The sequence below is a fragment of the Nocardia sp. NPDC056100 genome, assembly GCF_042266325.1.
GTDB lineage: Bacteria > Actinomycetota > Actinomycetes > Mycobacteriales > Mycobacteriaceae > Nocardia.
This window is the reverse complement of record NZ_JBHJVY010000001.1, coordinates 807,229-864,899: the sequence shown is the minus strand read 5'-3', so window position 1 is coordinate 864,899 and position 57,671 is coordinate 807,229. Positions and strand designations below refer to the sequence as shown.

General features: G+C 67.4%; 51 protein-coding genes (1 of these 51 running past the window's edge). 24 read left to right on the top strand and 27 right to left on the bottom strand.

The genetic code is table 11. The annotated features are described in order from the left end of the window. The 7 genes in view from ACFC0O_RS04075 to ACFC0O_RS04045 are tightly spaced (each overlapping or abutting the next) and all read right to left on the bottom strand, a layout consistent with a single transcriptional unit that may run on beyond the window. Positions 1-489, bottom strand: partial view of a flavin-containing monooxygenase gene (locus ACFC0O_RS04075; RefSeq protein WP_375953645.1) — the 5' end (the start) only. 1,026 nt of this gene lie to the left of the window's left edge; only the first 489 of its 1,515 coding nucleotides appear in the window; its start codon is at positions 487-489; the stop codon falls past the left edge of the window. Beyond that, positions 486-1,349 carry a class I SAM-dependent methyltransferase gene (locus ACFC0O_RS04070; RefSeq protein WP_375953643.1) on the bottom strand — a complete coding sequence of 288 codons (864 nt, stop codon included), beginning with the start codon at positions 1,347-1,349 and terminating at the stop codon, positions 486-488. Before ACFC0O_RS04070 ends, ACFC0O_RS04075 begins: the two co-directional genes overlap by 4 nt. Further along, complete coding sequence (locus ACFC0O_RS04065) at positions 1,346-1,846, bottom strand: hypothetical protein (protein ID WP_375953641.1); 501 nt, start codon at positions 1,844-1,846, stop codon at positions 1,346-1,348. Before ACFC0O_RS04065 ends, ACFC0O_RS04070 begins: the two co-directional genes overlap by 4 nt. Beyond that, positions 1,843-2,100 (bottom strand): hypothetical protein, encoded by a 258-nt coding sequence (locus tag ACFC0O_RS04060; protein WP_375953640.1) that lies wholly within the window; start codon positions 2,098-2,100, stop codon positions 1,843-1,845. Before ACFC0O_RS04060 ends, ACFC0O_RS04065 begins: the two co-directional genes overlap by 4 nt. Beyond that, the gene (locus ACFC0O_RS04055; protein WP_375953638.1) at positions 2,097-3,032 is read right to left on the bottom strand and encodes a metallophosphoesterase family protein; all 936 of its coding nucleotides are present in this window, start codon (positions 3,030-3,032) and stop codon (positions 2,097-2,099) included. The genes ACFC0O_RS04060 and ACFC0O_RS04055 overlap by 4 nt, the downstream gene beginning before the upstream one ends. After that, a complete protein-coding gene (locus tag ACFC0O_RS04050) occupies positions 3,029-4,666 on the bottom strand; it encodes a fatty acyl-AMP ligase (protein ID WP_375953637.1) in 1,638 nt (545 codons plus the stop codon). The genes ACFC0O_RS04055 and ACFC0O_RS04050 overlap by 4 nt, the downstream gene beginning before the upstream one ends. Then, positions 4,663-11,067 (bottom strand): type I polyketide synthase, encoded by a 6,405-nt coding sequence (locus ACFC0O_RS04045; protein WP_375953635.1) that lies wholly within the window; start codon positions 11,065-11,067, stop codon positions 4,663-4,665. Before ACFC0O_RS04045 ends, ACFC0O_RS04050 begins: the two co-directional genes overlap by 4 nt. 316 nt (positions 11,068-11,383) lie before the next feature. Here ACFC0O_RS04045 and ACFC0O_RS04040 point away from each other — a divergent pair, with 316 nt between their 5' ends. From ACFC0O_RS04040 to ACFC0O_RS04025, 4 genes are read left to right on the top strand one after another with little or no spacing between them, the layout of a single operon-like run. Then, a complete protein-coding gene (locus ACFC0O_RS04040; RefSeq protein ID WP_375953633.1) occupies positions 11,384-11,821 on the top strand; it encodes an SRPBCC family protein in 438 nt (145 codons plus the stop codon). Then, entirely contained in the window at positions 11,821-12,513 is a 693-nt protein-coding gene (locus ACFC0O_RS04035) for an ABC transporter ATP-binding protein (protein ID WP_375953631.1), read from the top strand. Before ACFC0O_RS04040 ends, ACFC0O_RS04035 begins: the two co-directional genes overlap by 1 nt. Next, positions 12,510-15,008, top strand: coding sequence for an ABC transporter permease (locus ACFC0O_RS04030; protein ID WP_375953629.1), 2,499 nt, complete (start codon positions 12,510-12,512; stop codon positions 15,006-15,008). Before ACFC0O_RS04035 ends, ACFC0O_RS04030 begins: the two co-directional genes overlap by 4 nt. Before the next feature lie 15 nt (positions 15,009-15,023). Next, positions 15,024-15,500: a hypothetical protein gene (locus ACFC0O_RS04025; protein WP_375953628.1), complete on the top strand. Its 477-nt coding sequence runs from the start codon at positions 15,024-15,026 to the stop codon at positions 15,498-15,500. A gap of 3 nt (positions 15,501-15,503) precedes the next feature. Here ACFC0O_RS04025 and ACFC0O_RS04020 read toward each other — a convergent pair whose 3' ends face one another. The 11 genes from ACFC0O_RS04020 to ACFC0O_RS03970 all read right to left on the bottom strand — a co-directional run bounded on the left by ACFC0O_RS04020 (position 15,504) and on the right by ACFC0O_RS03970 (position 25,551). Beyond that, positions 15,504-15,752 (bottom strand): hypothetical protein, encoded by a 249-nt coding sequence (locus tag ACFC0O_RS04020; protein ID WP_364632222.1) that lies wholly within the window; start codon positions 15,750-15,752, stop codon positions 15,504-15,506. Positions 15,753-15,795: 43 nt separating this feature from the next. Beyond that, on the bottom strand, positions 15,796-16,986 hold the full coding sequence (locus ACFC0O_RS04015; RefSeq protein ID WP_375953626.1) for a Rieske 2Fe-2S domain-containing protein: 1,191 nt from the start codon (positions 16,984-16,986) through the stop codon (positions 15,796-15,798). Positions 16,987-17,109: 123 nt separating this feature from the next. Continuing rightward, positions 17,110-17,664: an LppP/LprE family lipoprotein gene (locus tag ACFC0O_RS04010; protein WP_375953624.1), complete on the bottom strand. Its 555-nt coding sequence runs from the start codon at positions 17,662-17,664 to the stop codon at positions 17,110-17,112. A gap of 68 nt (positions 17,665-17,732) precedes the next feature. After that, on the bottom strand, positions 17,733-18,965 hold the full coding sequence (locus ACFC0O_RS04005) for an FAD-dependent monooxygenase (RefSeq protein ID WP_375953622.1): 1,233 nt from the start codon (positions 18,963-18,965) through the stop codon (positions 17,733-17,735). Between the two features lie 76 nt (positions 18,966-19,041). Then, complete coding sequence (locus ACFC0O_RS04000; RefSeq protein WP_375953620.1) at positions 19,042-19,242, bottom strand: hypothetical protein; 201 nt, start codon at positions 19,240-19,242, stop codon at positions 19,042-19,044. Between the two features lie 36 nt (positions 19,243-19,278). Next, a complete protein-coding gene (locus ACFC0O_RS03995) occupies positions 19,279-20,244 on the bottom strand; it encodes a DUF1152 domain-containing protein (RefSeq protein WP_375953618.1) in 966 nt (321 codons plus the stop codon). A 98-nt stretch (positions 20,245-20,342) separates the two neighbouring features. Further along, the gene (locus ACFC0O_RS03990) at positions 20,343-20,897 is read right to left on the bottom strand and encodes a DUF1990 family protein (protein WP_375953616.1); all 555 of its coding nucleotides are present in this window, start codon (positions 20,895-20,897) and stop codon (positions 20,343-20,345) included. Between the two features lie 47 nt (positions 20,898-20,944). Then, on the bottom strand, positions 20,945-21,127 hold the full coding sequence (locus tag ACFC0O_RS03985) for a hypothetical protein (RefSeq protein WP_364632233.1): 183 nt from the start codon (positions 21,125-21,127) through the stop codon (positions 20,945-20,947). A 63-nt stretch (positions 21,128-21,190) separates the two neighbouring features. Further along, positions 21,191-21,796 carry a hypothetical protein gene (locus tag ACFC0O_RS03980; protein ID WP_375953614.1) on the bottom strand — a complete coding sequence of 202 codons (606 nt, stop codon included), beginning with the start codon at positions 21,794-21,796 and terminating at the stop codon, positions 21,191-21,193. A 43-nt stretch (positions 21,797-21,839) separates the two neighbouring features. Beyond that, on the bottom strand, positions 21,840-23,279 hold the full coding sequence (locus ACFC0O_RS03975) for a hypothetical protein (protein ID WP_375953613.1): 1,440 nt from the start codon (positions 23,277-23,279) through the stop codon (positions 21,840-21,842). A gap of 13 nt (positions 23,280-23,292) precedes the next feature. Next, positions 23,293-25,551: a tetratricopeptide repeat protein gene (locus ACFC0O_RS03970; RefSeq protein WP_375953611.1), complete on the bottom strand. Its 2,259-nt coding sequence runs from the start codon at positions 25,549-25,551 to the stop codon at positions 23,293-23,295. Positions 25,552-25,796: 245 nt separating this feature from the next. Between ACFC0O_RS03970 and ACFC0O_RS03965 the strand changes: the two genes are divergently transcribed. Further along, entirely contained in the window at positions 25,797-26,648 is an 852-nt protein-coding gene (locus ACFC0O_RS03965; protein ID WP_364632241.1) for an acyl-CoA thioesterase II, read from the top strand. An 11-nt stretch (positions 26,649-26,659) separates the two neighbouring features. On the opposite strand, the gene ACFC0O_RS03960 is transcribed toward ACFC0O_RS03965, so the two are convergent. Beyond that, complete coding sequence (locus tag ACFC0O_RS03960; protein WP_375953609.1) at positions 26,660-28,420, bottom strand: APC family permease; 1,761 nt, start codon at positions 28,418-28,420, stop codon at positions 26,660-26,662. Positions 28,421-28,559: 139 nt separating this feature from the next. Beyond that, complete coding sequence (locus ACFC0O_RS03955) at positions 28,560-31,850, bottom strand: arabinosyltransferase domain-containing protein (protein WP_375953608.1); 3,291 nt, start codon at positions 31,848-31,850, stop codon at positions 28,560-28,562. Between the two features lie 87 nt (positions 31,851-31,937). Between ACFC0O_RS03955 and ACFC0O_RS03950 the strand changes: the two genes are divergently transcribed. The 8 genes from ACFC0O_RS03950 (at position 31,938) to ruvB (ending at position 37,944) form a co-directional block, all read left to right on the top strand. Continuing rightward, positions 31,938-32,753, top strand: a complete 816-nt coding sequence (locus ACFC0O_RS03950; protein WP_375953606.1) for an NAD(P)H-binding protein — start codon at positions 31,938-31,940, stop codon at positions 32,751-32,753. Positions 32,754-32,856: 103 nt separating this feature from the next. Further along, complete coding sequence (gene pdxT, locus ACFC0O_RS03945) at positions 32,857-33,480, top strand: pyridoxal 5'-phosphate synthase glutaminase subunit PdxT (RefSeq protein WP_375953604.1); 624 nt, start codon at positions 32,857-32,859, stop codon at positions 33,478-33,480. Positions 33,481-33,607: 127 nt separating this feature from the next. Next, positions 33,608-34,360 (top strand): YebC/PmpR family DNA-binding transcriptional regulator, encoded by a 753-nt coding sequence (locus ACFC0O_RS03940; RefSeq protein ID WP_375953603.1) that lies wholly within the window; start codon positions 33,608-33,610, stop codon positions 34,358-34,360. Between the two features lie 150 nt (positions 34,361-34,510). Next, positions 34,511-35,020: an O-acetyl-ADP-ribose deacetylase gene (locus tag ACFC0O_RS03935; protein WP_375953602.1), complete on the top strand. Its 510-nt coding sequence runs from the start codon at positions 34,511-34,513 to the stop codon at positions 35,018-35,020. A 41-nt stretch (positions 35,021-35,061) separates the two neighbouring features. Then, on the top strand, positions 35,062-35,508 hold the full coding sequence (locus tag ACFC0O_RS03930) for an acyl-CoA thioesterase (protein WP_375953600.1): 447 nt from the start codon (positions 35,062-35,064) through the stop codon (positions 35,506-35,508). Between the two features lie 106 nt (positions 35,509-35,614). After that, positions 35,615-36,184 carry a crossover junction endodeoxyribonuclease RuvC gene (ruvC, locus tag ACFC0O_RS03925; RefSeq protein ID WP_375953598.1) on the top strand — a complete coding sequence of 190 codons (570 nt, stop codon included), beginning with the start codon at positions 35,615-35,617 and terminating at the stop codon, positions 36,182-36,184. Continuing rightward, the gene (ruvA, locus tag ACFC0O_RS03920) at positions 36,181-36,786 is read left to right on the top strand and encodes a Holliday junction branch migration protein RuvA (protein ID WP_364632257.1); all 606 of its coding nucleotides are present in this window, start codon (positions 36,181-36,183) and stop codon (positions 36,784-36,786) included. The genes ruvC and ruvA overlap by 4 nt, the downstream gene beginning before the upstream one ends. Positions 36,787-36,792: 6 nt before the next feature. After that, on the top strand, positions 36,793-37,944 hold the full coding sequence (ruvB, locus tag ACFC0O_RS03915) for a Holliday junction branch migration DNA helicase RuvB (protein WP_375953595.1): 1,152 nt from the start codon (positions 36,793-36,795) through the stop codon (positions 37,942-37,944). Positions 37,945-38,110: 166 nt separating this feature from the next. Here ruvB and ACFC0O_RS03910 read toward each other — a convergent pair whose 3' ends face one another. Further along, complete coding sequence (locus ACFC0O_RS03910) at positions 38,111-39,073, bottom strand: NADP-dependent oxidoreductase (protein ID WP_375953593.1); 963 nt, start codon at positions 39,071-39,073, stop codon at positions 38,111-38,113. A 70-nt stretch (positions 39,074-39,143) separates the two neighbouring features. Between ACFC0O_RS03910 and ACFC0O_RS03905 the strand changes: the two genes are divergently transcribed. After that, positions 39,144-40,118, top strand: coding sequence for a GlxA family transcriptional regulator (locus tag ACFC0O_RS03905; RefSeq protein ID WP_375953591.1), 975 nt, complete (start codon positions 39,144-39,146; stop codon positions 40,116-40,118). A 115-nt stretch (positions 40,119-40,233) separates the two neighbouring features. On the opposite strand, the gene ACFC0O_RS03900 is transcribed toward ACFC0O_RS03905, so the two are convergent. Continuing rightward, the gene (locus tag ACFC0O_RS03900; protein WP_375953589.1) at positions 40,234-40,935 is read right to left on the bottom strand and encodes a FadR/GntR family transcriptional regulator; all 702 of its coding nucleotides are present in this window, start codon (positions 40,933-40,935) and stop codon (positions 40,234-40,236) included. A 157-nt stretch (positions 40,936-41,092) separates the two neighbouring features. On the opposite strand from ACFC0O_RS03900, the gene ACFC0O_RS03895 reads away from it, so the two are divergent. Continuing rightward, on the top strand, positions 41,093-42,235 hold the full coding sequence (locus tag ACFC0O_RS03895) for an acetamidase/formamidase family protein (protein ID WP_375953587.1): 1,143 nt from the start codon (positions 41,093-41,095) through the stop codon (positions 42,233-42,235). Further along, entirely contained in the window at positions 42,235-43,659 is a 1,425-nt protein-coding gene (locus ACFC0O_RS03890; protein ID WP_375953585.1) for an amidase family protein, read from the top strand. The genes ACFC0O_RS03895 and ACFC0O_RS03890 overlap by 1 nt, the downstream gene beginning before the upstream one ends. 292 nt (positions 43,660-43,951) lie before the next feature. On the opposite strand, the gene ACFC0O_RS03885 is transcribed toward ACFC0O_RS03890, so the two are convergent. Then, positions 43,952-45,214 (bottom strand): amidohydrolase family protein, encoded by a 1,263-nt coding sequence (locus ACFC0O_RS03885; RefSeq protein ID WP_375953583.1) that lies wholly within the window; start codon positions 45,212-45,214, stop codon positions 43,952-43,954. Between the two features lie 132 nt (positions 45,215-45,346). Then, the gene (locus ACFC0O_RS03880) at positions 45,347-45,970 is read right to left on the bottom strand and encodes a GntR family transcriptional regulator (RefSeq protein ID WP_364632273.1); all 624 of its coding nucleotides are present in this window, start codon (positions 45,968-45,970) and stop codon (positions 45,347-45,349) included. Positions 45,971-46,204: 234 nt separating this feature from the next. Between ACFC0O_RS03880 and ACFC0O_RS03875 the strand changes: the two genes are divergently transcribed. The 5 genes from ACFC0O_RS03875 to ACFC0O_RS03855 all read left to right on the top strand — a co-directional run bounded on the left by ACFC0O_RS03875 (position 46,205) and on the right by ACFC0O_RS03855 (position 51,293). Further along, complete coding sequence (locus ACFC0O_RS03875) at positions 46,205-46,954, top strand: sulfite exporter TauE/SafE family protein (RefSeq protein ID WP_375953581.1); 750 nt, start codon at positions 46,205-46,207, stop codon at positions 46,952-46,954. A gap of 37 nt (positions 46,955-46,991) precedes the next feature. Continuing rightward, a complete protein-coding gene (locus ACFC0O_RS03870; protein WP_375953579.1) occupies positions 46,992-48,191 on the top strand; it encodes an amidohydrolase family protein in 1,200 nt (399 codons plus the stop codon). A 70-nt stretch (positions 48,192-48,261) separates the two neighbouring features. Next, positions 48,262-49,116, top strand: a complete 855-nt coding sequence (locus ACFC0O_RS03865; protein ID WP_375953577.1) for an ABC transporter ATP-binding protein — start codon at positions 48,262-48,264, stop codon at positions 49,114-49,116. Then, positions 49,113-50,096 carry an ABC transporter permease gene (locus ACFC0O_RS03860; protein WP_375953576.1) on the top strand — a complete coding sequence of 328 codons (984 nt, stop codon included), beginning with the start codon at positions 49,113-49,115 and terminating at the stop codon, positions 50,094-50,096. Before ACFC0O_RS03865 ends, ACFC0O_RS03860 begins: the two co-directional genes overlap by 4 nt. A gap of 57 nt (positions 50,097-50,153) precedes the next feature. Further along, complete coding sequence (locus ACFC0O_RS03855; protein WP_375953574.1) at positions 50,154-51,293, top strand: ABC transporter substrate-binding protein; 1,140 nt, start codon at positions 50,154-50,156, stop codon at positions 51,291-51,293. Positions 51,294-51,347: 54 nt separating this feature from the next. Here the strand turns inward: ACFC0O_RS03855 and ACFC0O_RS03850 are convergent, their stop codons facing one another. Beyond that, positions 51,348-52,838 carry a phospholipase D-like domain-containing protein gene (locus ACFC0O_RS03850; protein WP_375953572.1) on the bottom strand — a complete coding sequence of 497 codons (1,491 nt, stop codon included), beginning with the start codon at positions 52,836-52,838 and terminating at the stop codon, positions 51,348-51,350. A 93-nt stretch (positions 52,839-52,931) separates the two neighbouring features. Here ACFC0O_RS03850 and ACFC0O_RS03845 point away from each other — a divergent pair, with 93 nt between their 5' ends. Together ACFC0O_RS03845 and ACFC0O_RS03840 are read left to right on the top strand one after the other, a co-directional pair. After that, positions 52,932-53,315, top strand: coding sequence for a VOC family protein (locus ACFC0O_RS03845; RefSeq protein WP_375953571.1), 384 nt, complete (start codon positions 52,932-52,934; stop codon positions 53,313-53,315). 108 nt (positions 53,316-53,423) lie between these two features. Continuing rightward, positions 53,424-54,668 carry a hypothetical protein gene (locus ACFC0O_RS03840; protein WP_375953569.1) on the top strand — a complete coding sequence of 415 codons (1,245 nt, stop codon included), beginning with the start codon at positions 53,424-53,426 and terminating at the stop codon, positions 54,666-54,668. 1 nt (position 54,669) lies between these two features. Here the strand turns inward: ACFC0O_RS03840 and ACFC0O_RS03835 are convergent, their stop codons facing one another. Next, positions 54,670-55,221 carry a DivIVA domain-containing protein gene (locus ACFC0O_RS03835; RefSeq protein WP_375953567.1) on the bottom strand — a complete coding sequence of 184 codons (552 nt, stop codon included), beginning with the start codon at positions 55,219-55,221 and terminating at the stop codon, positions 54,670-54,672. Positions 55,222-55,309: 88 nt separating this feature from the next. Further along, entirely contained in the window at positions 55,310-55,981 is a 672-nt protein-coding gene (locus ACFC0O_RS03830; protein WP_375953566.1) for a TetR/AcrR family transcriptional regulator, read from the bottom strand. A gap of 58 nt (positions 55,982-56,039) precedes the next feature. Here ACFC0O_RS03830 and ACFC0O_RS03825 point away from each other — a divergent pair, with 58 nt between their 5' ends. Further along, positions 56,040-57,533, top strand: a complete 1,494-nt coding sequence (locus ACFC0O_RS03825; protein WP_375953565.1) for a flavin-containing monooxygenase — start codon at positions 56,040-56,042, stop codon at positions 57,531-57,533. Positions 57,534-57,671 lie beyond the last annotated feature (138 nt).

The following is a 57,671-nucleotide window of genomic DNA, read 5'->3' as shown; positions in this document are numbered from 1 at the left end:
CATGGTGGTGCCCGCGAAATCGTCCAGGCCGGGAATATCGGGGCGTTTGGGTATGGTGAGCCCACCGTAGGCGAAGATGACGTAGCGGGCCGTGATCGGTCCCAGCCCTTCGGTATCCACCGTCCAACGGTGGGTGCCCTCATCGAATTCGGCCTGTTTGACGGTGGTGTTCAGGCGCAGATGCGGTCGCAGGCCGTATTTGTCGGCGCAGTGATCGGCATAGGCCTTCAGTTCGGGTCCCTTGGCGAACCAGTGCCCCCATTCCTGATTGGGCTCGAACGAATAGCAGTAGTTCCATGACGGAACATCCACGCCCGCACCGGGATACACATTGTCCCGCCAGGTGCCGCCGATATCGGCGGCGCGCTCGAGAATGACGAAGTCGGTGATGCCCGCGGCCTTCAGTTCGATCGCCACCCCGAGGCCGCCGAAGCCCGCACCGATGATGATGACCTCGTGGTCCGGATGGTCGGTGTCCTGATCTGTCAATGTTCTTCCCTCACGGTGTTTCTCAATCGAACCGCACCGGACCACAGGCTTATCTGCCCGGGCCGGTCCGGGGTGCCGAGGCTTGGCAGCCGGGCGTGCAGGCGTACGAAGGGGGGTGAACGTTTCCAGCGGGCGGCGGCCTCGAACAGCGATTCGGTTTCCAGTGCGGTCCAGCCGGTGAAGAAGCGCACCCCGTCGGCGGGCGCGAAATGCCAGCGGGCACTGCCCAGTTGGCTACCCATGGTGAGATTGACCGCGCGCCGCATCATCGGCGAGTAGATATCGAGCAGCCACCAGTGCACTGCGGGCTGCCGCAGCACCGCGCCGAGCCGGTGCACCTGCGCCGGGGTCAGATACGGCAGCAGTCCTTCGGTGATGACCAGCGCGTGGTGTGCGCCGTCGGTCGCCTCGCGCAGAAATTCCGCGCAGGCGGTGCCGTCGGTGACGTCCACGGCGCGGCGCACCACGGTGCAGCCGGGCGTCTCCTCGGCCAACAGTCGACATTTCTCAGCCACCAGTCCGGGTAGATCGGCTTCGTACCAGCGCAGCCCCGTCGGCAAATCGAGCCGGTAGGGCCGGGTGTCCAGACCCGCGGCCAGATTGATCACGCGGTCGCAGCCCTGCGCCAGAGCGCGGCCGATCAGATCGTCAATGAGCCTGGTGCGCACCACCTGCGGCCACCCGTTGCGACCACCGTGCGGGGCCACCGGGCCGTCCGCGATGGCGTGTCCGCGCGCCCCGGCGAGCCGATCGGCGAGCCGATCGTGGAACAGGGCGTCCGGGCGCTCGGATTCGATGGCTCGATAGGCCGCCACCCAGCGCGCGGTGTCCGAGATATCACCGATCAATGGTTCGTTCATGATTTCTCCGCATCCAGGACGGCGGGATCGACGAAGTCGACGAACAGGTCCGCGGTGCTGAAGTCCTTGCGCGCGAGCAACTCCAGCATCAGGCCGTTCACCAGGGCGGGCGGCGCCAGATGCGCGAAGCGCGCGATGGTGCGCGGATCCATGTACGGCGCCGCGTCCGCGACCACCGCCGGGTCGAGCCGGGCCAGCACCTGCAGCGCGCGTTCCATATCCCGTGCGTCCACCACACTGCTCGCCGCGCGTCCGATCAGCCTGGGCGGCAGGATCTTCGCGGCCAGCGGCAGACTCAGTCGCAAGGGGATGAAGCGGCGATAGAGCCGCAATCTGCGATAGTCGTGGGCGTAGCGATCGGCGAGCGTGATGGTGACGCGCTGCCGCAGCGCGAAGACATGCTCGTACCCCAACTGCGCCAGGTGTTCCACCCGGTCGGGCGGTACGTGCAGAATGTGCGCCAATCGGTGCAGTTCCTCGGTCAGCGCGTCGCTCACGGGCGTTCCTCCCGTGAGAAGCGCTGCCGCACAGTGCGTTTCCACCCATACGCCATGACGCGTGCGATCGCCCGGGTACCTCGTGGGAGGGTGGCGAGGGTGGCCTCCACGGCGGCGTCCATGGCGATGCGCTCCCGTTCCGGCGCGGTGCGGATCAATTCGAGCAGGTCCGCGCATTGCGGTTCGGGGAGCAGGTAGAGCGCGGTGAACGGCCCGCCCAATTCCGCTTCGAGTTGAGCGCGTGGAGCGGTCATCGATCGGTTCTCCTCTCGGGAACGGTGCTGTGCTCGCGGGCGGCCCGCAATGCGCGCCCGGCCAGTCGCCGCCCCCAACCGTCCAGGGCGAAGCGTGCGCGGTGCGGGGCGGGCAGAATTCGGCGCAGCAGCGGATCGGGGAGGCCGCGGCGCTGCCATTCGCGCGGATAGCCGAGCGATACCTCCTCGAAGCGCACCCCGTCGTAGTAGTCGGTGCGCGGCAGGTGCAGATGGCCGTAGACCGCGCAGACGGTGTGGTAGCGGCGATGCCAGTCGGCGGTCAGCGTGGTACCGCACCACATGGCGAATTCCGGCGGCGCCATCAGCAGGGTGGGGTCGCGCACCAGCGGGAAATGGTTGATGAGCACCAGCGGTATCGCGGGGTCGAGGGCGTCCAGCCGCGCGACCGTATAGCGCACCCGTTCGCGGCACCATTCATCCTTGGCCGCATGGGGATCGGCGACCAGCAGTTGTTCGTCGACGGCGACCACACCGCGCCGTTCGGCGATGCGCAGACCCTCCTGTGCGGTGGCCGCGCCGGCCGGCAGGAAGGAGTAGTCGTAGAGCAGGAACATCGGCACCAGGACGGCCGGACCGCCCGCACCGTGCCAGTGCGGATACTCGTCCTCGGGGGTGAGCACATCGATCTCGCGGCACAGGTCCACCAGGTGCCGGTATCTGCCCTCACCCCGCAACTGCTCGGGATCGAGTGCGGTGGTCCACAATTCGTGATTCCCGGGAACCCAGATCACCTTCGCGAAACGTTCCCGCAGCAGCGTGAGAGCCCAGCGGATATCGGCCGTCTTCTCCGCGACGTCACCGGCCACGATCAGCCAGTCGCCGGGATCGCCCGGCCGAATGCCCTCCACCACTTCACGATTGCCGCGATGCCCCAGGTGCAAATCGCTCACGGCCAGTACCGCGGCGCTCACGGCGCACCGCCGAGCAGCGCCGCGGTGGCCGAGCGCCGCAGTTTGCCCGAGGGCGTCTTGGGCAGCGCGCCCGGACGCAGCACCGTGACATGCCGGGGTCCGACGCCGATCTCGGCGTAGACGGTGCGGGCGATCTCGGCCCGAATCCGTTCCACCGCTTCGGCGTCGGCGTGCAGCCGGGATTCCACCACCACCGCGAACTGTTCGCGATGATCGGCGCGGCGCAGGCCGACCGCCACGGCATTGCCCTGCCGCACCCCCGGCACCCGGCAGGCGGCGCGCTCGATATCGGTGGGGAAGATATTGCGCCCGCCGACGATGATCACATCCTTGGTGCGGCCGCAGACCACGATCTCCCCGGTCTCGGTGAGGTAGCCCAGATCGCCCGTGGCCAGCCAGTTCTCGGCGTCCATCGCCGGGACCACGCCCGCGCCGGTGCGGTACCCGCGGGTGACCGCGTCACCGCGCACCTGGAGTTCGCCGACCATACGGGGCGGCAGCCGATCACCGGCCGCGTCGACCACCCGCAGGCCGAGACCTGGCAGTGGACGGCCCAGGACCGCGAACTGCCGGGCCTCGGGGCCGGTGCTGACGCGCGCCCGCCCGTCCGCCTCCAGGTCGCGGGCGTCCACACTGTCCACGGTGATCGGCGCGCCGATCACGGACAGGGAGATGCCCAGCGTCGTCTCCGCCATCCCGTAGGCGGCGGTGAGAGCGGATTCGGCCAGGCCGAAGCGGGCCCCGGCGGTGCTCACCGCGGTCATGGTCGCCATATCGATGGGTTCGGCCCCATTGCATGCGATGCGCAGACTGGACAGGTCGTAGGCGCCGTCCGGTGCTTCGGCCAGACTGCGCGCCCACAGCGCATAGGCGAAATTCGGTGCGGCGGTGATACTTCCGCGATATCGCGTGATCAGCTCGGCCCACAGCAGCGGATCGGTGAGGAAGTCCGCCGGCGTAACGATCACCGCGTCCAGCCCGCCCTGCATGGGCCCCATGAGCAGTCCGATCATGCCGAAATCGTGTGAGAACGGCAGCCAGCTCACCATCACATCGCTGTCGGTGAACGCGGCCACGGCGCTGATCGAGCGCCAATTCCGGTCCAGATTGCGATGGGTGATCATGACGGCCTTGGCCGCACCGGTGGAACCGGAGGTCAGTTGCAGCAGGGCGATGGCGTCCTCCTCGGCGTGCACCGGTTCGATGGGGTCGGCCATCCGCAACTCCGCCATCTCGATCACTGCCACCCCCGCCTCCCGCAGTACCGAGATGGCTGCCTCGAAAGGCGTTGCCACCACGACCGATCGGGTGCCGAGCAGGTCGAGCACGGTCATCGTGTCCGCGAGCCAGGCCGTCAGATCGGTCCGCGGGGTCGGCTGGTGCAGCATGGTGACCGAGGCGGCGCGCATCCACACCGCCTGCACCAGCGGCGCGACATCCGCGGGCTGTCCGGCCAGAATGGCCACCGGACTGCCCGCGCCGATTCCGCGCCCGGCGAGCCCGCCCGCCATGGCGCGGGCCACCCGATGCACCTCGGCCCAGCTGTGCCGAACGGGCGCGTGCGGCGCGCCGGTCACAATGCCCTTGTGGCCCCGCGGAACTCGAATGAACACGTCCTCGCTGAAGCGGCTCATCCGACCTCCACCGCGGCGTCGTGCCCGGCGCGCACGCCGAGGCGTTCGAGCGGGCCGGTCAGCCGCGCCAGCAGATCGGCCGGTATCTCGTGATCGTCGTGCATATCGGCGAGCCGGTCGATGAGCATCGCCACCTCGGCCAGAATCGGTCCGGCCAATTCGACGTCGGCGGGGGTCACCTGCTCGAGAATGTGCCGGGCGAGCAGGCTCACCGTCGGATACTGGAAGATCACCGAATTGGCCAGCTTGACGCCGGTGAGCGCGCGCAGATGACTGCCCAGTTCGATGGAGCTGAGCGAATCGACGCCCATTTCGGTGAATTCCCGGTCCGGTAGCACGGGTTCGGGGGAGGAGTAGCCCAGCACCATGGCGATCGGCACCTTCACCATTTCCACCACCACCGCGTGCTGCTGCTCCGGACTCATACCGGACAGGCGTTTGGCCAGCTGCGAGGGATCGTTGAGCTGGGTGGTCGCCTTGGCTCGGGTGTGCAGCAGGGCGCGGAAGAAGGGCGGCAGTTCGGCCACCGAGGCGGCGGCGCGCAGCAGTGCGACGTCCAGGCCCACCGGCACCACGTACGGCCTGCCCCAGCCCAATCCGGCATCGAACAGGGTCAGCGCCTCGGCGGTGGGAATCGGGGTGATGCCCATCCGGGCCAGTCGCGCCCGGTCCTTATCGTCGAGTTGACCGGTATTGGAGGTCTCCTCCGCCCACCAGCCCCAGGCCATCGACACCGCCGGGAGTCCGAGGTGGGCGCGATGCTGGGCGAGCGCGTCCAGGTAGACGTTCGCGGCGGCGTAGTTCGCCTGGCCCGGTGCGCCGAAAGCGCCCGCGGCGGAGGAGAACAGCACGAACATCGACAGGTCGAGATCGGCGGTCAGCTCGTGCAGATGCTGTGCGCCCAGGGTTTTCGCGTGCAGCACCCGGTCCAGATGCGCCCGGGTCAGACCGGCGAAGGTGGAATCGGCCAGCACGGCCGCGATATGCACCACGGCGCCGATCGGATGCTCCGGCGGCACGGCGGCGATGAGGTCGCGCACCGCGTCCCGGTCACCGACGTCACAGGCGGCGAAGGTGACCCGCGTGCCGAGTTCGCCCAATTCGGCGGCCAATTCACGTGCGCCCGGGGCGTCCGGGCCGCTGCGTCCGGCCAGCAGCAGTCGGCGCGCACCGTATCGGGTCGCCAGATGCCTGGCGATGAAACCGCCGATCTTGCCGGTGCCGCCGGTGATCAGCACGGTGCGTTCCGGATCGAAGGCGGCGGGCCAGCTCAGCGCCACCTTGCCGATCTGGCGGGTCTCGGCGATATGGCGCAGCGCCGCACCGGTTCGTCGAATATCGAAGGCGGTCAAGGGAAGTGGCTCGATCTCGTGTGTGGTGAGCAGGTCGGTGACATCGCGCAGCAGTGCGCCGAGCGTGTCCGGTTCCAGTGCGCCGAGTTCGAAGGTGTCATAGCGGATACCCGGAAAACGCGCGGCGACCTCGGCCGCTTCGCGCACCGCGGCGCGGCCGATCTCGATGAATCGGCCACCGGCGGCCAGGGTGTGCAGGGAGGGATCGGTGAACTCCTCGGGCAGGGTGTTCAGGACGAGATCGACGCCGCGTCCGCCGGTGGCGGCGGCGAACTCGGCGGCGAACCGCGCCGAACGTGAATCGGCCAGTCGCTCGCCCGGTATGCCCAACTCGCGCAGCGCATCCCACTTGTGCGGGCGAGCCGTGGCGAACACCTCCAAGCCCATCGTCCGGGCCAGGGCGATGGTGGCCAGGCCGACCCCACCGGCGCCGCCGTGCACCAGCACCGATTCGCCGGGAACCGCGGCGCCCAGCTCGCGCAGTGCGTAGAGGGCGGTGCCGAAGGCCACCGGTACCGTCGCCGCCTGATGGAACGACAGGTGCGCGGGGATCGGCGCGAGCCGGCGCGCGGTGGTCACCGAGGTGGCGGAGATATCGTCGAAGAAGCCGAAAACCCGGTCGCCGGGCACGAATTCGGTGACCTGCGCTCCAACGGCGATCACGAGGCCGGACGCCTCGAACGGGGTCGCGGAACGCAGTTCGGTGGTCAGGGCCAGCGCATGGGCGGCTTCGCGATAGGTGAGCCCGGCCGCCCGCAACCGCACCGCCACGCCGTCCGGCGCGAGTTCGGCGAGGTCGGGGGTGATGGCATCGACCGGGCCGGCGTCCTCGAGGTTGCCCGAGCGCGGGATGTCGAGTCGCCAATGCCGGTTCAGCAGATCGGAATCGCGGGCGGCGGCGTCGACGGCCGGGCGAATCCGGCGGCCGTGGAATTCGCCGTCCCGCAGCGCCACCTCGGGTTCGTCGGCCTGCAGCGCGGCGGTCAGGACATCCAGCCCGGCGTCCTCGGGCCCGAGGTCGAGCTGGATCAGCCGCCCCTGATTCTCCGATTGCGCACTGCGCAGCAGACCCCAGACCGCGGCCCCGGCCAGATCGGTGATGTCCTCGCCGCCGCGCACGGCCTGGGTGCCGCGCATGAGAACCAGTACACGGGTGGAGACGAATCGAGCGTCGGCCAGCCAGGTCTGGATCTGTTCGAGCATCGCGGCGGTGCCGTCGGCCACCGCGTCGCCGGGCCGGCCCACCCGCGACAGCAGCACCACCGCGGGTGCGTCGTCGCCGCTGTCTACCGCGGCGACCAGCCGGCGCATGGAATCGTGTCGAGTGATACCGGCGGTGCGCAGTTCCGGCTCCGAAAGGGCAAGTCCCGCGGCCGAACCGATCAGCGTCCACGCGCCCGGCGGCGCGGTGAAGCGCACCCGGGGCGTCGGCACCGGCAGCCAGTCCACCCCGAACAGCGACTCCTGCTGCTGTGCCAGGCCACGTTCGGCGAGTTTGCCCGCCGTCACCGATCGCACCTGCAGGGTTCCGGTGGCGACGGCCTTGCCGTTGGTGTCGGCGAGCAGCCAGCGCATGCGATCCGGACCGGCCGGGCTGAGCCGGACGCGCAGCGCCGCGGCGCCGATCGCGTGCAGGCGCACACCCTCCCACGCGAATGGCAGCCGGATCGCGCCGCCCTCATCCGGCGCCAGCGAGGTGAGCGCCGCACCGGTCTGCATGGCGGCGTCCAGCAGCGCCGGATGCAGGCCGAATTCCTCGGCATCGGTCACCGAATCCGGCAGTGCCACTTCGGCGAAGACCTCCTCGCCGCGCCGCCACACCGCGCGCATGCCCTGGAAGACCGGACCGTACTGATAGCCGAGCGCGGCCAGGCCCTGGTATGCGGTGGCCGGATCGATGGCCTGTTCCGCACCGATCGGCGGCCACACCTCGATGGTGTCCGCGTCGTCGTGGTCGTCGGGCTGACCGAGCCCGCCGTCGGCGTGCAATCGCCACTGCTGCTCGCCGGGCGGGGCGTCCTCCGCCTCGGGGCGCGAATAGATCGTCACCGGACGACGGCCCCGCGCATCGCGTTCACCGACCACGATCTGCACGTGGACGGCGCCCTTGTCCGGCAACGTGATCGGCGAATACATGGTGAGCTTGTCCACGCGCGGGGAGCCGAGTCGCTCACCGGCGTGCAGGGCCAATTCGAGCAGCATGGCCCCGGGCACCAGCACCGTGCCGAACAGGGCGTGATCGGCGATCCAGCCGTGGGTGGCCTGCGCGAGCCTGGTGGTGAACTGGAATTTGTCGGCACCGGGCAGTTCCGCGATGGCGCCGAGCAGCGGATGCCCCGGAGCAGCGAGCCCCAGGCTGCTCGGTTTGCCGCCGTTGACGGCCCCGCCCGCGGTCAGCCAGAAGGTCTGACGCTGGAAAGCGTAGGTGGGCAGGTCTATTCGCGGTAGCGCGCGCCCGGCGGTGAGGACCCGCCAATCCGCGGTGACCCCGGCCACATGCGCCTGCGCGACGGAGGTCAGCAGCCGGTCCAGGCCGCCGTCATCGCGCTTGAGCGAGCCGGTGATGACGCAGTAGTCGGTGAAAGCCCCGACGTGCTCCAGGGATTCGTGCATGGCGGCGGTGAGCACCGGATTGGGACTCATCTCCAGGAACGCGCTGTACCCGGTCTGGTAGGCGGCCTGGAAGGTGTCCTCGAAGAGCACGCGCTCGCGCAGATTGCGCACCCAGTAGGTGGCGTCCAGGGTCGCGGTGTCGACGGCGTCGGCCACGACGGCGGAGAAGAACGCGATATCGGTGCCGCGCGGGGTGATTCCGGAGATCGCCGCGAGGATGGTGTCCTCGATGGCATCGATCTGTGCCGAATGTGAGGCATAGTCCACCGGAATATGCCGGGCTCGAACCCCTGCCGCGGTACAGGCCTCGATGAAGGCCAGCACCTCGGCCGTAGCACCGGAGATGACGGTGGTCTGCGGGCCGTTCACCGCGGCCACATCGATACCCGTTGTGCCGGTGAGCCTTTCGTGAACCTCGTCGATCGGCAACGCGATCGAGGCCATGGTGCCGCGCCCGGCGATCGCGAGCAGCGCCCGGCTGCGCAGGGTCACGATGCGCGCGGCGTCATCGAGTGAGAGCGCCCCCGCGACGTGCGCGGCCGCGATCTCACCCTGCGAATGCCCGATGACCGCGTCCGGGGTGATGCCGAGCGACCCCCACACCGCCGCCAGCGACACCATGACGGCGAACAGCGCGGGCTGCACCACATCGAGACGCTCCAGGCTCGGCGCGCCCGGCGCGCCGTGCAGCACCTCGGTGAGCGACCAGTCCACATACGGGGCGAATGCCTTCTCGCACTCGGTCATTCGCGCCGCGAAGACCGGCGACTCGGCCAGCAGCGCCACGGCCATACCGGTCCACTGTGCGCCCTGGCCGGGAAAGACGAAGACCACCTGGTGCGCGGCATTGGCGTGGCCGCGCGGTGCGCCGCCGGGGCGATTCTCCGCCAGACCGGCGAGGCCCGCGAGGAGTTCGTCGCGGGTGCCGCCCAGGGCGACGGCGCGGTGTTCGAAGGTGGCGCGCGTGGTGGTCAGCGCTCGGCTCACCTCGGCGGGCCGGAATTCCGGATGCGCCCGCAGATGCGCCAGCAGGCGCGCGGCCTGCTCGGTCAGGGCTTCGGGCGAACGGCCGGAGATCGGCCAGGCGAGTACCTCGGCGGCGGGATCGGCCGTGCGTTCGGGAAGCGCTCGAGCGGGCGCCTGCTCGATGATCACGTGCGCGTTGGTGCCGGCGATTCCGAAGGAGGACACCGCCGCCCGGCGCGGGCGGCCCGGCTCCGGCCAGGGGGTGAGTTCGGTGACCACCCGGACATCACCGGCCGACCAGTCCACGCTCGGCGTCGGCTCGCTCACATGCAGACTGGCCGGAAGCACCCCGTGCCGCATGGATTCGATCATCTTGATCATTCCGGCCGCGCCCGCCGCGGCCTGGGTGTGCCCGAAATTCGATTTGATCGAACCGAGCCGGGCGGGATTGCCGGGTGCGCGGCCCTGTCCGTAGGTGGCCAGCAGCGCCTCCAGTTCGATGGGATCGCCCACCGGGGTGCCGGTGCCGTGGCCCTCGATCACATCGACCTCGGCGCCGGTCAATCCGGCGGCGGTGAGCGCGGCGTCGATCAGTTTGAGTTGTGCGGCGGTGCTGGGCACGGTGAGCCCCTTGGACGCGCCATCCTGATTGACCGAACTGCCGCGCAGCACGGCCAGCACCTCGTGCCCGTTCCGTTCGGCATCGGAGAGTCGTTCGAGGATCAGCATCGCCGCGCCCTCGGACATGCAGAAACCGTCCGCATCGGCCGAATACGGTTTGCTGCGGCCCTCTTTGGAGATCGCGCCGTGCTGGCCGAGCGCGTAGAAGCCGGTGAGGGTGGACATGATGGAGATGCCCCCGGCCAGCGCGAGCGAGCATTCGCCCAGGCGCAGCGCCTGGGCGGCGAGATGACAGGCGACGAGTGATGACGAGCACGCGGTGTCGACGCTCAGCGTCGGGCCTTCGAGGCCGAGCAGGTAGGCGATGCGGCCGGAGAGCACACTCTGGCTGACGCCCAGGGAGATGTAGCCGGGATCGATATCTTTCTGTCCCGGAATGAGATACGCGTAATCGCCGGACATGGCCCCCGCATAGACGCCGGTATCGCTGCCGCGCAAGGTGTTCGGATCGATTCCGGCGCGTTCGAGCGACTCCCAGGCGACCTCCAGCAGGACGCGCTGTTGCGGATCCATCGCCCGGGCCTCGCGGGGGCTGATGCCGAAGAACTCCGGATCGAACCGGCCCGGTTCGTCGATGAAGCCGCCCATGGGTGCGAACGCGGCGATCACCTCGGGGGAGGCCATATCGGCGAGTTCGGTCATGGACCGGTCATCCGGGAATTTGCTGGATATGTGCTTGCCTTCGATGACGAAGCGCCACAGTGCGTCCGGTGAATCGATTCCGCCGGGAAACCGGCAGGCCATGCCGACAACGGCGATCGGCTCGCGAAGGGAAGAGTCGAACGTCATTTACGCTCCATATTTCATATGGCTGAAGGGGTGCGGAGAATGGGCTGCCGCAATCATTGGGGCGCCGCGAAATGGGGGATCGCGATGCAGTGTAAGCAGATTGGCGGGCCGCGCAAAAGGGTTTGAAAAATACCGATGTCACTGTGGCATATGTCACACAAGCACGCGCTGACCTGGTGAATCATGTTGAATTCCAGCAACATTCGGCTGTCGGAGTCGTTTGGATGATCTATGTCCGAAAGGGTTGTATACGCAGGGAACGTGCACGTAGATTTCCGTGTCGCGGTTTGAATTTAGATTTAATTTAGGAGTTTTCATGGCGCATATAGAGGTCACGAAATTGATGAACGTGAACCCCGCCCGCCTGTATGCGACGATCGCCGACCCCTCCACCTGGGGGCAATGGTTCGCAATGCACGACACGTTCGTGGGGGAGCCGCCCAAGCAGATCGCTGTGAACAGCCGCATGGTGCAGAACGTGCATGTGCTGGGTATGTCGCACCGCGTCGAGCTGACCGTCACCTCCTTCCGGCCGCCCATGCACCTGGTGCTGTCCGGCAGCAGTGCGGCGGGTGTGGCCTGCGAATTCCGCTTCTCGGTGCGGCGGCAGGCGGGCGGTTCGGAACTGACGCTGTCGGGCGATTTCACCGGTCCCGCGTTGACCGGCGGGCTGATGCGGGCCGTGGACACCGATGTGGTCGCCAAACTCGAGGCGTCGCTGGACCGGCTCGCGGCGCTCGCCGAGGCGGCCTGATGCTCGAACTCGTCGACGTGGTGCGGGAATACCGCATCGGCGGTGCACCGGTGCGCGCGCTGGACGGGGTGAGCCTGCGCATCGACACCGGCGGTTTCGTCGCGGTGGTCGGGCCGTCCGGAGCGGGCAAGAGCACGCTGCTGCATCTGCTCGGGGCGCTGGACGTACCGGACAGCGGATCGATTCGCTTCCGGGGCACCGAGATCGGCGATTCGAGCGAGGAGCGGCGGGCCGAATTCCGGCGGCACGAGGTGGGATTCGTCTTCCAGTTCTTCAATCTGCTGCCGACGCTCACGGCCTGGGAGAACGTCGCCATTCCCAAGCTGTTGGACGGAATCCCGCTGCGGCGGGCACGAATTCGCGCTCTGGAGCTGCTGGACCTGGTCGGGCTGGGCGATCGAGCCGCACATCGGCCCGCCGAACTCTCCGGCGGCCAGATGCAGCGGGTGGCGGTCGCGCGAGCGCTCATGATGGACCCGCCGCTGATCCTGGCCGATGAACCGACCGGCAATCTCGACACCGTCACCGGCGCGGCGGTGCTTGCACTGCTCGCCGAGATCGCGCGCACCGGTGAGCGCGCGGTGGTGATGGTGACCCATGATGCGGAAGCCGCGGCGGCCACCGATCGCGTGATCCGTATGCGGGACGGGCGGATCGACGCCGATCCCGCCGGGGAAGGTGCGGTGCGATGATCGGTGTGCTGCTGGATCGAGCCCGACTGTTCGGTCTGCGTGAGGTGCTGGTGCATCGCGGGCGCACGATCGCCTCGATGACCGTGCTGGCGGTGTCGTCGTCATTCCTGGTGGCGGTGCTCGGATTGACCGGATCGCTGACCGGATCGATCAGCGGACTGGCCGAGAGCATTGCCGGCGATGCCGCCATCGAGGTCTCCGGCATCACCGATTCCGGTTTCGCACAACCGATTCGGGACGATATCGCGCGGGTGCCCGGTGTCGCGGCAGCGGTGCCGATGGTGCGCGCCGCACTGCCCGCCGGATCCGGGACGGCACTGCTGGTCGGCGCCGATGCGGGCGGGGTCGCGCTGCACAGCGATGTACAGGATGCGGTGCTCGATCAGCTGCCGCGCCTGCTGTCGGTGCCCGACGGGGTGCTGATCGGTCCGGGAATGGGCCGCTCCCGCGGCGATTCGCTGACGCTGGGCTCCGGCACGGTCACCGTGGCCGGGGTGTTGGACGACGGAACGCTGGCCAGGCTCAATGACGGGCATTTCGTACTGGCCCCACTGGCGTTGGCGCAGCGGCTGACCGGGCGCGCCGCACGCTTGGACGCGGTGCTGGTGACACTCGCCCCGGGGGCCGATCCGGCGGACGTGCGAGCGGGAGTCACCGCGGCCGTGGCCGGACGCGCGGTGATCGGCGATCCGATTCAGCGGGTGGCGCGGACCGGCAATGCGATTCGCATCGTCCGGTATATGACGCTCATGGGCGCGACAGCGGCCTTCGTGGTCGCCGCATTCCTCATCTACACCGCCATGAGCATGGCGATAACCCAACGCCGACAATCCATCTCGATGCTGCGCGCCATCGGCGGGCGGGGACGGTCACTGGTGGCGGATCTGCTCGTCGAGGCGGCCGTGCTGGGGCTGTGCGGCGGCATCGGGGGTGCGATCGTGGGAATCGTCATGGGACGCATCGCGGTCCGGAGTCTGCCCAACGTACTCGTGCAAACCGTGGAAACCCGTACGTACTACGTCTTTCCGATCCTCGCCGTGCCGATCGCGATTGTCGTCGCCGTCGTCACCAGTGTGCTGGCTTCGGCGGTGGCCGCGCATCAGGTCTACAAGGTTTCGCCCATCGAGGCGCTGGCGCCGGTCGAGGTGTCGCGCGCGGATCTGGTCCCGGGCTGGCTTCGGCTCGGAGCGGCGGTTCAGGTCGTATTCTGTTGCACCGCAACAGTTGTCATCATCGCTTCGGATCAGGAGATGCTGGTGTTCTCGGCCGCGGCGCTGGCGCTGTTCTTCGGCGCGGGCATCGGGCTGTGTTTCGTGGCCGCGGGACCGCTGGTGCGCCTGACGGCGCGCACGGCCGGAATCTTCGGGCCGCCGGGAGCATTGGCCGCGGCCACCGTGGCGCGTGCGCCACGCCGGGTCTGGGCAACGGTCATGACCGTGTTCATGGCCGTGGCCATCACGGTGACCATCACCGGATCCAACGCCGATATGATGGCCTCCGCGCGCGGTTCACTGGCCTCGGTATCGGAGGCCGACGCCTGGCTGGCCGCCGCGCCCGCCGATCAGCTGTCCGTCGGCCCGCTGCTCCCGGCGGATCTGGCCGCCAAGGCGGCCGCCGTACCCGGCGTGGAACGAATTGTGCCGGGGCAGTTGGCCTTCGCGGTTCTCGGTGATACCAAAGTGCTGCTCGATGGACTGGCCGACGGCACCGATCAACCCCTGTTCCAAGGGCTCACCGAACCGGTGCGGCGCGATCTGCTGGCCGGGCGCGGAGTGGTGCTGTCCCGGGATCTCGGCAAGAGCTTGAACGTGGGTGTCGGCGACAGCCTGGAATTGCAGACGCCGCACGGCGTGCGGCACACACCCGTATTGGCGCTGGTGCCGTACTTCTCGGTGCTGACCGGGACCGTCGGCATCGCACTGGATCTGATGCGCGAATGGTTCGATCGGCCCGGTGCGACCACCCTTCAGATCGATACCGCACCGGGGGCGGATAAGGCGGCGGTGCTCGACGGCCTGCGCGGCATCACTCCCGCGGGTGTGCACCTGTTCACGGGGGCGCAATCGCTGGCCGGGGTGGAATCGGCGCTGCGGCAGGGCAGTTCGGTCGGCACCGCCATGTGGATCATCGTGGTTCTCATCGCCGCGGTGGCGGTGCTCAACACCCTCACCCTGTCGGTGCTCGAACGCCGCCGCGAGCTGGGTGTGCTGCGAGCGCTGGGTGCGGGCCGCCGCTTCACACTGCGCACCATCCTGGCCGAGGCCGCGGGTATCGGGGCGGTCGGCGGATTGCTCGGGCTGGCGTTCGGATTGGCAGGCCAGTACTGCTACGACGCGGTGACGCCCGGCATTCTGAACTTCGACGTCGCCTACAGTCCCGCGCCGTTCGCGCTCCTATTCGCCTGTGGCGCACTGGTGCTGAGCTTGGCCGGTGCGATTCCGCCCGCCCTGCGCGCCACCCGGATACGCATTGTCGACGCCATCGCCGTCGACTGACCGAGAGGAATCGTGATGCCGCACCATCGGACGCCCGCCCTGCTGCTCGTCGCCCTCGCCGTGACCCTCACCGCCTCCTGCGCGGGTTCGGACCCCGCGCCCGCACCCGTCCGCACCACATCGGCGGCCGATCTGCCGCCCATACCCCTGCCCACCGCCGAACTGCTCAACGCGGCCGTACTGGGCCGAATGAATTCGGCCGCACCCGGATCCGGCCCCGCGGTCATCCAGGGCGCGGACGCCGACCCGGGCCTGCTGGAACGGCTCATCCGCACCGCCGCCGCCAACGGGATGACCATGACCATCACCAAGGTCGACTACGCGGGCAACGGCCTGCTCAATGCCTCGGCGACCGTCATTCTCAACGGCAGAACCCTGGACGGCGACACCGTCATTCCGTTCGTGGCGGAGGACGGCACCTGGAAACTTCAGAAGCAATGGGCCTGCCAAATGCTCACCAATGCGGGTCAATCCTCGCCCGCGTGCCCGTGACCGCTATTGCGAATCCACCGCGAGCAATCCGAATCGGCTGACGCTGGCGTGGTTGTGGCCGTCCACGCTGGTGATCACCACTTCGGCGGGGTTGGTGAGTGCGATGCAGCAGTAGTTGTCACCGTCGCGCTGTACCGCGATGGACAGCAGGCGGAGGTGGTTTTCCCGCTGCCAGGTGTCGATGTCCTCGTAAAGTCCACGCATGGACGGGTTTTCGAAGTAGACGAGGTTGTGCTTGTTGGCGTCCGACATGGAGGTCTCCGTTCACGACGCGGAGGTTTCCGCCCCATCAACCCTACGTCGGGGTGGGATCCTGGTCGGTTCGTTGCCGGAGGTTCTCGGCGACCTCGGCCTCCCAAGCCTCATTGGCCTTGGCGGTGTCGACCTCGAATTCGAAGCGGCGCACCATTTTCGGGTCGATATCGGCGACATCCACGTAGAACTGGTCGTACCAGCGGCGGAGTTGGTAGACCGGGCCGTCCTCCTCGGTCAGCAGTGGATTGTCGATCTTGGATTTGTGTTTCCAGATCTCGACGTCCTGGAGGAAGCCCTCGCCGAAGCCGTCGGCGGTCTTGCGCGCCAGGCGATCCGCGGTCGCGTCGTCCACGCCCTGCGGTTTGCGCAGCGTGATGCCCCACTGCAACATGAAGGAGTCCTGGGTGATGGGGTAGTGGCAGTTGATCAGCACGCTGTCGACGGTGAATCCGCTGTAGCTGTTGGTGAGCGGATTGATCATGTACGACGGACCGTGGTACGCGGCAACGGATTTCAGCAGTGCGTCGCCCGCGTACTTGGTGCCCATGCCGATATCCGGGCGGGCCTTGGTCTCCAGGAACTGGGTCGCGATATGACCTTCCATGACGTTCTTGAAGTAGGTGGGATAGGCGTAGTGGATGTAGAAGAAGTGCGCCATATCGACCACGTTGTCGATGATCTCGCGACAGTTCGCGCCCTCGATCAGCAGTGAATTCCAGGTCCAGTCGGTCCAGGCGCTGTCGTGCCGGTCGGTGCCCTTGCCGTCGGCATCGGTGTAGGGGCCCTCGATGTACGGGATCGTCACCTCGTCCGGCGGCGGATTGCCCTCGTGGTCATGCCAGATGAACAGTTGGCCATTGCGTTCCAGTGTGGTCCAGGAGCGAGTCCGGGCCAGCGGTGGTACGCGCCGGGCGTACGGGATGCCGGTGCATTTGCCATTGCCGCCCCAGCGCCAATCGTGGAACGGGCAGGCGATCGAATCGCCTTTGATCTCACCCATGCTCAGATCGCCGCCGAGATGACGGCAGTAGCCGTCGAGCACCTGTAGCCGACCGGCGCTGTCGGCGAACACCACGAGTTTGGTGTCGAAGATCTGGATGGCATGCGGCTGTCCATCGCGGAAGGGTTCGGCGAGTCCGAGGCAGTGCCAGCCGCGGGCGAAGCGCGTCGGCGCCGCGCCCACATCGATCTCGCGGATCTTCCCGCCTCGTCCCTGCGCTGTGACCGTCATGGCGACCTCCCTGGTTCGTGTACTAGAACACGTTACAAAAGAAGGGTCGGTTGCGCCACAAAACCGCCCGTTCACCTCGAGTATGGCGAACTGGCATCAAGTAGAACAGGTTCTAGATGATTGCTACGTGTGCGGCGGGAACTGACCGTTCGCGGTGACCGTGGTGCCGTTCAGGGTGTAGGTGACCACGCTGGGACCACCCTGCGGGCAGCACATGGGATCGGTGTCGTTGAGCCAGTGGTACGTCGCCGCGACGGTGTTGCGGTTCTTCTCGTCGACCATCGTGTACATGTACGGCTCGGAGGTCGCGGTGCCCAGATACGTGCCATTGGTGAAGAACAGAATGTGCGTATACGGGTGATTCGTATCGGTATTGACCGTCATCCACGACAGCACCCCCGCGCACCCCGCCTCGATGGACGCATTGCTCGCCGTACCGACCGACCACGCCCCGATCGGAGCCGCACCCAATCTGCTCACCGCCGACCGGGCGAGCGCGGAATTCACATCCAGGCACAAACCATGCCCGCTACCCTCCGGAGCCGACCGCTGCTGCTGTGCCACCGGTTCCGGCGACCCGGCCTGCGAAGCCGATCCACAACCGGCCACCGACAGTGCGATACCCGCCGCGATCAGAGCCGGTACGGTCCGCGCGATTCCCCGCCAAATGTGCGTCACACTGAAGAGATCGGGCGCGCGCGACGCGGTGTTATCGAATACCCGCAGGCCACACCCATTACGACGGGTTACCGCGGATACTCCGGCAACGGATACTCGCGCTGTTTGCCGATCAGCCGGGTGAGCGCTACCCGCAGCGGATGCAGCGGTCGCGAGGTGAGCGCCCCGAGCACGGCGAGCGTCATCCGCACCCCGCGCGCGGTTTCCGGATGCCGCAGGCGAACCTGCTGTTCGGTGCCCTTCTGGATCTCGGTGACCAAGGGACGCAGCAGTTCCTCGTACCGGTCGAAGGCGCGGGTGTGATCGGCAGGGCTCGCGGCGAGCTCACCGGCCAGCAGGTACGCGCCGGTGATGGCCAGGGCGGTACCCATCCCGGTCATGGGCGAGCCGCAGCAGGCGGCATCGCCGAGCAACACCACCCGGCCGCGTGACCAACGTGGCATCCGAACTCGCGCCACCTCGTCGAAATAGAAGTCGGGGGCCTGCGCCGTGGCTTCCAGGATCGAGGGCACCACCCAGCCGGATCCCGCCAGGCGATCACGGATGAGGCGCTGCTGGGCGGCGGTATCACCGCGCAAGCTGTCATCGGCGGGGATGCGGGTGGACAGGATCGCCATGGAGGTCGCCGGGTTCGGATCCGGTCGCACCGCGACCGTACTGCCCGGGACGGGATAGACACCGACCCAACCGGTTTCGAGTCCGGTGCCGGGCGGGGTGGGGATGGTGAAGAAGCCGATATACGCGCCGAGATATTCGACGAACTGCTCGCGCGGGCCGAAAACCTGTGCGCGCGTTGACGAATTCAAGCCATCGGCACCGATCACCAGATCGAAGCCGGACGATGCGCCGGAGGCGAAGCGCACCCGGACCGTGCGATCATCCTGGGTCAGCTCCTCGATCCAGTCGCCGTAGCGGTAGTCCAGGACGCCGGATTCCGCTGGCAACGCGGCGATTTCGTCCAGGAGTACCCGGTTGAGATCGCCTCGGCTGATCTCGATATCGGCGATGAAGCCCTCGCCGCCGAACATTTCGGCGGGCATGCGCGCTCGTCCGCGTCCGCGAGCATCGACGAAAACCATGCCGCGCTCATCGAGTCGATGCCGGGCGATGCCCGGCATCAGTCCCATGCGTTCGGCGACCTCACGGCTCGGGCCGCGCAGATCCACCGCCTGTCCGCCGGGGCGCGGCGCGTTCGCGCGTTCGACGACGGTGGTGTCGATGCCCGCTCGCAAAAGCTGTAGGGCGACCGCGTTTCCCGCGATTCCGCCGCCGCACACCAGCACCCGTATCGAACCGGACATGGTTGAACCCCCTGTGATGTCATCCCCGCCGGTTCACTATTTCAATGGGTTCCGCGAGCGGACAAGGCGCTGTTCGTCACAGCGCCTGATCGTCCGCGCGTTTCGCGCGGCAGGTGCGGCATCCCCACCGCTGCTCTCGTCGAATGCAGCCGCCGAGAATGATTTCGCCGCGTGCGGCGCGCTCCCGTGCTGCCCGCGCGGGTTTGCCGTAGGCGATGCGGGTCATCACCTCACCGCATTCCGGGCATGGAGGCGGATCGGCGCTCTCTTCCGTCATGATGACCACCTTTCTGAATGGTGTTGTGCTTCAGGCTCAATGGGGAATCGCGGTGGCGGGCCGGGGCGCGGGGCGGGAGGTGAGGTGGGCTTCGATGAGTTGTGCGACCTGGTAGGAGTGTTCGGTTGGTTCGAGGAGTGGGAGATAGTCGACCATTCGGGCCAGGGCGGGAAGGTCGACGGTCAAATACATTGCCATGAGCGGGTTTACGAATAGTTCGGAGCCCGCGGTGCGGTCGGTGGCGTGCACATCGCCGAATTCGCCGCGCAGGGCGCTCGCGATTTGCGAGTGGACCACGGTCGGGCGCAGTGGGGTTTCGTTCAGGGCATGCACGACGGCGGCGAAATAGGCCGCGCCTTCGGGACTGTCGGATGGGATGGAGAGTGCGCCCAGGAATGCGTGCTGCTGTTGCAGGGCGGCGAGATTCTCCAGGACGTGTGCGTGGCAGACGCCGTGATAGGCGTCGATGCCGAAACCGATCGAGACCACCAGCCGGGTGAGGCCGTCGAACGGGGCGACCGCGGCGAGGCTGGTCATATCCTCCTGCGGGGTGCCGAGTCCGGCCTCATCACCGCGCAGCAGGATATCGGTGCCGCCGTCCACCAGGACCAGGGCGTCGACGCCCAGATGTGCGATCAGTCCGGCGTAGGCCGCGCGCAGCGGTCGCACACCGGATTTCGGGAACGCGTACACGATCGGTTCGCGGCCGGTGCTCGCCAGCCAGCGAGCCAGCGTGCGTTCGGGGAAGTAGTCGTCATTGCCGGTCGTCTCCGGGGTGACCGCTGCGACGCCGGGGAGCAGCCAGTCCTCGAGTGGGGTCCGGCGCAGATCGCTGAACGACAGGTTCGCCAGGTGAACTCGCTTACCGAGGCCCTCCAGCGCCACCGCGAGCGGCAGGCCGCCGTAGATGTCGAATCCGCCGCCCGCCCCGGCGATCAGCACCCTGGAGGCGTCTCGCAGCCGGGTGAACAGGGGCGGCTCGGCTAAGCTGAACGAAGTCACCCCCGCCATGATGGTCACCGAAACGATTCGGTGCCAGCGGGTTTCGCTCCGGAGGGCGCGGCCGCATCGGATGGCGCTCCCGCTGGAACCTGGGCCGCTCAGTACCTCGGGGCGAGGGCGCGCAGGTAGCGGCGGCGATAACGGCGCTGGGCCACCAGGAGCAGCGGGAACAGGAATCGCCAAGGCGATGTCGCGGCGGGTCGGGTCAGTGAGCGCAGGGTCAGGGAGACAGCGCCATTGGGGGAGCGGTGCACGATGAACGCCTCCTCGCCCGAGACCGGATGCCCGGGCAGGGTGCCGTAGGCGAAGCCGCAGCGGATGAGGGTTTCCACCACCGCGACCACCCGGGCGGGTTCGTGAATCTCGAGGGGACCGAAGGCCGCGGTGATCCGATAGTCGTTGCCCGCGGTGGCGCGGATATCCGGACCGGAGCGGCATTCCACTCGGAATCCGCTGCGCCGCTTGACCTCCCAGTTCAACACCGCATCGCAGGCGGTGCGCCAATCGGCTTCGCCGTGGCCGATGCCGACGGTGTGCTCATAGCGCCGGAATCCGGGCGGGGTGGCGGGCCAGACGGGTTCGGCGGGCCGGGTGCCGCCGGCCGGTGCGTAGCTCAGCGCCACGACCGTGGTCGCGGATTCGTCTTCGGACATATCGCACTCCCTCCCCTCGATGGATCACCGCGTTCAGGCTATCGAGGTCAGGAGTAATCGCGGAAGGTCATCAGGAAGCCCGCGATCGCCATGACGAATAGGGCGATCCACAGGACGATGCGCACTCCGAGCCACGGCAGGTCGCGCACCCACAGCCCGGTGATCATGACGGTGAGCAACATCAGCACGCCGTAGAAAGGTGTGCGCTGGGGATGTTGTCCCAGTCTCATAGTGCCTGGATACTCCTGTTCGGCCGAACCCGCCACCACCCCCGGTGGCGACGCCGAGCCGGATCAACCGCGTCCGATCGCGGGCCGGTCCGGATGATCCCAGGCCACCCGCAGACCCGGCTCCTCCAACTGCTGCTGCTCGAGCAGCGCGGGAATGGTGAACTGCGATTCGGCGGCGGTGCGCCGGCGCAGCGCGGCCTCGGACATGCGCAGTCCCACGGTGACATCGAAATCGAGGCCGCGCCCGAGCAGCATGGGACCGGCGATCAACAGGATCGTGCCGGGCAGCGCCGTGCGAATCCGCGCGCGAGCCGAGCGATCGGTGTGCTCGTTCCACAGCGCCGGAAGCCACCGCCCGCTGTCCCGAAGCGGTGTGAGCACTTCACGATTCAAGGCCGCGTAGTCGAACCACCCGGTGCGATAGGTGTATTCGTCCTCCCGATCGAATTCCAGCCGCACCGAGGCCGGTCGCACGAAATCGTGTAGCGCCACCACCTCGGCGGGTCGTCCACCGTCCCGCAGTAGTTCGGCCACCGCGGTCGCGAAGGACACCGGATCGGCCGCGTCCGCACCGTCCACCGCCAGCACCGCGTAGCCGGTCAGCTCGTTCGCGCGGTCCGCGACCAGCCGGGCCAGGGCATTCGGGGTAATGGCGGTGAACTCGGGCATCTGCCCATCATGGTGGATTCGGGGCGGCGCGGACTCGGTCGGGTCAGCGATACTCGGCCAGTCGAGGGTGGACGCCCAGCCCGATCAGCACGAGGATGGCGGTCGCGCCGCCGAGCGGCAGCCAATTGTTCCAGCCCGCGAGCGCGGCCTCGGCCCTGTCGATCGACGCGTCGAAGGCCCGCTGATTGATATCGATGGTGGCGACCAGTGCGGTGTCGTAGGTGGTGAAATCCGCGTTGGATCGACCCGTGCACAGTGCGATCGCCGCGCGTGGATCGGTATGCGACAGCGCGCGGATATCGTGATCGTCGTGCTGATACGCCAGGTAGGCGACGAGCGCCGCGGTGGCGGCATCGCGCTCACCTGGAAAGGTGATGTTGCGCAGTTCTTTTCCGAAGAAGGAATCGGGGTTCATCCATACCTCGCCGGTGCGCCGATACGCGGCGACCGCGCTGTCCAGGGTGGCGGCGTAATCGTCGACGCCGTGCGCGGGGATATCGGTCAGCCGCTGGGACGCCTCGAAGTACGCCTGCTGATGCGCGGCGGCGTGATCGGGGTCGAGCAGATAGCGGCTCTCATCGGCATTGGCGCTGTAGCCGACCGCCCGCGCCTGGCGCAGGGCGAGCAGGGAATCGAAGGCGTCACCTTTGGCGATGGTGAGTTCTTTTGCGGCCGTGGCGTTTCCGGCATAGCCCCCGATGAGCAGGGCGGCGGTAATCGCGGTCGCGGCGGCCAATGCGGGATTGACGCGGCGGCGCATGGTCACCCTGAGCAGAATCTGCAGGCCGATCAGCGTGACGAGCGCGAGTGCGCCGAGCAGCACGATCCGCACGCGTGCGGCAACCGTCGTGTGTTCGGCTGCCCGGTAGGAGTTTTCGAGCACCGCGCCATTGGTGTCGGCCAATCGCTGAGCTCGCGTGAGCAGGTCCGGCACCAATCCGGTGGCAGCGCGATAGGCCACGAGGGTGCGTTCGGAGGGCTTGCCCGCCGGACCGGAATCCAGGTCCGCCAGCTGAACGGCAGCGGCGGCCAGGGCAACGTACCGCCCGAAGCGGTCGAGCAGTTCTCGGATCGCGGTGGCGGCATCCGTGCCGGTCGCGATGGTCATGGCCTGCTGTAGGTCGGCATCGGCCTGCAGACGTCGCTGTTCATATCCGGTCCGGGCCGCCGACCGTACCGCCGCAAGACTCGAATCATTACCGGCGAGAAGAATATTCGCGAGTTGCGCGTCCATATCGGCCATCGCGAAATGGAGGTCCTCGGTGGCCGCGACCGTCGGCGCGGTGCGGTGGCCGATCACCTCGATGCCGTCCCGGGTGGAGCCCGCGTTCCCGACCAGGAACACCGATGTGAGCACGATGAGCAGTGCTGCGGGGATCGTGAGATATCGGATCCAAGCCGGAATGTCGGCTCGATCGGGGAGCCGGTCGCGGGTGCGGTCGATCGCGCCGCGGACCGGGTTGCCCCGGGTGGTGGTTGTCATCGAACGTCGCCTCTCACACCCAGCTCACTGGCCGAATCGCATTGGCCTGGTTGACCAGATCGCGACGGGTGACCCGGTCCGGGGCCAGTCGTGCGAGCTCCCGATACCGCGCCTCGAGGGCGCGACGCAGTGCGGTCTCATCGCACGGGCACTCCAGTACCCGGGTGGTCGCGGGCGGTCGCGCCGATCCGGTCGCCAACGTCAGTGCCGCGTCCAGGACGGCGATACCGTTGCGCGCCTTCGCTTCCGGGTCCAAGCCCAAGGTGGTGAGTCGCTGTCCCGCCGCGATCAGATAGGTTGCGTCGTGACCTTGGAGACCACCCGAGATCTGCGTGCGCAGCGCCGCCAGCTGCGCGGCGAGATAATGGCTGGAGCTGGCAGGGACCGATTCGGCGGCCGCTATCGCGCCGTCGATATCGCCGTCGTGCGCACGGGTGCGGACCAGGCCGAACGCCGCGCTCGCATAGGTGTGATCCGTGCGCCACACCTGCTCGTAAAGCCCGGCGGCCGTGCGTGTATCGCCCGCGCATTCGGCGGCGGCCGCGAACGCCAGTTTGCCGGCGTGCTCGCCCGGCAGCAGATAGTAGACGGTATCGAAGAGTTCGCGGGCGATGGCAGGCTCCCGGGCGGCCAGCGCCGCCAGCGCGCGATGCCAGATGATCCGCCAGTCCGCGTGCTCGGATGCCTCGAGTGCGGCCAGATCCGCTGCCGCGAAGTCGAAATGACCGATCTCGATGCGGGCGCGGACGCGCGCGAAAATCACCTCGGGGGAGCTGGACGGCACGGATTCGAGCGCCTGCAGGAGCAGTCGCGGATCGGCGACCGTGGTGGTCGCGAGCAGTCGCGCCGCCGGATCGCCCGGATCGATCAGCGGGATCGGCAGGGCCGCCGCGATCACGGCCGCGTCGGGGACCGCGGGCCAGGTCGCCGGATCGATGCCGAAAGTACTTCGCTCGCCGCTGAATACGGTCGAGACCGCGGGATGCGGTAGCGCGTCCTGCGCTGCCACCACCTCGCGCAGTACACCGGTCAATTGCTCGCCCATTTCGGCGGCGGAGGCGAAACGTTCCGATGGCTCGGCGGCGGTGGCGCGATCCAGCAGTCGATGGAAGGACGGAAACTGTTCCAGTAGCGGTACTTCCGCTGCCGAGGGCAGCGAGTACCGGTGCAGGCCCCGGTAGTCGAAGTTGAAGCTCAGCACCGCCAATGTGCGTGCCACCGTGAACAGGTCCGATTCCACCGACGCTCCATCGGCTTCCAGTTCGGGCGCGCAGTAACCGTCGGTCTTGTAGCCCGCGCTGTCCTGATCGTCCATCCGCCGCACCGCGCCCAGATCGATCAGCTTGAGCTGTTCTTCGGTTTGAATCACATTGTCCGGCTTGAAATCGCAGTACAGCAGGCCCATCGAATGCAGGTATCCGAGTGCGGGCAGGATCTCCAGCATGTAGGCCAGCGCCTGCGGCAATGGCAAGGGGCGCAGCGCATTCGACTCGTCCCGTGCCGATCGCAGCTCTTTGAGTGAGGCGCCGCCGATGTACTCCATCACGATGTACCCCACGGGCGCACCGGTCCGGGGATCGGGATGCCGCACGAAGTTGAAGATCTTCACGATATTCGGGTGCTCGACCCCGGCCAGGAACTGTCGCTCGGCCGCGGCGGCCGCCATGGCATCGGCGTCACCGCTGTCCAGCAGGCCCTTGAGCACCACCCAGCGATCGCTCACATTGTGATCACGCGCCAGATACACCCAGCCCAGCCCGCCGTGCGCGAGGCAGCCGAGGACCTCGTACTGACCGGCCACCAGATCACCGGATACGAGTTTGGGCGTAAACGAGTACCCGGTACCGCAGTTCCCGCAGAACCCGTCGGCGCGCCCCGGAGCATCCGCTCTGCCGCGACCGACGGGCTTGGAACAGTTGCTGCAGAAGCGATCTCGCTCCGGCACCCGGGGATCGGCCAGCACGGCGGTGGACGGATCCCGGTACGGCACTTCGGGAATCGACACCAGTCCCGCGCCGAGTCGTCCCCGGCTCGAACCGGCGGTGCGGGTGGATCGGGAGGAGGAACGGCTCGATCCGCGTCGACTCTGCCGCCCGGAGAGCGCCCCGGATCGGGCCGTGCCCGCCGACCGCCCGGACCGGGCGCTGAGCGGCCCGGACGCGATACCGCCCGGCATCTCGGGCAGCGGCGCGAGTCCGCACGAATCGCAGTATCCGTCCGCGATCGAACCCGAGCAGCCCGGTTGCCCGCAGGATCGCGTCACCGTGGTCATGGTCGCGCCCGCACGACGAGCCGGACCAAGGCCGCATCGGCCCCGGCGAATGCCAGCACTGGCCCCCCTGAAAAGCGCGAAACCCGGTGGGGCGCATCCCCATCACCGCTCATGCTGCCACCACTGCCCGTAAACGATTCGTAAGTATTTCCCGGAGCGGCATTTCCGGCGTTCGGGCAGGTCGCGCGGTTGCCGCCGGTGTCCGGTTGTTAGCCTGAGCCGGACAATCCGGAAGGGAACGGTGCATGGCGACGATCGAAGAGGCCCTCGAAATCGAGCGGCTCGAGCGTGACATCTTCCGCGGCGCGTCGACCGAGACGCAGCTGCCCCGCACGTTCGGCGGTCAGGTCGCCGCGCAGGCGCTGGTCTCGGCGGTGCGCACGGTCGATCCGGGGTTCCAGGTGCATTCGCTGCACGGGTACTTCCTGCGGCCGGGCAATCCGCTCGAACCGACCGTCTACCTGGTGGATCGCATACGGGACGGGCGCTCGTTCGTGACCCGCCGGGTCACCGGGGTGCAGAACGGTGAGGCGATATTCACCATGTCGGCCTCCTTCCACGTGGGTGACGAGGGCCCCGAACATCAGGATGAGATGCCCTCGGTGCCCGCCCCGGAGGATCTGCCCGACGCGGCCGTCAGCATGAGTCCCGAACGCCTGTGGGCCATGCGCGAATGGGAGCACTGGGATATCCGCACCGTCCCGCAGGAGAAGGTGGACCGCCGCGAGGGCCTGGCCGCCCAGCAGCAGGTCTGGTTCCGCTACCGCCACCCGCTCCCGAACGACCCGCTCTTCCACGTCTGCACCCTGGCCTACATGAGCGATATGACCCTGCTCGGCTCCTCCAAGGTCCCGCACCCGGACGAGCCGACGCAGAACGCCTCCCTCGACCACGCCATGTGGTTCCTGCGCCCCTTCCAGGCCGATGACTGGTTGCTCTACGACCAGCAGTCCCCGTCCGCGGGCTTCGGCCGCGCGCTCACCGCGGGCCGCATCTGGAATCAGCGCGGCGAACTGGTCGCGGTCGTGGTCCAGGAAGGTCTCATCCGCACGTTCCGGGACAAGAAGGCGGCCTCCTTCCCACCCGGAACGAACTGAGCGACAACGGATCAGGCGGTCTGCACGCGCAGGTGGCAGACGACCGTATCGGGGAGTTTGCGCAGGACGCGTTCGAGTTCATCGCTGCGGTGGCTCGGTAGGACGTGATTCCAGCCCGCCGGGGGTTCGACCTCGGCGATCACGACTACCTTGCGGCGGTTGGGGAAATGGTCGCGGACGTAGTGCGCGACCGGGCCGCCGACCGTGGAGTCGCCATCTTCCAGGAGCACCAGGCGCACATCCGGATGCCAGGTCTCCCATTCCTTGGTGAAGACGGTGATGTTCTCGCCGGGCAGGCATACGTGCACGGCGTAGACGTCGCGGCCCAATGACATTGCGGCGGAAAGGGCTTCGCGGCTGAGTTCGGAGACCTCGGAGACCGGGACCACGATGGCGGTTTCGGTGGGTCGCGGGGTTTGCGGGACCGCGCCCGCGCCGCGGCAGCCGTCGATGCGGTGATAGGTGCGGCGAATGCGTTCCATGGCGATCACCAGCAGCGGGAGCACCAGCACGATCAGCCATGCGCCCTCGGTGAACTTCATCGAGGTGGTGACGATGGCCGCCACGAAGGTGAGCACCGCGCCGAATCCATTGAGCGCGGTCCGCCACCGCCAGCCCGGTGCGCGGGTGATCAGCCAGTGCCGCACCATGCCGACCTGGGCGATGGTGAAGCCAACGAAGACGCCGATGGCGAACAGCGGAACCAGCGCGTTCATATTGCCGTCGGAGGCGAGCAGCAGCAGTGCCGAGGTACCGCCCAGCACCAGCACGCCGAAGCGGTAGACCTGGCGTGGCGAACTCACCGCGAACCGATGCGGCAGGCAATTGTCATCGGCCAGGATCTTGGTCAGCGTGGGCAGGCCGCCGTAGGAAGTGTTGGCGGCCAACGCAAGCAGGATTACGGTGGCGAATTGCACCACGTAGTAACCGATTCCGTGGCCCAGCGCCGCCTCGGTGAGCTGGGACAGGATGGTGGTGCCCTCGACCGGATGGATCGAGAACTTCTGGATCAGCGTGGCCAGGCCCAGCAGCATCAGGCCCAGCAGCGCACCCAGCACCACCTCGGCTCGCTGCGCCCGCTTGACCTTGGGCTGGGCGAAACTCGGCACCGCGTTGGCGATCGCCTCGACACCGGTCAATGCCGCGCAACCGCTGGAGAAAGCCTTGAGCAGCAACAGGATTCCAATGGCGTGCGCATCGGTGGCGACGGCCGCGCCGGTGGCCACGCTCGCGGGTTCGGCGCGCAGCAGACCGCCGATGATCACCACGAAAATGCCCGCCACGAAGACGATGGTCGGAGCCATGAAGGCCCGGGCGCTCTCCCTGATGCCGTACAGATTCAGCACGGTGATGCCCACCAGCACCGCCAGGCAGATCCACACCGTATAGGGCAGCAGCTCCGGGAACGCGGAGGTCAGTGCCGCCACGCCCGCCGCGATGGAGACCGCCACATTCAGGATGTAATCGACGATCAGCGACGCCGCCGCAACCAGACTCGTGCGATGTCCGAGCCGCTCCTTCGCGACCGCGTACGCGCCGCCGCCGTTCGGGAACGCGGCGATCACCTGCCGGTAGGAGGCGATCAGCACCGCCAGCAGCACCACGATCGCCGCGGTCACCGGGAGCGTGAACCCCAGTCCGGCCGATCCGGCCGCGGCCAGCACCAGCACGATCGCTTCCGGACCGTAGGACACCGACGCCATGGCATCGAGTGAGAGTCCGGCCAAACCGGTCGAAACAGTCAACCCGCGCCGGGGCGGCGGAGCGCTCATGCCACCGCGCGGCCCGGGCAAAGTCTGAGGTAACACGTCAGTCACATCGCGGAGTGTTCACCGAATTCGACAGCTGGACACTCGTCCTAACGAAACCCTGACGCCCGCGGTGATCAGTACAACAGGTTGCCGCCGTTCGTCAGTAGGAGGTGATGATGTGCCCGGGCGTCCACCAACCCGAGCGCTGCACCGATTCGACCGAGATCCGGGCGGGCTCGGTGGTGGGGTCCAGTGGAATGAATCGTTCGATCGAACCCCAATCGCGATCCCAGTCGTTGTTCAGATACGACGGCAGCGCGCGCGAGCTGTACAGCAATTGCGTCCAGCCCAGCGGACCGCCGCCGTCATGCCCCTGCCAGAGATTGGTGATGGTCGCGCCATTGCGGTCCGGCAGGATGCGATATTCGGGGAGTCCGGCGACGCCCACACGCGTGGGAACCAGTCGCTGGCACGGGAAATGCAGTCCGACCGCCCAGTCCAGCAGCACCGGCGTCTGCGATCCGATCAGGGTGTTCAGCGTGGTCGTCCGGGGCACCCGGGGCGGTGTCACCGCGAGCCACTGGTCTTTACCGAGGTCCTTGTCATCGGCCACCAGCCGGACCACATCGGCCTCACCCGGCAGTGTGTCGAGCGGAACGCGCAGATTCCGCCACAGCGGAGCGGGACCGATATCGATCGGCAGCGTGCGTCCCAAGGACGCGACCGACCCATCGGATTGCGTTCTGCCGTATTCCATGTCGAGCTGCTGCCCGGGATGCTCGATACCGTCGGCGTCGACCGAGCGGATGCGCCCTGCCACGGCGATCGCGATGATCTGCCCGCGATTTCCATTGGCAGCGTCCGGAAGCCGGTACCAGCCGGTGGTCAGCGAGGACGGGGTTTGCGCACCGTCGCGGTAGCTGCCGAGCACGGGTGTGCTCGCCGGATCGAGTCCGAACGGCAGCGGAACGGTGCTGCCGTTGATCCCGCTACCACTCGAGGTATCGGAACCCGACCCCGCTGATTTGGCGGCGTCGCGGAGTTTGTCCTGATCATCGGAGACCGAATTGGCCTGTCCGGTAGTCGATTCGACCTCATCGGAAGTCAATACCGGTGCGACCCCGTTCGCGGTGAAGCCCGCCGAGTCGATGCCCGCGAGCGCCGAACCTGCATCACCGGACAGCGGGCGCAGCATCGAGGCGTTCGGATCGGTTTCCACCAGCACGTCATCGGCCATACCGCAGCCGTGCGAAAACGCCGCGCTCACATTGGATTGCGCCACGGAGTACGAGGGGTACTGCGCCACAGCGGCTTTGAGGAAGGAGCCGACCAGGAAGAGCACCATCAGCGCCGCCGCCACCGCGAGCACCGGGATGCGGGCGATGCGGCCTGGAATCGATTCGGGTCGGAGTCGGGTCTGCGGCCGAATATGGAACCACCCGGCCACCAGCAGCGCGAGCACCGCCAAACCCGCCGCGGCGGTGGACAGTCCCTTCCCCGCGATGGTCGGCGGCTTATCCCACCAGGGAATTCCCCACGATGAGACATACCAGTAACCATTCGCGCCGACGAAAGTCAGTGCCAGCGCGAAGAACAACGCCGCCGCGAACAATGCGCGATTGCGCACCGGCCGCATCACCCGCGCACTCACCGCCACCGCCGTGAGCGCCGCCACGCACGTGGCCAGTCCGGCGAAAACGCCGAATTGATGCGTCCATTTGGTGGGGGAGAACATCATCAACACCATCGCGGCGAACGTGATGCCGATGACCCGGCGCGACGGCCCGACCGCGATGCCCGGGATATGGCCGCCGCGGCGCAGCATTGTCACCACGCAGACGGCCAGCCCCAGCAGCATCATGAACATGCCGAACCGCCGGGTCAGCCAGCCATCGGCATTGAGCTGCAGGAGATATTGGTAGCGCAGGAATTCGAAGAACCAGGACTCGCCGGGTTTGATCTCCCCGTGCACGTACGCCATTTCGCGGACACCGGCCAGCGTGCGATCGGCGAAGATCACCGTCAGCACGACGAGACCCGAAGCGAGCAGCGGCAATAGCTGTGCGAGATAACCGATTACCTTGGCGCGCTGGGTGATCACCGCGGTGACGGTGCGCGCCCCGGCGGCCAGGGCCCCGAGGCAGATCAATCCGGAGGGCGCGGCGGTCAGGGTCAGCGCGGCGATGATGATGGCCGCGGCCGCGGGTAGCAGTCGCCGGGTGGCAATGGCTCGCTCGATCGAAACCCAGGTCAGCACAACGCCCATCGCCACGAACGGTTCGGCGCGCAAGCCATTGTCATAAGGCAGCCAGAACGCCAGGAATACCAGTGCGCTGGTCCAGGCGACCACCCGATTATTGCGCGCCGCGACGCCCAGCCGGGGAATGATCTCGCGACTGACCACCCACCAGGTGATCACGGCGGTTGCCAAGGTGGGCAGGCGAACCCACGGACTCACCGCGGAGATATGCGTCATCCACGCGATCACATCGGTGTACGGGGTGTAGAAGGGACCTTCGTCCACGCCGAACCACCGGTAGTAGTTCGACATATAGCCCGAGTTCTGCGAATCACGGGCCATACCGAGGATGTATCCGTCATCGGAGGTGTTCGCGCCGATGAAATGCCACACCCCCAAGACCGCGAAAACGACCCAGTCCGTTGGGCGCAGCCGCCACCACCGCTCGGGCAGGAAACGTCGCGTCGACCGGCCGTCCCCGCGATCCAGGCGATGCAGCGCCACCAGCGAGCACAGCGTCGCGAGCAGGCACAGCACGATCACGGTCAGTTTGAGCGGGGTCGGCGAGGTCGAGAATCGGGAATCGACCTCGGCGCGCACCGCCATCCCATTCGGAGGCGCACCGGTCAGATCGGTGAAGACGCCGACCACCTGCGGCCGGAGATCGGAGGACAGCTCCGCGCCGGAACCATCGAGACCGGTCACCGATACGCTCGCCCGCGTCGTCGAAATATCCACGGCCAGAGCGGTATCGCGATCCCGAATCGTTTCGAGCGCCCCCGACCACACCAGGGTGCCGCGCGAGACGATATCGACCCTGCCGGGCCGATCCGCCGCGTCCGGCACGACCTTGACGACGAATCCGTACTTCTCCATATCCGCCGACTGGCGCGGAATGGTCGATACGACGATGCCGCCGTGGTCCGCGAGGGCGGTGAGCGCCGCATTCGGAATCCGCGCGGAGAGTTGCAGGGGCGCATAGGTGACCAGCGGTGCCGCAACACTGTTCAGCGCTTCGGCCTGCGGCCATGCGAGCGTCGCGGCCTCCATGCGCACGGGCAGGAATGGCACGGCTATCGCGAACAACGCACCGAGCAGACCGGAGATCACCGCGATCAGTCGTATCCGATCACGATGTCCGCCTTGCCGTTCACCATTGCGCCCGGACTCGTCGATAGACGGTCGTAGCGCCCGCACCCCAATGTCAGCCACGGTGCCCGATGCTAGCCGGAGCCATGTGCGTCATTCGAATTCCATTGGCAGGATTAATGGTTCAGCGATCACGACGGAGGGGACGGCATGACAATCCTGGTAACCGGGGCCACCGCGAATATCGGACGCAAGGTTGTCGATCATCTATTGGCATTGGGGGCCAAGGATGTTCGAGCGCTCACCAATAGTCCGCGAAAGGCGGCGCTACCCGAGGGAGTGCAGGTGGCGCAGGGCTACCTGGGCAAACCCGAGACGCTGCCCGCCGCGTTCGAGGGGGTGGAACGGATCTACCTCGCGCCCATGCCGGACACCGTCACCGAGGTGCTGGCGCTGGCGCGGGCCGCCGGGGTGCGGCATATCGTCGATCTGTCCGGTGAACCGGAGAGCTGGTGGGGGAGCGTCAGCAATGCCGTCGAGGACAGCGGGATGGCGTGGACGCATCTGTGGCCCGCCGATTTCATGGAGAACACGCTGATGTGGTCGCGGCAGATCCACGAGGTCGGCGTCATACGGGAACCGCATCCGGAGGCGGCGAGCGCGCCCATCGCCATGGATGACATCGCCGCGGTGGCCGCCGTCGCCCTGCTGTCCGATGATCATCACGGCCGTGCGCACTCGCTCGGCGGGCCGGAGATTCTCACCCGTTCCGAGCTCGTGCGGCAGCTCGCCGAGGCACTCGGCCGCGATATCGCCTTCGAACGCTCATCCCGCGAGGAGGCCATCGCGGCCTTGATGCCGACCATGGGCGAGACCGCGACCTGGTACGTCGACAATGCGCTGAGCTCCTTCGACCCGAACCCGGTCGGCCTGCCCATCACCAGCGTCGCCGATATCACCGGCCGCCCGGCGACCACGTTCGCCCGGTGGGCCACCGATAACGTCGCGCGGTTCGACCTCGACTGATCCGGACGTTCGAGGGTCGCCCGGATTCACCTGGCGGCCCTCATCCGGCGTCGACGCGGCGCTGCCCGAAATGCCGCTTCGGGGTGGTCCGCCGTCGAACACTATGCTCGACGGCGTGACTCCGAGGATTGGTGTGCTGGCATTGCAGGGCGACGTGCGCGAGCACATGCACGCGCTGGCGGCGTGCGGCGCCGAGCCGGTGGCGGTGCGCCGGGAATCGGAATTGGCGTCGGTGGACGGTCTGGTGATTCCCGGTGGCGAATCCACCGCGATCAGCAAGCTGCTGGACATCTTCGAACTGCTCGAACCGCTGCGGCAGCGATTGCGCGACGGTATGCCCGCCTACGGGTCATGCGCGGGCATGATCCTGCTCGCGAGCGAGGTGCTCGATACCCGTCCGGATATGCACACCCTGAACGGCATCGATATGACGGTGCGCCGCAATGCTTTCGGACGTCAGGTCGATTCCTTCGAAACCGATCTGGAGTTCACCGGGCTCGATGACGGCCCGGTGCGCGCGGTCTTCATTCGCGCGCCGTGGGTGGAGCGCGCGGGCGCCGATGTCGAGGTGCTGGCGCGGGTGCCCTCGGGTCCGGCGGCGGGCACCATCGTCGCGGTGCGGCAGGGCAATGTCATGGCAACGTCCTTCCACCCCGAGGTGACCGGAGATCTGCGCGTTCACCGACTGTTCGTCGAAACCCTGGTGCGCCCGCGCGCCGGTGTCTGACCCGGCCCGAGTTCACGTGCTCGCGGCCGTCACGGGCGCGCGCAGTAGACTGGGGCGCTGTCCGTCCGTGGGCCCGTAGTGTCGCTTTGGTGAAACTACTCAGCCCCCTGAACCGAGGAAGTAGGGAATGAGCGGCCACTCCAAATGGGCCACCACCAAGCACAAGAAGGCCGGGATCGACGCGAAGCGCGGCAAGCTCTTCGCCAAGTTGATCAAGAACATCGAGGTGGCGGCCCGCACCGGTGGTAGTGACCCGGACGGCAACCCGACCCTGTACGACGCCATTCAAAAGGCGAAGAAGTCGTCGGTGCCCAATGACAATATCGAGCGCGCCCGCAAGCGCGGCGGTGGTGAAGAGGCCGGCGGCGCCGACTGGCAGACCATCATGTACGAGGGCTACGGCCCCAATGGTGTTGCGGTGCTGATCGAATGCCTCACCGATAACCGCAATCGCGCGGCCGGTGAGGTGCGTGTGGCCATGACCCGCAACGGCGGCAATATGGCCGATCCGGGTTCGGTGTCGTACCTGTTCCACCGCAAGGGCCTGGTCACCATGGAGAAGAACGGCCTGTCCGAGGACGATGTCCTCATGGCCGTGCTCGACGCCGGTGCCGAAGAGGTCAATGACAACGGCGACACCTTCGAGATCATCTCCGAGCCCGGTGACATGATCGCGGTCCGCACCGCCCTCCAGTCGGCCGGTTACGACTACGACTCCGCCGACTCGGGCTTCCAGCCCTCGATGTCGGTCTCGGTGGACGCCGATACCGCCCGCAAGGTGTTCAAGCTGGTCGACGCGCTCGAAGACAGCGATGACGTCCAGAACGTCTACACCAACGTGGACATCTCCGACGAGGTCCTCGCCGAACTCGACGACTGAGTCGTCACAGCACGCGCGAATCGTCGCAGCACGCGAACGAAGGCCGCCTCCCGAATTCGGAAGGCGGCCTTCGCCGTTCCGGTGCGATACCGTGGCGCGCCTCGATTGACAGATCGAATGTCGCGCGGTCGCGGTGGAAGAATCACCCGCATGGTCGAACTGGTCGCGGTACGAGGCGATATCACCGAGCAGGTCGTGGACGCCGTGGTGAACGCGGCCAATTCCTCATTGCTCGGCGGTGGCGGAGTGGATGGCGCGATTCATCGCAAGGGCGGTCCGGAGATTCTGGCCGAATGCCGCGCCCTGCGGGCCTCGCACTACGGACGCGGGCTCGGGACCGGTCAGGCGGTGGCCACCACGGCGGGCCGATTGCCCGCGCGCTGGGTGATTCATACGGTGGGGCCGGTGTGGTCCGATACCGAGGATCGCTCGGAACTGTTGGCGTCCTGCTATCGCGAATCACTGCGGGTGGCAGCCGAATTGGGGGCCGAATCGGTGGCGTTTCCGGCCATCTCGACCGGAATCTTCCGGTGGCCCATGGACGATGGGGCGCGCATCGCGATCGAAACGGTGCGGAGTGTGCCCACGACGGTCGCGCAGGTGCGGTTCGTACTCTTCGGAGATGATGCCTACCAGGCGTTTCAGGGTCGGCTGGGTTAGCGTCGCGCGTTCTTGTCGGTGGCGTCTGCAAGGGTGGGGCGGTGACGAATACCGATGAGGCGTTTCGGATCCGAATCGAGGTCAGACTCTCCGACCTCGATCCTCAACTACATGTGACAGGTGCCGCGTATCAGCAGTACGCGGATCACGCGCGCTTCGAATGCGTTCGCGCGGCGGGGATTTCGGTGGAGGAATTGGTCGGTGGCGGTTTGGGGCCGGTGAATCTGGAGACGGTGATCAAGTATCACCGCGAGTTGCGGGCGGGGGATTGCGTTGACGTGACCTGCGAATGGGTGTGGGGAGCAGGGAAGACCTATCGGGTGGAGCATCGGTTCACCCGCGCCGATGGAGAGCTATCGGCGACGATCACGCACGTCAGCGGGTTGATGGATCTGCGGACGCGGCGATTGGTGGCCGATCCCGCGCGGGAATGGGCTGTGCGAGCCAAGGATCCGACGCTCCTGGGCGTGGAACCGGTGTGCTCCTGAGGGACTCGGCCCGGGTGCTCGTCGGCACCCGTGTCGGTGGGCGGGGAATCCCCTGAGGTCCGTTAGACTCTCGAACAGTTGTTCGTCTGCGGTGAGAGGGGATTTCGTGCGGGTGATGGGCGTCGACCCCGGGCTCACCCGGTGCGGGCTCAGCATGGTCGAAGGCGGGGTGGGGCGCACGGTGACCGCGCTGGCCGTCGACGTGGTGCGCACACCGCCCGATATGGATCTCGCACAGCGACTCATGGGCGTCGCTGACGCCGCCGAGCAGTGGATGGACAAATATCTACCCGAAGCGGTGGCGGTGGAACGGGTGTTCTCCCAGCACAATGTGCGCACCGCCATGGCGACCGCGCAGGCGGGCGGGGTGATCGCGCTGGCGGCGGCGCGGCGCGGGATACCGGTGCACTTCCACACCCCGAGTCAGGTGAAGGCGGCGGTCACCGGAAACGGTTCGGCGGATAAGGCGCAAGTGACCGCCATGGTGACCCGTATCCTCGGGCTGGCGGTCGCGCCGAAACCCGCGGACGCCGCCGACGCGCTGGCATTGGCCATCTGTCATTGCTGGCGCGCGCCGATGATCGATCGCATGGCCAAGGCCGAGGCCATGGCGGCGGCACAGCGGCGCATGTACGAGGAAAGGCTTGCCCAGCAACGGAAGGCGGTATCCGGGTGATCGCGTCGGTACGCGGTGAGGTGCTCGAGATCGGGCTCGACCATGTGGTCCTGGAGGCCGCCGGCGTCGGGTATCGGCTCAATGCCACTCCCGCCACGCTAGCCACGCTCAGCGCCGGTGCGGATGCGCGGCTCTATACGACCATGATCGTGCGCGAGGATTCGATGACCCTGTTCGGGTTCTCCGATACCGAATCCCGTGAGTTGTTCGGTCTGCTGCTGACCGTGTCCGGGGTCGGCCCCAAGATCGCCATGGCGGTGCTCGCGGTGCTCGAACCCGAAGCGCTGCGCAAGGCGCTGGCCGAGAGCAATGTGGCCGCGCTGACCCGCGTGCCCGGTATCGGCAAGCGCGGCGCCGAGCGCATGGTGGTGGAATTGCGCGACAAGGTGGATCTGGTTCCGGTGCAATCGGGTCCGCCCGGATCCGGTCCCGCCGCGATCGCCACACCGGTGCGCGAACAGGTGGTGGAGGCGCTCATCGGCCTCGGCTTCCCGGTCAAACAGGCCGAACCCGCCGTCGAGGCCGTGCTGGTGCACGATCCGGACCTGGGCACCTCGCAGGCATTGCGGGCCGCGCTGGGGCTGCTGGGCAAGAACCGATAGGCGCTCATGATCGACGAACCTGACTTCGCCCCGGAACCGGACTTCAGCGGCGAGCCCGATTTCGCCCCCGATCCGGATTTCGCCGGGACCGATGCCGACGAATCCGCGGTCATCCCAACCTATCTCGCCTCCGACGGTGAGATCGAGGCCAGCCTGCGCCCGAAATCGCTGGACGATTTCATCGGGCAGCCGCGCGTGCGCGAACAGCTGGCGCTGGTGCTGCGCGGCGCGAAACAGCGCGGCGGGACACCCGATCACGTGCTGCTGTCCGGTCCGCCCGGACTCGGCAAGACCAGTATGGCCATGATCATCGCCGGGGAGCTGGGCACCGCATTGCGCCTCACCTCCGGTCCGGCGCTCGAACGCGCCGGGGATCTGGCCGCCATGCTCAGCAATCTCGTCGAGGGCGATGTGCTGTTCATCGATGAGATCCACCGCATGGCACGGCCCGCCGAGGAAATGCTCTACCTCGCCATGGAGGATTTCCGGGTCGACGTGGTGGTGGGCAAGGGTCCGGGCGCGACCTCCATTCCGCTCGATATCGCACCCTTCACCCTGGTCGGCGCGACCACCCGCTCGGGTGCGCTCACCGGCCCGCTGCGCGACCGCTTCGGTTTCACCGGCCATATGGATTTCTACGAACCCGATGAGCTGCAACGGATTCTGCTCCGCTCGGCACGCATTCTCGGCGTGCAGATCGAGGAGAACGCCGCCACCGAAATCGCCGGGCGCTCCCGGGGCACGCCCCGTATCGCGAACCGGCTGCTGCGCCGCGTCCGCGACTACGCCGAGGTCAAGGCCGACGGCATCGTCACCCGCGAGATCGCACACGCCGCACTGGCGGTCTACGACGTCGATGTGCTGGGCCTGGATCGGCTGGACCGCGCGGTTCTGACCGCGCTGATTCGCAGCTTCAACGGCGGACCGGTGGGCGTCTCGACGCTCGCCGTGGCCGTGGGTGAGGAAGCCGCCACCGTCGAAGAGGTCTGCGAACCCTTCCTGGTGCGCGCCGGTTTGGTGGCCCGCACCCCGCGCGGCCGCGTCGCCACCGCTGGGGCTTGGGAACATCTGGGTTTGGTTCCGCCGCCGGATCTGGTCTTCGGCTCCATCGAAGTCCGTGCCCGCGAACAACATCCGGGACTCTTCGACTCGGCTTAGCAGGTCCCGAACCGGCGAACGCCCCCGTGACAGCAGATGCTGTGACGGGGGCGCTTCTCCCACAACCTGTTTCCCCGTATCGGGTTCGGGGCGGCGTCGTCCGATTGTGGGAGGGCACCGGGGCGGTGCCCACGATCGGGTACTACGCATCCGGTCCGCGCACGGTTCACTCGACGGTGAGAACCAATTTTCCGACGGTGCGGCCGGTTTCACCCAGGGCGTGCGCCTTGGCGGCGTCGGCGAGCGGGAACACACCCGCGATGGTCGGCCGGAGCGTGCCGGATTCGGCGAGTTCGGCCAGCGCGGTCATACCCGCGTGGTCGGCCTCGACCAGAATCAGCACGGCGCGCACACCACGGTCGGCACCCGCCTGCACCAGGGAATCGGCTCCGAGGGCACGGAGTGAGACCAGAATCCCGTTGGGGCGCAATGATTTCATCGACTTGATCGCATGCTCGGCATCGATCGGATCGAGGATGACGTCCACATCGCGGACCGTCTCGTGCACGTCGACTGCGTGATAGTCGATGACCTCATCCGCGCCCAAACCGCGCACGAACTCGTGGTTGGCCGAGCTCGCGGTGCCGATGACGTACGCGCCCAGCGATTTCGCGATCTGCACGGCGAAATGCCCGACACCGCCTGCGGCGGCGTGGATCAGGACCCGCTGTCCCGGTTGCACATCGGCGGCATCGACCAGGGACTGCCAGGCGGTTAGCGCGGCCAGCGGGATGGCGGCGGCTTGAATGTGATTGAGGTTGGCGGGTTTCCGGGCGAACGCGCGGGTCGGGCCGGTCACGTACTCGGCGGCCGCCCCGTGCCCGTGCGGATAGGGGAGCATGCCGAAGACCTCGTCACCGGGCTGGAACAGGGTGACGCCGATGCCGACTGCCACCACCTCGCCCGAGACATCCCAGCCCAGGACGAACGGCGGTTCGGGCAGGAACAGTCCGGGGCGGCGGCGGTGTCCCCAGTCGGTGGGGTTGAGGGCGGTGGCGTGTACGCGCACCAGGATCTCGCTCGGTCCCGGTTGCGGTACCGGGCGTTCGACCTCGCGCAGCACCTCGGGTCCGCCGAGTGCATCCTGGCTGATGGCGCGCATGGTCTTGGGGATGTCCTTCTCGCTCATAGCACCGAGCTTGCCGTCCATCGGCGCGCAAGGAAATGGCACGATCGCCATTATTCGATAGAATCGTGCCATGCAGAGTGAGGTGATCCGGCCGCATCGCGTGGTCGTACTGGCGCTGGACGGGGTGTACCCGTTCGAACTCGGCATCCCGAACCGGGTGTTCGGCACCGCCGACGGGCGCTACGAGGTGCTCACCTGTTCGGTCGACGGAAAGCCGGTGCGCAGCGATTCCGATTTCGATATCGCGGTCGGGCGGGACGCGAGTGCGCTGGAAACCGCCGATACCGTGGTCATACCACCCTGCGATGTGCTCGCCATCCTGAAAGACGGTTTACCGCAGCGGATTTCGGATGCCCTGGCGCGCATCAACCCGGCCGCGCGGCTGGTCTCCATCTGCACCGGTGCCATCGTGGTGGCCGCCGCCGGGCTGCTGGATGATCGGCCCGCGACCACACATTGGAACTTCGCCGAGCGCTTCGGCGCGCATTTCCCGCGCATCCGGGTCGACCCGAATGTGCTCTATGTCGATGACGGCGACATTCTGACCTCGGCGGGCGCGAGTGCGGGAGTTGATCTGTGCCTGCACCTGATTCGCCGCGATCACGGTAGCGAAGTCGCCAATATGGTGGCGCGCCGGTGTGTCGTGCCGCCGTGGCGCGAGGGCGGGCAGGCGCAATTCATCGAACAGCCCGTCCCGCCGCCCGCCGCCGCGGGTACCGCCGATGCCCGGCAGTGGGCGCTGGAAAACCTGCACAGTCCGCTCACGATGGCCGATCTGGCCGAACGCGCCCGCATGTCCGGCCGCACCTTCGCCCGCCGCTTCCGCGATGAGGTGGGGATAAGCCCCGGCCGGTGGCTCATTCAACAGCGCGTCTTCCGCGCTCGCGAACTGCTCGAGACCACCGAACTTTCGGTCGATCGCATTGCCGCCGAAGTCGGTTTCGCCACCGGCACCTCGCTGCGCCAGCACCTGCACGAGGCGATCGGCATCGCCCCGCTCGCCTACCGTCGCACCTTCCGCGCCGGCGCTGCCGCCGCACCCTGATCTCGCGACCGACCGGGCTCGAGGCGAGTCACGCTGTATCCCTCGACGTCGGTGTCGGACCGGCGAATCCAGCGCGCCCGCCGTGCCGCCGAATTCCCCATGGTGACAGTGGTTCTCAGCGGCGGCCGGTGTGCAGGCTGAGTTCGCGGACTTCGCGCAGATGCTGTTCCATGGCCACGGCCGCGCTCGCGCCGTCGTGCCGGGCGACCGCTTCGTAGATCTGCCGGTGCCCGTCCAGGGAGATGCGGCGGCCGCGTTTGGTGCGGTGCGAGAGGGTGCGGGTGCGACGGGTCCATTCGGTCGTCATGGTGCACAGCGTCACCAGGAGGGGGTTCTGGGCGGCGTGGGCGAGCAGGGCGTGGAATTCGATATCCAGGCGCAGGGATTCATCGGCCGAATTGCCGTCGTGGCAGCGGCCGAGCACGTTTTCCAGTGAGAGCAGATTGGATTCGACCGCACGCAGGGCCGCCAGCTGCGCGATGCGCGGTTCCACCAGATCGCGCAGTTCGCTGGCATGACCCAGTTCGATTTCGGTCTCGGCCAGACTGCCCGCCAATTCCGCTGCCGTGTACGGAGTGTCGGCCACGGTGCTGCCCCGGCCCTGTCTGCGTTCGATGAGCTTCTTGGACTCCAGCTCGAACATGGCCTGCCGCAGAGACGATCTGGAGATATTCATATTCGCCGCGAGCTCACGTTCGGGTGGCAGCCGATCCCCCGCGCGCAGTTCGCCGCTGATGATCAGGCCCTCCAGGTGGGCCGCGACCTCCGCGCTCACACTGCGTGCGCGGCGGCTCAGCGGTGGTATCGAAGCCGTCATCGACTCAACTCTAAATCCCTTCGTATGCAGGCTATTTCGCGCGAGTAAAGCGCTCGTTACGATAGGTTGTGAACCCTGTTTCCGCCCGGTCGGCTGTCCTATGGTCGGCAGATCGGATGGTCCGACCAATTGCGGTCGGGTAGGGAAGGTAGTGCGCGTGACGTCGATTGTGCAGGGGTTCGTCCCCGCGTTTCCGGTGCTGCAACAGGGCGAGGGAATCGGCGATACGACGCCCTATATTCCGGCCGAACCGTCGAAGGTGCTGTGGGGGCGGATCCCGTGCGCGGGCGACACTCCGATCGCCACCATCGATCCCGGGCAGGCGGTGATCGTCGATACCGTCAGTCACGAGGGCATTCTGGAGGATCAGGGGTCGGATCCGATCGCCTACTTCGGCAGGCACGGGGTGGAATTGGACCATATCCTCGGCGACACAGTGGAAGTGGCGGCCTCACGCAAGCGGGATTCGCTGGCCGGTCCGCATATCGTGACCGGGCCGATCGCCGTGAACGGTGCGCGCCCGGGCGATCTGCTCGCCATTCGGATCGATGATCTCACCATGCGCGCGCCGTACGGCGTGGTGTCCACCCGGCACAATCGCGGCGTACTGGCGCATAAGCTCGGCTTCGACGGTGATTACGGCCAATTCTGTAGCGTCGACTCGCGGGATGGAAAGTGGTTCGGCACCATGCCGATTCACCCCGCGCATCCGCACACCGCCGAGTTCCCGCTCGATCCGTTCCTCGGCCTGATCGGCGTCGCCACCGATACCGATTCGCACCTGTCCTCGGTGCCGCCCGGACTGCACGGCGGCAATATCGATATCCGCCGTCTCACCCCCGGCGCGACACTCTTCCTCCCCGTACAGGTTCCGGACGCCCTGCTGTACATCGGCGATCCGCACTTCGCCCAGGGCAATGGCGAGGTCGCGCTCACCGCGCTGGAAGCACCCCTGCGCGCCCGCCTCACCGTCGACCTCATCCCCGCCGCCGAGGTCAAGGCCGGATTGGGCCGCCCCATCGGCCCCTTCGCCGCCGCCCACGGCTTCATCATCCCCACCGGTCTGGACCCCGACCTGAACCGGGCCCTGGAAGCCTGCGTCCGCAATGCCATCGAAATGGTGGTGGCCCTGTTCGACGCCGACCCCCAACAGGCCTACCTCTACCTCAGCGCCGCAACCGATTTCAATATCTCCCAGGCCGTCGACCAGGTCCGCGGCGTACACGGCGAAATCCGCGTAGCCGACTTCGCCCACCACGCCACCACCGCCCTCGCCCGCCGAATCCTGGAGCGCGCGTAGTGGCCGACACCTATCGCTCGACCGTGGTCGGGAACGAGATGCGCACCGACCCAACCGCGCGTGAGGGCGAGAGGTCCGGTGATTCGTCTGCGCGACCCTCCGGGATGCTCGGCGCGAGTTCGGCAGTCTCGGATCGTGGCGACGCGGTATGGCGTGTGAAAGGCGCACCCCTATTCGCCGCGACCGGAGCCGGAGGACTGTCCGGCCACACCGTCGCTGTCAAAGACCTCTATGCGGTAGCGGGATTCGCGGTGGGCGCGGGCGTGCGCGAATATCTCGGCAGCCCGGAGGCTGTGCATGCCACCGCTGTCGAGACCCTGCTGGCGGCCGGCGCGGATATCGCCGGAATCGCGCACACCGACGAATTCGCCTACAGCATCACCGGTTCCAACGGCACGTACGGCATGCCGGTGAACCCCGCTGCCTCACAGCGCATCCCCGGTGGCTCCTCCAGCGGTTCGGCCGTCGCGGTCGCCCGCGGCGAAGCCACCGTCGGCCTCGGCACCGATACGGCGGGTTCCATTCGCGTCCCCGCCGCCTACCAGAGCCTGTGGGGCATCCGAACCACCCACGGCCGCATATCCACCCGCGGCCTGCTCCCACTCGCCCAATCCTTCGACACCGTCGGCTGGATGACCCGCGATCCGCACACCCTCGCCGCCGTAGCGAACAGCCTCCTACCGCCCGACTCCCCGACAACCTGCGGTGCGGCCGCGCCCGGGATGAACCACGCGGGCGGCATGCGGAAGTCCGCGGCGGACCCTGCCGCATCCGACCGTGCTGACGAAGCCCCGACCGAGGCCTTCGGCGTCGCACCCGATTCCACCATCGACGTGGTGATCGCCGATCCTGTTCGGCTGGTGGTCGACACCGGGCTCTGCGAGGTCGCGGACGCGCCGCTGGCTGCCGCGGTCCGTGCTGCCGCCGACACCTTGGGCACAGCCCCGGTGGCCCTGGACGCGGATCTCGAATCCTGGTTCACGGCCTTCCGTACCGTTCAGGCGTACGAGGCCTGGCGCAATCACGGTCCGTGGATCACCGCCCACCCCGGAGCGGTGACACCCGAAGTGGCCCAGCGCTTTGCCTACGCCGCGACCGTCACCCCGGCGGCGGCCGATCGCTCCGGGCGACTACTCGATGCGGCAGCATCCCACCTGCGTTCCGCACTCACCGGCCGAATCCTATTGCTCCCCAGCACCGCGACGTATCCACCGCTCCGGACTGCGGACCCGGCGGAATTGGAGGCGGGGCGTACTCGAACCCTGCACCTGACCTGCCTAGCCTCGCTCGCGGGCCTGCCCGCAGTCACCTTCCCGCTCGCCGAAACCGATGGCCTCCCAATAGGTCTCTGCCTGATTGGTGCTCCCGGCACCGATCAGGCACTCATTCGCGCGGCGCACGCTGCCGCCGACCGACTTGGATGAGTAGCCGCCGTCCGGCGTATCGGCGGGCGTGAACAGCGCATTCCCTCCACCCCGGGCGCATGCCGCGTTGTCCGGTCGAGTCCCGTTGTTCCCCAATGCCGTAACGCGTCGGCCGTGCCGGAAGGCCGGAGTTGGCGGTGAGTGTCAGGCGTCCCGCGCCCGTTCTGTCGACCGCTCCGGTGGCCCTGTCCGCTGTCACTTCGAATTCGGCGGAACCGTCGGTGTCCCAGTGGGGCTCGGCGTGATCGGTGCTCGCGGTATCGCGCATTCGCGGAGTCCTCGATCGCTGGCCTCAGGCGCGCTGGGCCTGGGGGAGTAGTTCGTTGATTCTGGTGGTGCGGGCGACGATTCGGCCTGACTTTATGACGTAGCAGCGGTCGGGGCGGTCGAGGAGGGCGTGGGAGAGGCGGTTGGTGGAGAGGATTACCAGGTCGGCTCTGGCGCCGGGGTGGAGGCCGTAGGTGGCGGAGATGCCGATTATGCGGGCGGCCTGGGTGGTGGCCATGGCCAGGACTCGGGTGAGGTCGGTGGGGCCGGAGAGGTGGGAGGTTTGGGCGAGGAAGAGGCCGATATCGAGGAGGTCGGCGTTGCCGTAGGGGGTGAAGGCGTTGCGGATGTTGTTGGAGGAGTAGGCGGTTTCGACGCCTGCGGCCCAGAGTTCGCGGATGGGGGCGATGCCGCGGCGGGTGTTGACGGTGTCGGTGCGGCCGCCCAGGTGCATATCGGTGGCGGGGAGGGGGACCACCGCTATGCCCGCTTCGGCCAGGCGGGTGAGGGTGTGGTGTCTGCGGGCGGGGTCCTGGCCTGCCAGGGAGGTCATGTGGCCCAGCGTGACTCGGCCGGACATGCCGGTGCGGTCGGTGACCTCGGCGATGTAGTCGGCCATGGCGAAGCGGGGATCGGTGGCATCGTCGGCGAAGTCGGCGTGAATGTCGAGGGGGACGGCGAATTCGGCGGCCAGGTCGAAGATCAGGTCGATATGGCGGCGGCAGTCCGCGACGGTGGCCTCGTTGTAGGCGCAGCCGCCCAGCACATCCGCGCCGCGGCGCAGGCTTTCGCGCAGCAGGTCCAGCGTGCCGGGGGCTTGCAGGATGCCCTCCTGCGGGAAGGCGACGATTTGCAGGCCGATGCGGTCGCGATACTCCTCGCGCAACGCCAGCAGCGCCTCGACGCCCCGCAGTCCGACGATCGGATCGACATCGGGATGCGCGCGAATCATCGTGGTGCCGTTGGCGATCGCCATATCCAGCACCCGGCGGGCGCGCGCGGAGATGGATGCCACGGTGAACTCGCGCTTGAGTTCGGCGGTGACCGCGATGGCCCCGGCCAGCGTGCCGTCGGGGTTGGGGCGTTCGGCGTCGAGGAGGGCCTTGTCCAGGTGGACATGCGATTCGATCAGTCCGGGAATGACCACCCGTGCCGCGCAATCGATCTCATCGGTCGCGGCCACCGGCAATCCGGGTCCGATGGCGCTGATCAGCCCGTCCTCGATGGCGATATCCACGAGTGCGGCGGCATCGTCGATGCGGGCATTGCGCAACACCAGATCGGCCATGGATACCTCCGCGAGCACAGCGATGTGAAGAACTGTCCCCGGTTGTATACGACCGCCATGTTTCGATCTCGGGCGCGCAATGCTGCGCCGACGTTACGGACTGCCTTGGCGGCCAGCCGATTCCGTCATCGCTCAGTCGCGGTGGCGCAGCCGATAGGCGTACGTGGCGTGCGCGATGTGGTCCGCGACCACCCGCGCGGCCCGCTCCGGATCCCCGGCTTCGAGTGCGGCGCAGATCTCTTCGTGTTCCTGCCAGGAATCGCTGGCGCGCCTGGGCAGCTCGACCGCGTACACCCAGGCGATCTTCCAGCTCAACTGCGTGATCAGCTGTTCGAGCAGGGTGCTGCCGGAGGCTTCGGCCAGCACTTCGTGAAAGCGGCTGTTGAGCCGGGTGAGCTCATCGAGCCGCCCCGCGCGCACGGCGTCCTGGCCCAGCGCGGTCAATTCCTTGAGCCGCCCGAGCTGTTCGGGCGTGCGCCGCACCGCCGCGCGGGAGGCGCACAGCGGTTCCAGGCGGGCGCGGATCTCCAGCAGATCCGCCGCCTCCTCCTCGGTCAACTCGGCGACGAAAACCCCGGCATACGGCCGTGACGAGGCGAAACCCTCCGCCTCCAGGGTGCGCAGCGCCTCGCGCACGGGTACCCGTGAGACGCCGTAGCTTTCGGCGAGCGACTCCTCGGTCAGCCGCTGCCCGGGGCTGAACACCCCGCGAATGATGTCATCGCGAATGGCACGGCACAGTTGCTGCGGCGTCATGCGCCGCACGGTGCTGCTCACCGCGGGCTCGCGAGGGTCACCGCGGCCGCCCGGCGGAAACGCGAGGTACGGGTGTTTGCATACGATCCATCCTGACGGCGGCGGATGAGCGCCGCAAATCCGCGGCGTGAACTCCTACGCCCGTTCGGCTCCCGCTGTCGCACCGGCTTTTTCGGTTCGCCGCTGTCGCGAGCTTTGTATACGATGCGCTGCATCCCATTTCGGAAGGGTTTCATGGATCCCGCGCATCTGGTTCTACTGCTCGTCGCCGGTTTCGGCGCGGGCGTCTGCAATGCCATCGCCGGTGGCGGCAGTCTGTTGTCATTCCCGGCCCTGCTGGCCACCGGATTGCCCCCGGTGGCGGCGACCGTCACCAATTCGGTCTCGGTCTGGCCGGGATATCTGGGCGGCGCGGCCGCCCTGCGCAAGCGGCTCGATGAGCATCGCTCGCTGGTGCCCGGGCTCGTTCTCACCGGTGCGGTGGGCGCGGCGGTCGGCGTCGTCGTATTGCTGGCCGCACCGCCCAAGGTATTCGCCGCGGTGGTGCCGTATCTGATTCTGGCGGCGACCGCGCTGTTCGCGGCGCAGCCGATGCTGTCGCGGAAGCTCGCGGCCCGGCGCGGTGACGGTGATTCCCGGCTGCTGCTGTTCGCCGGTGTCTTCCTGGGCGGTGTGTACGGCGCGTACTTCAACGGCGGGATGGGCATTGTGCTGCTCACCGCGCTCGCACTGGGCATCGACGCCTCGATCACCGCGCTCAACGGCCTCAAAAGCCTGCTCACCCTGACCGTCTCGACGACCGCGATGATCGCGGTCGCGCTATTCGGCCCGGTGCACTGGCTCGCGGTGCTGGTGCTGGCCCCCGCCTGTCTGCTCGGCGGCGTCGCGGGCGCAAAACTCGCCGATCGATTGCGGCCCGGCGCTTTTCGCGCGGTCGTGATCGTCTTCGGCGTCGGCGCGGGCACCGCCATGCTGCTCACCTGATTTCCGCTCACCCCAACGCATCGAAGAGGTGTAAACGATGAACGACCTGCTGCTCCGTGGCGGCCGCCCCTGGACCCCGGGCGCGCCCCTCACCACCGCCGATATTCTGATCAGCGGCGGTCGCATCACCGCGATCGGTCCCGATCTCACCGAAACCGCCACCGAGACCATCGATTTGGCGGGCGCGCTGGTACTGCCGGGTCTGGTGGATTCGCACTGCCATCTCGACAAGACCATGTACGGCGGACCCTGGATTCCCAATAGCGGCGGCCGCACCCTGGCGGGCCGCATCGCGAACGGTGAGGGGCGACGGCAAGAGCTGGGACTGCCCAGCGCCGAGTACTCCGCGAACCTGCTGGCCGCCATGATCTCGCACGGCACCGCGCACGTGCGCAGCCATATCGATATCGATCCGGACGTCGGGCTGGGTGGCGTGGACGCGGTACGCGCTGCGGCCGAACGATATTCGGATCGCGTCGACGTACAGCTGGTCGCCTTCCCACAGGGCGGGCTGATGAATCGCCCCGGTACCGCCGAACTGCTGGAGGCCGCCCTCGCCGACGGCGTCGAGGTGATCGGCGGACTGGATCCGGCGGGCTATGACGGCAACCCCACCGGACAGCTGGATCTGCTGTTCGGGCTGGCCGAGAAGTACGGCGCGCGCATCGATATCCACCTGCACGACCGCGGTGCGCTCGGGGCCTGGCAGTACGACCTGATCATCGAACGCACCCGCGCCACCGGACTGTCCGGTCGCGTCACCATCAGCCACGCCTACGCCATGGGTGAACTCGCGCCCGAGGAACAGCGCCGCATCGCGGAAGATCTTGCGGATGCCGGGGTTTCGATGGTCACCTGCGCGGTCGGCGATGCCCCGGTGGTGCCGGTGCGGCTCATGCACGAGACCGGTGCTGGCCTGGCGCTGGGCAATGACGGTATTCGCGATCTGTGGACCCCGTACGGCGACGGTGACATGTTGCGCCGCATCATGACCGTCGCCTTCCGAGGTCGCCTGGTGGCCGATGCCGAGATCGAATTGGCGCTGGCGGCCGGAACCTACGGCGGGGCAAAGGTTCTCGGGATCGAGAACTACGGCCTGAGCGTGGGCTCCGCCGCCGATCTGTGCACGGTGACCGCGGAAACCCCTGCGCAGGCGGTGGTTTCGGTGCCGACCCGGGAGCTGGTGCTCAAGCGCGGCCGCGTGGTGGCGCGCTCCGGCGCGCTCGTCACCGACTGATCGTATACGAAACAGGGGCGTAATCATGTTGACCGCGAACGGCAATGCGGCCCCGATAGAACTGTGAAGCATGAGCACCACCGCTTCACAAGCCACAACGGACCGAGGCCGGACCGGGGATACCACCGCCGACAGCGACGGCAATGTATACACCAGCCCGGCCTCCAGCGTCCCGGCACTGGCTTTCGATAACGCGAGTTTGGTCTTCGAGAACGGCACCCACGCGCTCGATGGCATCGATATCGCCATTCGCACAGGCGAATTCGTCTCCCTCGTCGGACCCTCGGGCTGCGGTAAATCCACGCTGCTGCGCCTGGCCGCCGGTTTCGACAAACCCACCGCCGGTGACGTGCGGGTGGCCACCACCCAACTGGGCTACGTCTTCCAGGAAGCCACCCTGCTGCCGTGGCGGTCGGTGCTGCGCAATGTGGAACTCCCCGCCGAACTGGCGGGCGTCGACAAGGCCGCCCGCCGCGCCGCCGCCCGCGAGGCCATCGAACGCGTGGGGCTCACCGGCTTCGAAAACCACAAGCCCGCACAGCTTTCCGGCGGTATGCGAATGCGCACCTCGATCGCCCGCGCGCTCACCCGTGCCCCGGAGCTGTTCCTTTTCGACGAACCGTTCGGCGCACTCGACGAGATCACCCGTCAGCGCCTCAACGAGGAGGTGAGCGGGCTCTACCGGCGCTCCGGATTCACCGGCGTCTTCGTCACCCATTCGGTGGCCGAGGCGGTGTTCATGTCCACCCGCATCATCGTACTCACCGGCCGGCCCGGCCGGGTCGCCGCCGATATCGCGGTGCCCCTGGACTTTCCGCGCACCCCCGAACTCCGCTACACCCCGGAGTTCGCCGAGATCGCCGCCACCGTCTCGGCCGCCCTGCACGCGGCCGAGAGCACCGAAGCCACCGGGAGGGCCGCATGACCGCCGCAACCGCTCGATCGGCCGCCGCCGCGACAATGGTCGCCGCTGCCATGGCGGGGGAGTCGGCCGCGGGAGACCGTGGTTCGGCCGCCCGCGTACCGGCTGCTTCGGCCGGAGCCGTACCTGCCTCCGCGATGACCGAACGGGGGACGGCCACCCCGGAATCACCCTTATCGCCGCAGGGAAAAACGCTGTGGCCCTTCGCCATCGCGCCGATTCGGGTATTCGCGCCGGTCGCGGTGTTCGTCATTGTCATGGCGGCCTGGTCGGTGGTGAGTCACTTCGTGATCGCCGAGGATTCCCGATTCCTGCTGCCGCCGCCGGAATCGGTGATCTCCAAGGGACTGCTCGACGCGACGGCCCGCACCGAGATCTTCACCGCGCTGGGTTCGACGGTGCAGATCGCGCTCACCGGATTGGCCATCGCCATCGTGCTCGGCGTCGCCTTCGCGGTGATCATGAGCCAGGCGCGCTGGGCCGAATACTCGCTCTATCCGTACGCCGTTGTGCTGCAAACCATTCCGGTGCTCGCGGTGGTGCCGCTGTTCGGCTTCTGGTTCGGGTACGAGTTCGGCAGCCGTGTCATCGTCTGCGTCATGGTGTCGCTGTTCCCGGTCATCACCAATACCCTGTTCGGCCTGAAGTCGGTGAACGCCGCCGAGCACGACCTGTTCACCCTGCACGGTGCGTCACGGTGGCAGCGATTGCTGAAACTGCAACTGCCCGCGGCGTTTCCGGCCATGATCACCGGTTTCAAGATCTCCGCCGGAATGGCCATCATCGGTTCCATCGTGGCGGACTTCTTCTTCCGCCAGGGTGATCCGGGCATCGGCCGCATGATCGATGTCTACCGCCAGCGCCTGGCCACCGAAGAGCTGCTCACCGCGCTGCTGCTGTCCTCGCTCGTCGGCCTGATCCTGTTCTGGATCTTCGACTTCCTCGCCGCCCGCGTCGATCGCGCGCACGGTAAGCGCCGCTGACCATATCGGCTGCGCCACAAAGGTTTCCACCCCGTAGTACCCAACCAAGGAATGCTCGTGAAGAAACGTCTCCTCGCCGCTGCCGCCCTCGCGGGCAGTCTCAGCCTCGTGCTCACGGCCTGCGGCGGTGGCGCCTCGTCGCCCAAGCCGACCGGTCAGGGCGTGCTCGCCGGAATCTGCCCGGCCACCGTGGTCATCCAAACGGATTGGTACGCGACGCCCGAGCGGGCCGCCGCCTATCAGCTCGTCGGCCCGAACGGCACCGTCGACGCCAAGAAGGGCGCGTACGTCGGCCCGCTCGGTGACACCGGCGTGAATGTCGAAGTGCGCCTGGGCGGTCCATTCCTGGGCGGTCAGCCGGTTCCGGCGCAGATGTATCAGGACACCAGCATCACCCTGGGCATGGTGCCCACCGACGAACAGGTGCGCGCCGCCGCCAAGACGCCGCTGACCGGCGTCTTCGCCTCCCTCGATATCAACCCGCAGATCATCATGTGGGATCCTGCCACCTATCCGCAGATCAAATCCTGGCCCGATGTCGCGGCCAGCGGCGCACCGATCCTGTACTCCGAGGGCAAGCCGTACATGGATTTCCTCGTCGCCAACGGCTACGTGAAGAAGGAACAGCTCGACGCCTCCTACGACGGCACCCCCAGCCGTTTCGTGGCGGAGAAGGGCCGAGTCATGCAGCAGGGCTACGTATCCAATGAGCCGTATCGCTGGGAACACGATGTGAAGGGCTGGCAGAAGCCCACCGCCAGCCTGCTGATCGCCAAATCCGGCTATGAGGCATACCCGCACGCCTGGTCCGTGCGCACCGGCGAACTCGACAAACTCCGCCCCTGCCTGCAAAAGCTCGTCCCCATGCTGCAGCAGGCTCAAATCGACTACGCCACCAACCCCGAACCCACCAACCAGGCACTGCTCCGCATCTCCCAGACCATCCCCGACGGCCCGCCCATCAGCGCCGCCGGCAATACCGATTCGGTGAAAGTCCAACTCGCCGAGAAGATCATCGGTAACGGCCCGGACGACACCCTCGGCAATTTCGACACCGCCCGCGTAGACCGCGCCATCGCCCAGATCGCCCCCATCCTGAAGGCCCGCAGCCAGCCGGTCCCCGACGGCCTAAAAGCCTCGGATCTGGTCACCAATGAATTCATCGACACCGCAAAGGGTCTGAAAACCCAAGGCTGACTCATCGAACGCGGTTGGCGCACAACCGCGTTCGACGGCAGCACCGGTAACGGGTCACTGCGAGGATTGACCGGCTCGCAGTGACCACGCGCGGCGTAGATCCCGGTTCGGGAGGATCCGGTCCCACAGGCTGGGCGGGGTGCGCTCGGGATCCATGAGTTCGTTCTCCGCGAGGGGACTGTCCTCATGCTCGACGGTCTCGGGTTCGAATCGTTTCAGCGTGCGCCCGGGGCCGCGCAGCGCCTCCACGGTGCGCAGCAGTGAGGATGTCTCGGCCAGGGTGGCGTCGAATGTCGCCGTATCGGTGTCGAGGTGTTCGCAGAGCAGTCTGCGGCGCATGCCGAGGATGGTGTCGCGCAGCTGTTCGGCATCGGCCGTCTCGGGGGTGACCTCGACGGCGAGATCGCATTCGGTGTCGAAACCCATCGATCGGTTGTTGAGGTTGGAGGAGCCGACGCGGAGCAGGCGATCATCCATCACGAGAACCTTGGCATGCACGTAGATCGGTGCGTCGCCCTCGGTGACGGGGTAGTAGACGCCCAGGCGGTTGTGGGTATCGGCCCGCCAGAGCAGATGCAGCAGGCGGCGGCGCGCGCCGTCCATCGCCTGCTGTTCCAGCCAGCCGTCGGCATTGCGGGGGATGACCAGCACGATCTCCGGGCCGTCCGGCTCGCGCAGCCGGGCGGCGATCGCCTCGGCAAGGGTGCGTGAGGCCAGGTACTGGCTCTCGATGTAGAGCGAGCGGGTCGCGCCCGCGATCGCGGCCAGGTACAGCGCCTCGATCTCACGGACTTCGGTGCGGTCGGCGAGTTCTGGGAGGGTCCGCGCGATACCCACCTGCACCGATCGCATGGTCGGCGGCAAACCTTCCGGCCAGGGAGCGTCCCCGTCCAGCGGGTCGACCGGATCCAATTCCTGACCCGTCGCGGATTTCCAACGGGCCCTGGCCAATTCGCCGATCGCCCGCGCGGCGTCGCCGTCTACGGCGGTGGTCGCGTCATGCCACGGGCCGTAGCGGTTGCCGCTGGGTTCGGTGCGGTAGTGGTTGTCATCGCGGTGATCGCCGGTATCCCAGCGGTCGACGGTCATATCGATACCGCCGCAGAACGCGAGCGCGTCATCGATCACCACGATCTTCTGGTGGTGCGCCGAACCGATCGGATGCGCGCCGTCGATCTCGAAGTGCAGTCGCTTATCGGTCAGCCAATTCAGCACGAAGACCGGCGTCATCCCGCGGGTGATCGCCGCGAACGCTCCGATATTCCATTTCAGCAGGTAGATGTCGAGATCGGGTCGCTCGCGAGGCAGCCAGGACAGGAATTCGCCCAGCCGATTCGGCCCGTCGAGGGTCGTACCCTGCGGTTCGAATTTGATCCGGGTGTCGAAATCCCAGCCGATCAGCACAATCCGCTTGCGCGCCTGCAACATCGCCGACTTGGCGTGGCGAAAGTAGTCCGCCGCATCGACAATGCAGGCCAGCCGCTCGGCTTGCGCTATCTGCCAGCAGGTTTCGCCGGGAACGAGGATTCGCGACTCGTCACTCATACGCACTCAGCTCTCTCGTCCAGCCACCCACCCGCCCGCACAGACGGACAATTCACCCTACTGCGCCGAATCCTCTGCGCTAGCGTCCCCACCATGGCTTGCAGAATCACCGAACTGGTCATCGACTGCACCGACCCCCAGCGCCTGGCCGATTTCTGGTGCGAAGTCCTCGGCTACACCGAACTCGGCTGGGACGACGGCACCCTGGAAATCGGCCCACCCGGCGCAACCTCCGGCGGCCCCCACCCCACCATCCTGTTCAGCCCCACCACCGACCCCCGCCGCGGCAAACTCCCCCTGCACCTGGACGTGAGCCCCACCGACCGCGACCAAGCACAGGAGCTCGAACGCATCCTCGCCGCCGGTGCGAAACTTGCCGACATCGGCCAGGGCCCCGATGTCTCCTGGCACGTCCTCACCGACCCGGAAGGCAACGAATTCTGCCTCCTGCGCGGCCGGGTGGATCCGCTCACGTGAGCAGCACTGCCGAGCGGGGTCTCGATTCGTGAGGAACTACTGAGTGCGGGCGTATGTCGGGCTTCCTCGATACGTTGTCGGGGACAGTGTTATCGGGGAGGGAAAGTTATGGGAGAGTCGGTCGGCTGGGTCGCGGTGCGCGGCAGGACGTCGGATGAGGTGTGCGGGGCGCTGGGGTTGCGGCGGACGGGGGAGCGGAGTGCTGTTGCGGCGCCGCCGTATTCGGGAGCGATGGGGCGGGGTGGGTGGTATCTCGTGGTGGCGGAGGGGGGTTATGAGGAGATCGAGGAGATCGCGGATCTGCCTCGGCTCTCGGTGGGGTGCGAGGTGATTTCGCTCGAGGTGGAGGAGCTCGCCGGATGTGCGTCCATCGAAGGGTGGGTCGACGGGGCGCAGCGGTGGCTGGTGGCCTTCGATCCGTATATCGATGACGGTGAGCTACGGGTGAGCGGTGAGCTGCCACCGCAATACGATTCGGCCCGCCGCCGGTGTGCGGCGGCCGCGGCCAGCCCGTTCGATCTGCCCATGTTCCTGGCCGAGGAGCTGGTGGGGTACAGCTACGATTCGCCGCTCGACGCCGGTGAGACCGCGGACTCCGGAACGGCAGTGCCCGGTGACATCGTGGAGCCTTTCGAAACACTCGAATCGCCCGTCACCGCGGAACTGCTCAGCGGGGTCACCGAGCGGCTGACCGCCGCCCTGACCGCGGCCGGTTTCACCGCCGTCGATCCCCTCGACGATTGGCGCTGCTGGTTCACCAGGGATACGGCGGTCCCCGGAATCACCGCGGCGGTGGCGGCGCATATTCGGCGCAGCCGGTTCGGCGATGTCGAAATCGACGGCTACGCGGTGCTTTTCGATGCCGAGGTGGGCCGGGTGGTGGCCGAGCTACCCGACACCGCGTGGCTGGACCGGGAAGAAGGCGATGATCGCCGATTCGGGGACATCGACGATCTCGGTTTCGCCGGGAGCGATCGGGGCTGGGATCCGGGGCACGGGTTCCTGCTCGGGCGCGGGGCCGACTTCGACAAGGCGGTGGAATGGTTCATGGGCTATGTGCGCGGACCGGTCGCGCCCTGGCTGGCGCAGTGGCCCGACGCGCAGGCGTTCCTGGACTCGGCTCGACTGCGCGATAAGGGAATGCGGTTCAACGCCGCCCGATTACGCGCCGCGGTCGTCTGGTGTCTGCTGCACGATTCCCCGGTCCAGGCCGCCGATCTGATGGGCTGGTACCTGCGCCCGTTCCGCCGCCTGCGCGATCCGTTCGGCGCGTTCGATTCCCATGCCCGCGCCACCGCGTTCGATCTCGCACTGCGCGAACGCTTTCCGGAATACGCCCGCGCGCGGAACTGAATCAGCTGGTGGCCTTGGCCAATTGCTGCGAGACGAGGTCGAGGAAGGCGTCGACCTCGTCCCGGTGATAGGCGGCGGTACCGGGGGAGGCGGTGTGAAATCTGGTGTGGCGCACATCCTCCGCCGTCAGACCGTTGGGGCCGTCATGCGCCAGGGTCGCCGCGAGCCGGTCCAGGAACGCTCCCACTTCCTCCGCGGCATAACCCGATAGTCCGAACGGCGGCGCGGAGAACCGCATGCGCAGCACATCGTCGTGGGTGAGCGGATCCTCCTGCTGCCGTACCGCGATGAGCGGATGCCCGCGCCGCAGATACTCGAGTTCCAGGCAGATCTGATCGAGGAATTCGTCGACCTGGTCGATGTCGTACCCGCGATGCCCGAACGGCGGCCCGTCGAATTCCACCAGCCGGATATCGGCGGCGCTCAAATGATCATGGCCGGACATGGTGTCGGCGATGCGCGCGCAGAAGGCGTCCACCTGGCCGGGGTGATAGCCGTGGTGCCCGAACGGTGCTGTGCCGAAGTGTCTGCGGCGAACGTCCTCGGGAGTCACGCGGTCATTGTGCCAATGTGCTCATGTCCGAATCGCCGCCGCCCCTTGCGGATCCGCTTTGTCGGAAACCTCGGGTCCGGACCGCGGCTCAGTCCTTGCGCACGCCGTCGATGATCAACCGTCGAATCGCCTGGGTGAGATCGGCGGTGGCCGCCGCGGAAGGTTGCGGCTGGCGCAATCCGTGCAGGATCGCGGCCAGCAGCATGCCGGTCACCGCCCGCGAGGTGTTGACGGTATCCAGATCCGCGCGCAAATACCCCTGTTCCACACCGTGTTCCAGATAGGCCGTGGTCAGCGCGTCGGCCGTATCGAGCAGACCGTACAACCGCATGGTCAATTCGGTATCGATACCGGTGGCCTGGAACAGCAGCAGCTGCGCCACCCGCGCGTCCGCCAGGAAAATATCGTTGAGCGCGCTGCCGATGCGCTCCAACTGCGCCCGGTACTCCTCCAGGCTCTCGGCCGCATCGGGTGCGTTATCGGTGCCGAGCGCCTCGATGATGCGGGCCGCCAGATCGTCGATGACGTGATCGATGATGTCGCGCTTATTCGCGAAGTACCGGTAGAACGTGCCATGCCCGATACCCAGCTCAGCGGCGATATCGGCGATGCCGGTGGCGTGGTAGCCCTTATCGGCGAAGCAGGCGAACGCGGTATCGATGATCTCCTGGCGGAGTTCGGCCTTACGCCGTTCGATTCTCGAGGATGGCTTCGTCACGACCCCGATGATACGGTGTTCACAAACGGAATGAGATGTCATTCCGTGACATCCGGGTCACATACGGCCTATGGGCCGCAGTTTTACAGGGAGGTTCGTCGTGGCACCTCAGTACGACGCGATCGTGGTCGGTGCGGGTTTCGGCGGGATGGGCGCGGGCATCGAGCTGGATCGGCTCGGCCTGAGCAATTTCGTGATCCTGGAGCGCGAGGACGACCTCGGCGGCACCTGGCACGTCAATCACTATCCGGGCCTGGCGGTGGACATCGCCTCGGTCACCTACTCCTATTCTTTCGAGCCCAACCCGAATTGGTCGCGCCTGTTCGCGCCCGGCGCCGAGCTCAAGAAGTACGCCGAACACGTCGCCGACAAATACGATCTGCGCCGCCGCATGCGCTTCGACACGGTCGTCGGGGGCGCGCGCTGGGATGAGGAACAGCAGCACTGGGTGGTCGCCATCGAAGACGGCGAATCCCTCACCGCGCGTTACCTGATGGCCGCGACCGGCTTCCTGTCCCAGCCGTACACCCCGCCGTTCCCGGGCATCGACACCTTCGCGGGCAAGATCATTCACACCACCCGGTGGGAGAACGATTTCGACCTGACCGATACCAAGGCCGCCATCATCGGCACCGGCGCCACCGCCGTGCAGTTGATTCCGGAGGTCGCCAAGAAGGCGCGGGCGCTCACCGTCTTCCAGCGCACCCCGATCTGGGTGGTGCCCAAGGTCGACACCGCCATCCCCAAGCCGGTGCAATCGCTGTTCGCGCGAGTTCCGTTCACGCAGAAGGCCGCTCGCATGGTGAACACCTCCATGCTGGAAGCGCTCATGGTCGTCGGCGTGCTGCACTACAAGCAGGCCAAGCCGCTCAACAAGGCCGCCGCGGCCCTGGCCAAGGCGCATCTGCGCACCTCGGTGAAGGATCCGGAAACCCGGAAGAAGCTCACCCCCGATTACGATTTCGGCTGCAAGCGCCCCACCTTCTCCAACCTGTACTTCAAGACCTTCAACGAACCGCATGTGCACCTGGAGACCAACTCCATCGATCACATCGAACCGGACGGCATCGTCACCGCCGACGGTCATAAGACCGAGATCGACACCCTGATCCTGGCCACCGGCTTCAACCTGTGGGATGTGAACTTCCCGGCCATCGAGATCATCGGCCGCGACGGGGTCAACCTCGGAAAGTTCTGGCGCGACAACCGTTTCCAGGCGTACGAGGGCGTCACCGTGCCGAAGTTCCCGAACTTCGTCAGCCTGAACAGCCCGTACTCGTACAGCGGCCTGTCCTACTTCACCACCATCGAGGCCCAGATGAAGCATATGGGCCGGTTGTTCGGTGAGATGCAGCGTCGCGGCGAAGAGGTCTTCGAGGTCACCGAGCACGCCAATACCGGCTTCCTCGATCGCGTCACCGACAAACTGGACTCCTCGGTGTTCTACGGCGGTCAGTGCTCCACCGCGCGCAGCTACTACTTCAACCAGCACGGTGAGGCGGCGCTGCTGCGTCCCACCAGCACGTTGAACGCGCACCGGGAGGCGTCGACCTTCCCGCTGGACGATTACACCTACGGCACCCGTTCGGCCTGAGCCCGGTGAACTCCGTGCCGGGTAGGTCCGGTACGGAGACGCGGGGGCGGGGGGGGGGGGGCGGGCGCCCGGCCCGGTGTCAAGAAAACGGCGCGATTTAGAGACCAGGGGGCGATTTGAACTCATAGTAAACGGCGG

Excerpts from the sequence above, each read along its gene's own strand:
- ACFC0O_RS04060 (WP_375953640.1), bottom strand. The coding sequence starts at position 2,100 with ATGACCGCTCCACGCGCTCAACTCGAAGCGGAATTGGGCGGGCCGTTC.
- ACFC0O_RS04045 (WP_375953635.1), bottom strand. The coding sequence starts at position 11,067 with ATGACGTTCGACTCTTCCCTTCGCGAGCCGATCGCCGTTGTCGGCATG.
- pdxT (WP_375953604.1), top strand. The coding sequence starts at position 32,857 with ATGCTCGACGGCGTGACTCCGAGGATTGGTGTGCTGGCATTGCAGGGC.
- ACFC0O_RS04040 (WP_375953633.1), top strand. The coding sequence starts at position 11,384 with ATGGCGCATATAGAGGTCACGAAATTGATGAACGTGAACCCCGCCCGC.
- ACFC0O_RS03975 (WP_375953613.1), bottom strand. The coding sequence starts at position 23,279 with ATGACAACCACCACCCGGGGCAACCCGGTCCGCGGCGCGATCGACCGC.
- ACFC0O_RS03910 (WP_375953593.1), bottom strand. The coding sequence starts at position 39,073 with ATGAGCGAGAAGGACATCCCCAAGACCATGCGCGCCATCAGCCAGGAT.
- ACFC0O_RS03875 (WP_375953581.1), top strand. The coding sequence starts at position 46,205 with ATGGATCCCGCGCATCTGGTTCTACTGCTCGTCGCCGGTTTCGGCGCG.
- ACFC0O_RS03985 (WP_364632233.1), bottom strand. The coding sequence starts at position 21,127 with ATGAGACTGGGACAACATCCCCAGCGCACACCTTTCTACGGCGTGCTG.
- ACFC0O_RS03845 (WP_375953571.1), top strand. The coding sequence starts at position 52,932 with ATGGCTTGCAGAATCACCGAACTGGTCATCGACTGCACCGACCCCCAG.
- ACFC0O_RS03905 (WP_375953591.1), top strand. The coding sequence starts at position 39,144 with ATGCAGAGTGAGGTGATCCGGCCGCATCGCGTGGTCGTACTGGCGCTG.
- ACFC0O_RS03970 (WP_375953611.1), bottom strand. The coding sequence starts at position 25,551 with ATGACCACGGTGACGCGATCCTGCGGGCAACCGGGCTGCTCGGGTTCG.
- ruvB (WP_375953595.1), top strand. The coding sequence starts at position 36,793 with ATGATCGACGAACCTGACTTCGCCCCGGAACCGGACTTCAGCGGCGAG.
- ACFC0O_RS03830 (WP_375953566.1), bottom strand. The coding sequence starts at position 55,981 with ATGACATCTCATTCCGTTTGTGAACACCGTATCATCGGGGTCGTGACG.
- ACFC0O_RS03980 (WP_375953614.1), bottom strand. The coding sequence starts at position 21,796 with ATGCCCGAGTTCACCGCCATTACCCCGAATGCCCTGGCCCGGCTGGTC.
- ACFC0O_RS03885 (WP_375953583.1), bottom strand. The coding sequence starts at position 45,214 with ATGGCCGATCTGGTGTTGCGCAATGCCCGCATCGACGATGCCGCCGCA.
- ACFC0O_RS04050 (WP_375953637.1), bottom strand. The coding sequence starts at position 4,666 with ATGAGCCGCTTCAGCGAGGACGTGTTCATTCGAGTTCCGCGGGGCCAC.
- ACFC0O_RS04005 (WP_375953622.1), bottom strand. The coding sequence starts at position 18,965 with ATGTCCGGTTCGATACGGGTGCTGGTGTGCGGCGGCGGAATCGCGGGA.
- ACFC0O_RS03865 (WP_375953577.1), top strand. The coding sequence starts at position 48,262 with ATGAGCACCACCGCTTCACAAGCCACAACGGACCGAGGCCGGACCGGG.
- ACFC0O_RS03880 (WP_364632273.1), bottom strand. The coding sequence starts at position 45,970 with ATGACGCCGCAGCAACTGTGCCGTGCCATTCGCGATGACATCATTCGC.
- ACFC0O_RS03870 (WP_375953579.1), top strand. The coding sequence starts at position 46,992 with ATGAACGACCTGCTGCTCCGTGGCGGCCGCCCCTGGACCCCGGGCGCG.
- ACFC0O_RS04015 (WP_375953626.1), bottom strand. The coding sequence starts at position 16,986 with ATGACGGTCACAGCGCAGGGACGAGGCGGGAAGATCCGCGAGATCGAT.
- ACFC0O_RS03940 (WP_375953603.1), top strand. The coding sequence starts at position 33,608 with ATGAGCGGCCACTCCAAATGGGCCACCACCAAGCACAAGAAGGCCGGG.
- ACFC0O_RS03965 (WP_364632241.1), top strand. The coding sequence starts at position 25,797 with ATGGCGACGATCGAAGAGGCCCTCGAAATCGAGCGGCTCGAGCGTGAC.
- ACFC0O_RS03990 (WP_375953616.1), bottom strand. The coding sequence starts at position 20,897 with ATGTCCGAAGACGAATCCGCGACCACGGTCGTGGCGCTGAGCTACGCA.
- ACFC0O_RS03935 (WP_375953602.1), top strand. The coding sequence starts at position 34,511 with ATGGTCGAACTGGTCGCGGTACGAGGCGATATCACCGAGCAGGTCGTG.
- ACFC0O_RS03960 (WP_375953609.1), bottom strand. The coding sequence starts at position 28,420 with ATGAGCGCTCCGCCGCCCCGGCGCGGGTTGACTGTTTCGACCGGTTTG.
- ACFC0O_RS04030 (WP_375953629.1), top strand. The coding sequence starts at position 12,510 with ATGATCGGTGTGCTGCTGGATCGAGCCCGACTGTTCGGTCTGCGTGAG.
- ACFC0O_RS03950 (WP_375953606.1), top strand. The coding sequence starts at position 31,938 with ATGACAATCCTGGTAACCGGGGCCACCGCGAATATCGGACGCAAGGTT.
- ACFC0O_RS03840 (WP_375953569.1), top strand. The coding sequence starts at position 53,424 with ATGGGAGAGTCGGTCGGCTGGGTCGCGGTGCGCGGCAGGACGTCGGAT.
- ACFC0O_RS04000 (WP_375953620.1), bottom strand. The coding sequence starts at position 19,242 with ATGACGGAAGAGAGCGCCGATCCGCCTCCATGCCCGGAATGCGGTGAG.
- ACFC0O_RS04035 (WP_375953631.1), top strand. The coding sequence starts at position 11,821 with ATGCTCGAACTCGTCGACGTGGTGCGGGAATACCGCATCGGCGGTGCA.
- ACFC0O_RS04025 (WP_375953628.1), top strand. The coding sequence starts at position 15,024 with ATGCCGCACCATCGGACGCCCGCCCTGCTGCTCGTCGCCCTCGCCGTG.
- ACFC0O_RS03860 (WP_375953576.1), top strand. The coding sequence starts at position 49,113 with ATGACCGCCGCAACCGCTCGATCGGCCGCCGCCGCGACAATGGTCGCC.
- ACFC0O_RS04020 (WP_364632222.1), bottom strand. The coding sequence starts at position 15,752 with ATGTCGGACGCCAACAAGCACAACCTCGTCTACTTCGAAAACCCGTCC.
- ACFC0O_RS03900 (WP_375953589.1), bottom strand. The coding sequence starts at position 40,935 with ATGACGGCTTCGATACCACCGCTGAGCCGCCGCGCACGCAGTGTGAGC.
- ACFC0O_RS04070 (WP_375953643.1), bottom strand. The coding sequence starts at position 1,349 with ATGAACGAACCATTGATCGGTGATATCTCGGACACCGCGCGCTGGGTG.
- ACFC0O_RS03850 (WP_375953572.1), bottom strand. The coding sequence starts at position 52,838 with ATGAGTGACGAGTCGCGAATCCTCGTTCCCGGCGAAACCTGCTGGCAG.